Source organism: Pseudomonas syringae, assembly GCF_021605415.1.
Taxonomy (GTDB): domain Bacteria; phylum Pseudomonadota; class Gammaproteobacteria; order Pseudomonadales; family Pseudomonadaceae; genus Aquipseudomonas; species Aquipseudomonas syringae_S.
Map to the genome: position 1 here is coordinate 1 of NZ_WKEQ01000030.1, position 57671 is coordinate 57671.

At 58.3% G+C, this 57671-nt stretch carries 55 protein-coding genes (1 of these 55 running past the window's edge); 13 read left to right on the forward strand and 42 right to left on the reverse strand.

The annotated features are described in order from the left end of the window. Positions 1–13 precede the first annotated feature (13 nt). A complete protein-coding gene (tsaA, locus tag GIW69_RS19515; RefSeq protein ID WP_236484476.1) occupies positions 14–649 on the forward strand; it encodes a tRNA (N6-threonylcarbamoyladenosine(37)-N6)-methyltransferase TrmO in 636 nt (211 codons plus the stop codon). 168 nt (positions 650–817) lie between these two features. Here tsaA and fpr read toward each other — a convergent pair whose 3' ends face one another. Beyond that, a complete protein-coding gene (gene fpr / locus GIW69_RS19520; protein WP_236484417.1) occupies positions 818–1597 on the reverse strand; it encodes a ferredoxin-NADP reductase in 780 nt (259 codons plus the stop codon). Positions 1598–1733: 136 nt separating this feature from the next. Between fpr and GIW69_RS19525 the strand changes: the two genes are divergently transcribed. Beyond that, positions 1734–2660, forward strand: a complete 927-nt coding sequence (locus tag GIW69_RS19525) for a LysR family transcriptional regulator (protein ID WP_236484418.1) — start codon at positions 1734–1736, stop codon at positions 2658–2660. Here the strand turns inward: GIW69_RS19525 and GIW69_RS19530 are convergent. From GIW69_RS19530 to GIW69_RS19540, 3 genes are all read right to left on the reverse strand, one after another. Continuing rightward, the gene (locus GIW69_RS19530; protein WP_236484419.1) at positions 2657–3019 is read right to left on the reverse strand and encodes a diacylglycerol kinase; all 363 of its coding nucleotides are present in this window, start codon (positions 3017–3019) and stop codon (positions 2657–2659) included. The two genes, GIW69_RS19525 and GIW69_RS19530, sit on opposite strands and share 4 nt — an antisense overlap. Before the next feature lie 76 nt (positions 3020–3095). Beyond that, a complete protein-coding gene (gene erdR / locus GIW69_RS19535; protein WP_236484420.1) occupies positions 3096–3746 on the reverse strand; it encodes a response regulator transcription factor ErdR in 651 nt (216 codons plus the stop codon). A gap of 234 nt (positions 3747–3980) precedes the next feature. Further along, the gene (locus GIW69_RS19540) at positions 3981–4727 is read right to left on the reverse strand and encodes a tRNA-uridine aminocarboxypropyltransferase (RefSeq protein WP_236484421.1); all 747 of its coding nucleotides are present in this window, start codon (positions 4725–4727) and stop codon (positions 3981–3983) included. A 189-nt stretch (positions 4728–4916) separates the two neighbouring features. Here GIW69_RS19540 and GIW69_RS19545 point away from each other — a divergent pair, with 189 nt between their 5' ends. Next, complete coding sequence (locus tag GIW69_RS19545) at positions 4917–5342, forward strand: PA3611 family quorum-sensing-regulated virulence factor (RefSeq protein WP_236484422.1); 426 nt, start codon at positions 4917–4919, stop codon at positions 5340–5342. Here the strand turns inward: GIW69_RS19545 and GIW69_RS19550 are convergent, their stop codons facing one another. After that, positions 5343–5537 (reverse strand): hypothetical protein, encoded by a 195-nt coding sequence (locus tag GIW69_RS19550; protein WP_236484423.1) that lies wholly within the window; start codon positions 5535–5537, stop codon positions 5343–5345. It abuts the gene before it with no gap. 289 nt (positions 5538–5826) lie between these two features. Between GIW69_RS19550 and GIW69_RS19555 the strand changes: the two genes are divergently transcribed. Then, the gene (locus GIW69_RS19555) at positions 5827–6945 is read left to right on the forward strand and encodes an LOG family protein (protein WP_236484424.1); all 1119 of its coding nucleotides are present in this window, start codon (positions 5827–5829) and stop codon (positions 6943–6945) included. Positions 6946–6988: 43 nt separating this feature from the next. On the opposite strand, the gene recX is transcribed toward GIW69_RS19555, so the two are convergent. The 5 genes from recX to GIW69_RS19580 all read right to left on the reverse strand — a co-directional run bounded on the left by recX (position 6989) and on the right by GIW69_RS19580 (position 10868). Further along, positions 6989–7459, reverse strand: coding sequence for a recombination regulator RecX (gene recX, locus GIW69_RS19560; protein WP_236484425.1), 471 nt, complete (start codon positions 7457–7459; stop codon positions 6989–6991). An 8-nt stretch (positions 7460–7467) separates the two neighbouring features. After that, positions 7468–8526 carry a recombinase RecA gene (gene recA, locus GIW69_RS19565; protein WP_236484426.1) on the reverse strand — a complete coding sequence of 353 codons (1059 nt, stop codon included), beginning with the start codon at positions 8524–8526 and terminating at the stop codon, positions 7468–7470. An 83-nt stretch (positions 8527–8609) separates the two neighbouring features. Beyond that, entirely contained in the window at positions 8610–9110 is a 501-nt protein-coding gene (locus GIW69_RS19570; protein WP_236484427.1) for a CinA family protein, read from the reverse strand. A 153-nt stretch (positions 9111–9263) separates the two neighbouring features. Further along, complete coding sequence (locus GIW69_RS19575) at positions 9264–9602, reverse strand: phage holin family protein (RefSeq protein WP_236484428.1); 339 nt, start codon at positions 9600–9602, stop codon at positions 9264–9266. 531 nt (positions 9603–10133) lie between these two features. Beyond that, a complete protein-coding gene (locus tag GIW69_RS19580; RefSeq protein WP_236484429.1) occupies positions 10134–10868 on the reverse strand; it encodes an XRE family transcriptional regulator in 735 nt (244 codons plus the stop codon). A gap of 210 nt (positions 10869–11078) precedes the next feature. On the opposite strand from GIW69_RS19580, the gene mutS reads away from it, so the two are divergent. After that, positions 11079–13658, forward strand: a complete 2580-nt coding sequence (gene mutS, locus GIW69_RS19585; protein ID WP_236484430.1) for a DNA mismatch repair protein MutS — start codon at positions 11079–11081, stop codon at positions 13656–13658. A gap of 163 nt (positions 13659–13821) precedes the next feature. Further along, positions 13822–14145 carry a ferredoxin FdxA gene (fdxA, locus tag GIW69_RS19590; RefSeq protein ID WP_236484431.1) on the forward strand — a complete coding sequence of 108 codons (324 nt, stop codon included), beginning with the start codon at positions 13822–13824 and terminating at the stop codon, positions 14143–14145. Between the two features lie 503 nt (positions 14146–14648). Here fdxA and rpoS read toward each other — a convergent pair. The 8 genes from rpoS to GIW69_RS19630 all read right to left on the reverse strand — a co-directional run bounded on the left by rpoS (position 14649) and on the right by GIW69_RS19630 (position 21893). Next, a complete protein-coding gene (gene rpoS, locus GIW69_RS19595; protein ID WP_093214972.1) occupies positions 14649–15656 on the reverse strand; it encodes an RNA polymerase sigma factor RpoS in 1008 nt (335 codons plus the stop codon). A gap of 106 nt (positions 15657–15762) precedes the next feature. Continuing rightward, positions 15763–16644 carry a peptidoglycan DD-metalloendopeptidase family protein gene (locus tag GIW69_RS19600; RefSeq protein ID WP_236484432.1) on the reverse strand — a complete coding sequence of 294 codons (882 nt, stop codon included), beginning with the start codon at positions 16642–16644 and terminating at the stop codon, positions 15763–15765. Between the two features lie 211 nt (positions 16645–16855). Continuing rightward, positions 16856–17491, reverse strand: a complete 636-nt coding sequence (locus GIW69_RS19605) for a protein-L-isoaspartate(D-aspartate) O-methyltransferase (RefSeq protein ID WP_236484477.1) — start codon at positions 17489–17491, stop codon at positions 16856–16858. Between the two features lie 41 nt (positions 17492–17532). Then, positions 17533–18282, reverse strand: coding sequence for a 5'/3'-nucleotidase SurE (gene surE, locus GIW69_RS19610; protein ID WP_236484433.1), 750 nt, complete (start codon positions 18280–18282; stop codon positions 17533–17535). Further along, positions 18270–19328, reverse strand: coding sequence for a tRNA pseudouridine(13) synthase TruD (gene truD / locus GIW69_RS19615; protein ID WP_236484434.1), 1059 nt, complete (start codon positions 19326–19328; stop codon positions 18270–18272). The genes surE and truD overlap by 13 nt, the downstream gene beginning before the upstream one ends. Beyond that, positions 19325–19798: a 2-C-methyl-D-erythritol 2,4-cyclodiphosphate synthase gene (gene ispF / locus GIW69_RS19620; RefSeq protein WP_236484435.1), complete on the reverse strand. Its 474-nt coding sequence runs from the start codon at positions 19796–19798 to the stop codon at positions 19325–19327. The genes truD and ispF overlap by 4 nt, the downstream gene beginning before the upstream one ends. A gap of 43 nt (positions 19799–19841) precedes the next feature. Beyond that, entirely contained in the window at positions 19842–20687 is an 846-nt protein-coding gene (fghA, locus tag GIW69_RS19625) for an S-formylglutathione hydrolase (protein WP_236484436.1), read from the reverse strand. A gap of 93 nt (positions 20688–20780) precedes the next feature. Then, positions 20781–21893 carry an S-(hydroxymethyl)glutathione dehydrogenase/class III alcohol dehydrogenase gene (locus GIW69_RS19630; RefSeq protein WP_008081726.1) on the reverse strand — a complete coding sequence of 371 codons (1113 nt, stop codon included), beginning with the start codon at positions 21891–21893 and terminating at the stop codon, positions 20781–20783. 107 nt (positions 21894–22000) lie between these two features. On the opposite strand from GIW69_RS19630, the gene GIW69_RS19635 reads away from it, so the two are divergent. Further along, the gene (locus GIW69_RS19635; RefSeq protein WP_236484437.1) at positions 22001–22897 is read left to right on the forward strand and encodes a LysR family transcriptional regulator; all 897 of its coding nucleotides are present in this window, start codon (positions 22001–22003) and stop codon (positions 22895–22897) included. Positions 22898–22947: 50 nt separating this feature from the next. Here GIW69_RS19635 and ispD read toward each other — a convergent pair whose 3' ends face one another. The 23 genes from ispD to rpsB all read right to left on the reverse strand — a co-directional run bounded on the left by ispD (position 22948) and on the right by rpsB (position 49078). Then, a complete protein-coding gene (gene ispD / locus GIW69_RS19640; RefSeq protein ID WP_236484438.1) occupies positions 22948–23655 on the reverse strand; it encodes a 2-C-methyl-D-erythritol 4-phosphate cytidylyltransferase in 708 nt (235 codons plus the stop codon). Further along, entirely contained in the window at positions 23652–23930 is a 279-nt protein-coding gene (ftsB, locus tag GIW69_RS19645; RefSeq protein WP_236484439.1) for a cell division protein FtsB, read from the reverse strand. The genes ispD and ftsB overlap by 4 nt, the downstream gene beginning before the upstream one ends. Positions 23931–24099: 169 nt before the next feature. Further along, positions 24100–25389 carry a phosphopyruvate hydratase gene (gene eno, locus GIW69_RS19650; protein ID WP_236484440.1) on the reverse strand — a complete coding sequence of 430 codons (1290 nt, stop codon included), beginning with the start codon at positions 25387–25389 and terminating at the stop codon, positions 24100–24102. 156 nt (positions 25390–25545) lie between these two features. Then, positions 25546–26391 carry a 3-deoxy-8-phosphooctulonate synthase gene (kdsA, locus tag GIW69_RS19655; RefSeq protein ID WP_236484441.1) on the reverse strand — a complete coding sequence of 282 codons (846 nt, stop codon included), beginning with the start codon at positions 26389–26391 and terminating at the stop codon, positions 25546–25548. A gap of 5 nt (positions 26392–26396) precedes the next feature. Then, positions 26397–28028, reverse strand: coding sequence for a CTP synthase (gene pyrG, locus GIW69_RS19660; protein ID WP_236484442.1), 1632 nt, complete (start codon positions 28026–28028; stop codon positions 26397–26399). A gap of 274 nt (positions 28029–28302) precedes the next feature. Beyond that, complete coding sequence (tilS, locus tag GIW69_RS19665) at positions 28303–29619, reverse strand: tRNA lysidine(34) synthetase TilS (RefSeq protein ID WP_236484443.1); 1317 nt, start codon at positions 29617–29619, stop codon at positions 28303–28305. A gap of 144 nt (positions 29620–29763) precedes the next feature. Then, positions 29764–30711, reverse strand: coding sequence for an acetyl-CoA carboxylase carboxyltransferase subunit alpha (locus GIW69_RS19670; protein WP_236484444.1), 948 nt, complete (start codon positions 30709–30711; stop codon positions 29764–29766). A gap of 139 nt (positions 30712–30850) precedes the next feature. Then, positions 30851–34372: a DNA polymerase III subunit alpha gene (dnaE, locus tag GIW69_RS19675; protein ID WP_236484445.1), complete on the reverse strand. Its 3522-nt coding sequence runs from the start codon at positions 34370–34372 to the stop codon at positions 30851–30853. Positions 34373–34448: 76 nt separating this feature from the next. Beyond that, positions 34449–35099 carry a ribonuclease HII gene (rnhB, locus tag GIW69_RS19680; RefSeq protein WP_236484446.1) on the reverse strand — a complete coding sequence of 217 codons (651 nt, stop codon included), beginning with the start codon at positions 35097–35099 and terminating at the stop codon, positions 34449–34451. Further along, positions 35096–36226, reverse strand: a complete 1131-nt coding sequence (gene lpxB / locus GIW69_RS19685) for a lipid-A-disaccharide synthase (protein WP_268945634.1) — start codon at positions 36224–36226, stop codon at positions 35096–35098. Before lpxB ends, rnhB begins: the two co-directional genes overlap by 4 nt. 2 nt (positions 36227–36228) lie before the next feature. Next, a complete protein-coding gene (gene lpxA / locus GIW69_RS19690; protein ID WP_236484447.1) occupies positions 36229–37005 on the reverse strand; it encodes an acyl-ACP--UDP-N-acetylglucosamine O-acyltransferase in 777 nt (258 codons plus the stop codon). Then, a complete protein-coding gene (gene fabZ / locus GIW69_RS19695; protein WP_236484448.1) occupies positions 37002–37442 on the reverse strand; it encodes a 3-hydroxyacyl-ACP dehydratase FabZ in 441 nt (146 codons plus the stop codon). The genes lpxA and fabZ overlap by 4 nt, the downstream gene beginning before the upstream one ends. A gap of 106 nt (positions 37443–37548) precedes the next feature. Continuing rightward, entirely contained in the window at positions 37549–38604 is a 1056-nt protein-coding gene (lpxD, locus tag GIW69_RS19700) for a UDP-3-O-(3-hydroxymyristoyl)glucosamine N-acyltransferase (RefSeq protein WP_236484449.1), read from the reverse strand. Between the two features lie 3 nt (positions 38605–38607). Then, complete coding sequence (locus GIW69_RS19705) at positions 38608–39111, reverse strand: OmpH/Skp family outer membrane protein (protein WP_236484450.1); 504 nt, start codon at positions 39109–39111, stop codon at positions 38608–38610. A 45-nt stretch (positions 39112–39156) separates the two neighbouring features. Continuing rightward, positions 39157–41532 carry an outer membrane protein assembly factor BamA gene (bamA, locus tag GIW69_RS19710; RefSeq protein ID WP_236484451.1) on the reverse strand — a complete coding sequence of 792 codons (2376 nt, stop codon included), beginning with the start codon at positions 41530–41532 and terminating at the stop codon, positions 39157–39159. A gap of 74 nt (positions 41533–41606) precedes the next feature. Next, entirely contained in the window at positions 41607–42959 is a 1353-nt protein-coding gene (rseP, locus tag GIW69_RS19715) for a sigma E protease regulator RseP (RefSeq protein ID WP_236484452.1), read from the reverse strand. Positions 42960–43013: 54 nt separating this feature from the next. Then, complete coding sequence (gene ispC, locus GIW69_RS19720; RefSeq protein WP_236484453.1) at positions 43014–44204, reverse strand: 1-deoxy-D-xylulose-5-phosphate reductoisomerase; 1191 nt, start codon at positions 44202–44204, stop codon at positions 43014–43016. Next, complete coding sequence (locus GIW69_RS19725; RefSeq protein WP_236484454.1) at positions 44201–45007, reverse strand: phosphatidate cytidylyltransferase; 807 nt, start codon at positions 45005–45007, stop codon at positions 44201–44203. The genes ispC and GIW69_RS19725 overlap by 4 nt, the downstream gene beginning before the upstream one ends. Next, positions 45007–45762, reverse strand: coding sequence for a polyprenyl diphosphate synthase (uppS, locus tag GIW69_RS19730; protein WP_236484455.1), 756 nt, complete (start codon positions 45760–45762; stop codon positions 45007–45009). Before uppS ends, GIW69_RS19725 begins: the two co-directional genes overlap by 1 nt. 13 nt (positions 45763–45775) lie before the next feature. Beyond that, positions 45776–46333 (reverse strand): ribosome recycling factor, encoded by a 558-nt coding sequence (frr, locus tag GIW69_RS19735; RefSeq protein WP_187679155.1) that lies wholly within the window; start codon positions 46331–46333, stop codon positions 45776–45778. Further along, positions 46330–47073, reverse strand: coding sequence for a UMP kinase (gene pyrH / locus GIW69_RS19740; protein ID WP_003222124.1), 744 nt, complete (start codon positions 47071–47073; stop codon positions 46330–46332). The genes frr and pyrH overlap by 4 nt, the downstream gene beginning before the upstream one ends. A 213-nt stretch (positions 47074–47286) precedes the next feature. After that, positions 47287–48150, reverse strand: a complete 864-nt coding sequence (tsf, locus tag GIW69_RS19745; RefSeq protein WP_236484456.1) for a translation elongation factor Ts — start codon at positions 48148–48150, stop codon at positions 47287–47289. A 190-nt stretch (positions 48151–48340) separates the two neighbouring features. Beyond that, the gene (gene rpsB, locus GIW69_RS19750; protein WP_064393191.1) at positions 48341–49078 is read right to left on the reverse strand and encodes a 30S ribosomal protein S2; all 738 of its coding nucleotides are present in this window, start codon (positions 49076–49078) and stop codon (positions 48341–48343) included. A gap of 373 nt (positions 49079–49451) precedes the next feature. Here rpsB and map point away from each other — a divergent pair, with 373 nt between their 5' ends. The 6 genes from map (at position 49452) to GIW69_RS19780 (ending at position 56982) form a co-directional block, all read left to right on the forward strand. Beyond that, positions 49452–50234 carry a type I methionyl aminopeptidase gene (gene map, locus GIW69_RS19755; RefSeq protein ID WP_236484457.1) on the forward strand — a complete coding sequence of 261 codons (783 nt, stop codon included), beginning with the start codon at positions 49452–49454 and terminating at the stop codon, positions 50232–50234. Positions 50235–50275: 41 nt separating this feature from the next. Then, a complete protein-coding gene (locus GIW69_RS19760) occupies positions 50276–52978 on the forward strand; it encodes a [protein-PII] uridylyltransferase (RefSeq protein WP_236484458.1) in 2703 nt (900 codons plus the stop codon). A 153-nt stretch (positions 52979–53131) separates the two neighbouring features. Then, complete coding sequence (gene dapC / locus GIW69_RS19765; protein WP_236484459.1) at positions 53132–54331, forward strand: succinyldiaminopimelate transaminase; 1200 nt, start codon at positions 53132–53134, stop codon at positions 54329–54331. 168 nt (positions 54332–54499) lie between these two features. Continuing rightward, the gene (locus GIW69_RS19770; RefSeq protein WP_236484460.1) at positions 54500–55228 is read left to right on the forward strand and encodes a M12 family metallopeptidase; all 729 of its coding nucleotides are present in this window, start codon (positions 54500–54502) and stop codon (positions 55226–55228) included. Between the two features lie 160 nt (positions 55229–55388). After that, positions 55389–56159 (forward strand): zinc metalloprotease, encoded by a 771-nt coding sequence (locus tag GIW69_RS19775; protein ID WP_496570938.1) that lies wholly within the window; start codon positions 55389–55391, stop codon positions 56157–56159. 52 nt (positions 56160–56211) lie between these two features. Next, positions 56212–56982: a M12 family metallopeptidase gene (locus GIW69_RS19780; RefSeq protein ID WP_236484461.1), complete on the forward strand. Its 771-nt coding sequence runs from the start codon at positions 56212–56214 to the stop codon at positions 56980–56982. Here the strand turns inward: GIW69_RS19780 and GIW69_RS19785 are convergent. Beyond that, on the reverse strand, positions 56975–57671 hold the 3' portion of the coding sequence (locus GIW69_RS19785; RefSeq protein WP_236484462.1) for a Na+/H+ antiporter. 935 nt of this gene lie beyond the right edge of the window; the window shows 697 of its 1632 coding nt (coding positions 936–1632); its start codon lies beyond the right edge, outside the window; its stop codon occupies positions 56975–56977. The genes GIW69_RS19780 and GIW69_RS19785 overlap by 8 nt on opposite strands.

Below are 57671 nucleotides of genomic sequence, written 5' to 3' on the forward strand. Positions count from 1 at the left end.
AACACAACTAACAATGTCAGATTTATATTTTGAAGCATCACGCGGACCCAGATACTCTAACCTACTAGTCAATCGGCGCCAGCGTCAGATGTTTATAAGAGACGGGGAACAGGTCAGCCATGTCTGGCTGCTTTTCCTGTTCCATCAGGCGCTGGAAGAAAAGCCCCGGCTCAAGGTTCGCCCGCCTCGCCTGGGCGGCAATAAATCCATGGGGGTTTTCGCCACCCGCGCCACGCATCGCCCCAATGGCATCGGCCAATCAGTGGTGAAACTGGATAAGGTCGAGGCCAATCGCCTGTTTATCTCCGGCATTGATCTGCTGGATGGCACGCCGATTCTGGACATCAAACCCTACGTGCCTTACGCAGACATCATCAACGATGCCGCCAATAGCATCGCCAGCGGGGCGCCGCAATTGATTGACGTGCAGTGGACAGACTCGGCGCTGCAACAGGCGCACAGCCACGCTCAGCGCCTTGCCGAGCCGCTGGTCGAACTGATTGAGCAATGCCTGGCGCAGGATCCGCGCCCGGCGTATCAAACTCCGGCAGCTGAACGAGAATATGGCGCCCAATTCTGGGATCTGGATGTGCGCTGGCATTATCCGACTCCCGAGCAGATCCGCGTCTTAGAAGTTATCCCTGTTTAGGAGCTGCCGAAGGCTCGGGCCGCGATCGGACGATCTTTTGATCTGTTGAAGGAACGCGGAGCATCCCGGGCTGCATTCCCACGCGGAGCGTGGGAATGATCAAACACCTGGCATGAAAAAGCCCCATTGCCTTCGCAGGCAATGGGGCTTTCCGGTGATGCGGTTCGCTTACTTCTCGACGAAGGCACGCTCAATCAGATAATCACCCGGCTCGCGCATACGCGGCGAGACTTTCAGGCCGAAGCTGTTGAGGACTTCGCTGGTCTCGTCGAGCATGCTCGGGCTGCCGCACAGCATGGCGCGGTCGTCTTCAGGATTGATCGGCGGCAGACCGATATCGCTGAACAGCTTGCCGCTGCGCATCAGGTCGGTCAGACGGCCCATGTTCTCAAACGGTTCACGGGTCACGGTCGGGTAGTAGATCAGTTTGTCGGCCAGCGCCTCGCCGAAGAATTCATTCTGCGGCAAGTGCTCGGTGATGAATTCGCGGTAAGCGACTTCATTGACGTAACGCACACCGTGGCACAGGATCACTTTTTCGAAACGCTCGTAGGTTTCCGGATCCTGGATGACGCTCATGAACGGCGCCAGACCGGTGCCGGTGCTGAGCAGGTAAAGGTGTTTGCCCGGCTTCAAGTCGTCCAGCACCAGCGTGCCCGTAGGCTTTTTGCTGATGATGATCTCGTCGCCTTCCTTCAGGTGCTGCAACTGAGAGGTCAGCGGGCCGTCAGGCACCTTGATGCTGAAGAATTCCAGATGCTCTTCCCAGTTAGGGCTGGCAATCGAGTAAGCGCGCATAAGCGGGCGGCCGTTGGGCTGTTGCAGGCCGATCATCACGAACTGACCGTTCTCGAAGCGCAGGCCCGGGTCGCGGGTGCACTTGAAGCTGAACAGAGTGTCGTTCCAGTGGTGAACACTGAGGACACGCTCGTGGTTCATGTTGCTCATGTACGGGTAACTCCTGGAGATGAGGTCTGCGCCTGCTCAGCGCGGAGCGGCCGGTGCGCAATTGCATCGCATTCTAATAGCGACGACAATATCTGTTAACTGGATTATTAAGATAAGGGTTATCGGTTATATCGATATGCGATTTACTCTCCGTCAACTGCAAGTTTTCGTCGCCGTCGCCCAGCAGGAAAGCGTGTCCCGTGCTGCGGGCCTGCTCAACTTGTCGCAATCGGCCGCGAGCACCTCAATCACCGAACTGGAGCGCCAGTCCAGCTGCCAGTTGTTCGACCGCGCCGGTAAACGGCTGAGCCTCAATGCCCTCGGTAAACAGCTGCTGCCGCAAGCCGTGGCGTTGCTCGATCAGGCCAAGGAAATCGAAGACCTGCTCAATGGCAAATCCGGTTTCGGCTCGCTGTCGGTGGGCGCAACCCTGACCATCGGCAACTACCTGGCGACCCTGCTGATCGGCGGTTTCATGCAGCGTCATCCCGAAAGCCAGGTAAAACTGCACGTACAGAACACTGCCAATATCGTGCACCAGGTCGCCCATTACGAAATTGATCTGGGTCTAATTGAAGGCGACTGCAACCACCCGGACATCGAAGTGCAGAGTTGGGTCGAAGATGAGCTCGTGGTGTTCTGCGCGCCGCAACATCCGTTGGCCAAACGTGGCAGCGCGACCATGGAAGAGTTGACCCATGAAGCGTGGATTCTGCGCGAACAAGGCTCTGGCACACGGCTGACCTTCGATCAGGCCATGCGTCATCATCGCAGCGCGCTGAATATCCGTCTTGAGCTGGAACACACCGAAGCGATCAAACGCGCAGTGGAGTCGGGACTGGGGATTGGCTGCATCTCGCGCCTGGCGCTACGCGATGCTTTCCGGCGCGGCAGCCTGGTGCCGGTGGAGACGCCGGATCTGGATCTGGCGCGGCAGTTCTATTTCATCTGGCACAAACAGAAATACCAGACCTCGGCGATGCGCGAGTTCCTCGAATTGTGCCGCGCCTTCACCGCAGGGGTTCAGCGCAGCGACGAGATCGTTTTGCCGACGATTGCTTAAAGCAGAATCACGGCCCATACCAGCGCAATCATGGTCAGTGCGACGAATTGCGCGGCGCTGCCCATGTCCTTGGCATTCTTGGACAACGGATGCAACTCCAGCGAGATGCGGTCGATGGCGGCTTCCACGGCGGAGTTGAGCAACTCGACGATCAGCGCCAACAGGCACACGGCGATCAACAAGGCCTGCTCGACGCGACTGACATTCAGGAAGAACGACAGCGGAATCAGCACCACATTCAGCAGAACCAGCTGGCGGAACGCCGCTTCGCCAGTGAATGCCGCGCGCAGACCATCCAGCGAATAGCCCGAAGCATTTAGGATGCGTTTGAGACCGGTGTGGCCCTTGAAAGGTGACATACGTTAAGTAACCGCTTGAAAAAGACGTGGGAAAGCTAGATCAACGAAAGTCAAAAAAGCGTGAACGCGCCAACCTTTATTGGCTCGGAATTGACTCAAGTTGTTGCAGCAGTAAAGCCGCTTGCGTTCGAGTGCGCACGTTCAACTTGCGAAAGATCGCCGTGACGTGGGCTTTGATGGTCGCTTCAGACACGCTCAACTCATAAGCAATCTGCTTGTTCAGCAGACCTTCGCAGACCATGGTCAACACACGGAACTGCTGCGGCGTCAGGCTGGCAAGGCCTTCGCTGGCGGCCTTGGCTTCGTCGGACACACTCACTGCTTCGAATGCCTGAGGTGGCCAGAACACATCGCCGTCCAGCACCGCGCGCACTGCTTTCTGAATGACGCTCAGGTCGCTGGACTTGGGAATGAAGCCACTGGCGCCAAATTCGCGGGACTTGACCATGATCGCCGCTTCTTCCTGAGCGGACACCATCACCACCGGAATCTGCGGATACTGACCGCGCAACAGCACCAGCCCGGAGAAACCGTAAGCGCCCGGCATGTTCAAATCCAGCAGCACCAGATCCCAATCAGCCTTTTCGGTCAGGCGCGCTTCCAGTTCGGCGATGCTTGCCACTTCCACCAGTCGCACATCAGGGCCAAGGCCCAGCGTCACCGCTTGATGCAGCGCGCTACGAAACAGGGGGTGATCATCGGCAATCAGGATGTCGTATGTGGCCATTTTTCAAATGATCCTGTTTTTAATGGCAGACCCGATGCATTCAGGACTCGCCAAGGCAACTCAACGAACCGCCAGGCAGCGGTTCAATAGGGGCACGTTCAACGCCAATCAAGTGCTCTCGCACTTCAAAGCAACGGCGTTTCAAACCTTGGCCGTACCCAATCGGCGCCAAGCATGCCCAGCGAAGCCGGGGTGGTCAAGCCGCGCGGCCGGCGCTTTGCACAGTATGGGCCACTATTGGGCCAACACCGCTTGCGGCTTTCGTATAAAGGGTCGCAGTTCAGCGTGCGCCGGGGTCGACTCGTTCATGTCCAGCTGTTGTTTCGCGCCCAGATAGTGCTGACTGAATACATCGAAATAAGCGTCCAGCGCCGACGCGGCTTCACTGTCGCCCGCCAGCTCCAGGCACAGCGCTGCCACTTCGGCGGTGCACAGGTGTTCGCTGCGGGTCGAGCGGCGCAGGCGATAGCGCGAGAGTTTGTCGGGCAACAGGCTGAGTATTGGCAAACGGTCGAAATACGGACTCTTGCGAAATATCTTGCGTGCTTCGGTCCAGGTCGCATCGAGCAGAATGAACAGTGGACGCTTGCTGCTATCAATATCGACGCTGTTGGTCACCCGTGACGGCTCGACGTATTCACCGGGAAACACCAGATAAGGCTGCCATTGCGGGTCATTGAGCAGCGCGAGCATTTGCTCGTCAGGCTCTGTGCGCGACCAGATGAACGCGTGGTTGTCACGCACCACGTCGGCAATCAGCCAACCGGTGTTGCTCGGTTTGAAGACTTCCTTGCCAGTCATGATCAGGCACACGCCGGAACGGGTCTCGACAGTCGGACGCCAGGCGCAAAGGCAATGGCTGACAATAACCCGGCAATCACGGCAACGCTCCGAGCGAAAGCCTCGGGCCTGGATCGGCTTGATGCCTTCATCTTCACGCTGATCGCGCAGGCGGGCGACGGCATTGGGGGCATGGTTCATCGCAGGCAGCGCCGGCAAACAGGGAAACTCGACACGAATGACACTCGGCAAGGCAATAAAGGCCGGCAGTTTACCAGAGCGACCGGCGCAAGCCTGTACCGTCCCGACCGGCTCCCCTATAATTCGCCGCCACTGAACGCACAGTCACGTGACGGGTCGAACCACCAGTCACTGAACCAGGAGAGTTTCATGCTGCGCCTTACCGTTCCCGTCGCCGCCATCGCGCTGGCGTCGACCTTCACCGCTCAAGCGGCATCCTTGAGTGAGCAGAACCTGAACAGAGAGCTGCGCAACGTCGCCGCACAAAGCAGTGCTGGCACTCCTCGGGCGATCAACGAAGACATTCTTGATCAGGGCTACACCGTCGAAGGCACCACGCTGGTCAACCACTTGAGCGTGCAAAGCAGCCATGCCGACAAGATGCGAGCCGACCCGAAAGCCGTGTATTTCCAGCTGGGCGCCTCGGTGTGCAATAACCCGTCGTTCCGCAAGCTGATGGCCAAAGGCGCGGTAATGCGTTATGACTTCACCGAAGTGAAAACCAACCGTGCAGTCGGCTCCGCCAGCTACCAGGAATCGGATTGCCCGAAAGCCGGCCCGGCGAAGAAGAAGTAATCATCGGGAATTGGCGCGCCGCTGCTCATCTTCGGCGCGCAGTTCGGCCACCAAGGCCTGCAAATAGCGCGAGCGGCGCTCTCCCCCCGCCAGCCGTCGGCAACACTCCTCTTCGAGACTCATCTGGTTGGCCTCGGCCGATGCTTTCAGCAATCGATACAACTGCGTATCGATTTCCAGAATGATTCTGGCCATCTCTCCTGCCTCCTTGCCACCCGCAAATCCTTGAAGTACCTGCGCGTCGCTGACGTATCTCTGTCGTAGAGCGCCTATATGTCAGTTAATCAGAGCATACGACAGTCGACGCAGGTTCGGACGAGCGGTGAATTCACCTTGCAATCTTGCAATAAGCGGTTGCCAGTCAAGGCATCGCGGCGCAATGTCATGATCATCGACCATGAGTTATCGTTAGTTTTTCACGGCAGAAAAGGAGCTGGCGGCCGTGTGCTTTGCTAGTGCGAGATTTCCAGAAGGAGAACGTTGAATGCCTTACCAACCGAATGACCTCTTGAGCCGTCATTTTCAGGAAAGCGGCCACGACCTGGTCAACAAGGTCGAAGAACAACTCAACCTGGTTTCACCCAACAGCCCCAACATTCCTATCTACCGCGACATGATCTTGACCGTGCTGCGCATGGCTCAGGAAGATCACAATCGCTGGAACGCCAAAATCACCCTGCAAGCATTGCGCGAACTGGAGCAGTCGTTTCGGGTGCTGGAACAATTCAAGGGACGACGCAAAGTCACCGTGTTCGGCTCGGCACGCACGCCCGTCGAGCATCCCCTCTACGCCATGGCCCGCGAGCTTGGCGCCGCGCTGACCCGCTCGGACATGATGGTCATTACCGGCGCCGGCGGTGGCATCATGGCCGCAGCACATGAAGGCGCGGGCCGTGATCACGCCTTGGGGTTCAATATCACCCTGCCCTTCGAACAGCACGCCAATCCGACCGTGGACGGCACGGGCAACTTGCTGCCATTCCACTTCTTCTTCACCCGCAAACTGTTTTTCGTCAAAGAAGCCGACGCACTGGTGCTGTGTCCGGGCGGTTTCGGCACGCTGGACGAAGCGCTTGAAGTGCTAACCTTGATCCAGACCGGCAAAAGCCCGCTGGTGCCGGTGGTGCTGCTGGATGCGCCAGGCGGCACGTTCTGGGAGGGCGCGTTGAATTTCATTCGCCAGCAACTGGCGGACAACCACTACATCCTGTCGAACGACTTGAAGCTTGTGCGTCTGGTCTACAGCGCCGATGAAGCAGTGGAGCAGATCAACCAGTTCTACAGTAACTTCCATTCAACCCGCTGGCTCAAGCGCCAATTCGTGATTCGCATGCACCACAAGCTCAGCGACCAAGCCCTGGATCACATGCAGGAGGCCTTCGCGGATCTTTGCTTGAGCGATCAATTTCATCAGCACGCCTACAGCGGCGAGGAGCATGACGACGCCCAGTTCAGCCACCTCGCTCGACTGGCGTTCACCTTCAATGCCCGCGACCATGGTCGCCTGCGCGAACTGGTGGACTACATCAATCTGCCGGAAAACTGGGCCCATTCCAAACCACAAACGGCACACCCTTCCCGAGAACCTTCGAAGATTATCTGAAGACAAAAAAAGGCCCGTTATCGAAATAGCGGGCCGTTTTCATTCAATCGTCCATTGCCCTGCCGCTTAGCAGCCTACTGATCATTTCCATCGAAAAGCCGCGATACGCCAGAAACCGGCTTTGTTTAGCACGTTCCCGCAGATCAATGGGCAACTGTCCGGAGAATTTGCGCCGCCAAGTGTCCTCAAGCTGCTCCTGCCAGTTGATACCGCTCTCACGCAGGGCGAGTTCGATATCAGCACGTTGCAAGCCGCGCTGACCCAGCTCTTCGCGAATTCGCGAAGGGCCATAGCCGGAACGGGCGCGGTAGGAAACAAAGCTTTCGAGGTAGCGGGCTTCGGAGAGCAGCCCATCTTCCGTCAGACGGTCGAGGGCTGTTTCGATCAGTTCGGGAAGCGCGCCGCGCTGACGCAATTTACGCGTCAGTTCGACTCGACCGTGCTCACGACGTGCGAGCAGATCCATGGCGGTTCGCCGCACCGCGACGAGTGTATCGAGTACGGCGGTCGTCATCGGAGCGATCAGATATCAGCGTCAGCCAGATCGGCTTCGGTCTCTTTGGCCGCAGAAGCCTTGGCGTCCGCTACCACTGCCGGGGACAGCAGCTTGTCGCGCAGCTGCTTCTCCAGCTTCGCCGCGATTTCCGGGTTGTCCGCCAGGAACTTCGCCGAGTTGGCCTTGCCCTGACCGATCTTGGTGCCTTCATAGGCATACCAGGCGCCGGACTTCTCGACGAAACCGTGCAGCACGCCCAGGTCGATCATCTCGCCGTTGAGGTAGATGCCCTTGCCGTAAAGAATCTGGAACTCGGCCTGACGGAACGGCGAAGCGACCTTGTTCTTCACAACCTTGACGCGGGTTTCGCTGCCGACCACTTCGTCGCCTTCCTTCACCGCACCGGTACGGCGGATGTCGAGACGAACAGAGGCGTAGAATTTCAGCGCGTTACCGCCGGTGGTGGTTTCCGGGCTACCGAACATCACGCCGATCTTCATACGGATCTGGTTGATGAAGATCACCAGGCAGTTGGCATTCTTGATGTTACCGGTGATTTTACGCAGCGCCTGGGACATCAGACGGGCTTGCAGGCCCACGTGCATGTCACCCATTTCGCCTTCGATTTCAGCTTTCGGTACCAGGGCAGCCACGGAGTCGACGATGATCACGTCAACCGCGTTGGAACGCACCAGCATGTCGGTGATTTCGAGTGCCTGTTCGCCGGTGTCCGGCTGGGACACCAGCAGGTCGTCGACGTTGACGCCCAGCTTGCCGGCGTATTCAGGATCGAGGGCGTGTTCGGCGTCGACGAATGCACAGGTCGCGCCGGCTTTTTGTGCCTGGGCGATCACGGACAAGGTCAGCGTGGTTTTACCGGAAGATTCAGGACCGTAGATTTCAACAATACGGCCTTTTGGCAGACCGCCGATGCCGAGCGCGATGTCCAGACCCAGAGAGCCAGTGGAGATGGCCGGGATCGCCTGACGATCCTGATCGCCCATACGCATTACGGCACCCTTGCCGAATTGACGTTCGATCTGACCCAGGGCCGCAGCCAAGGCTTTCTTCTTGTTGTCGTCCATTAAAGTCCTCACGTAATCAATAAGGCCTGACGGCCAACACCTGTATAAGTAGCCAGTATTATTCCACAGCGTTTGCGGATCGCCTACCCCTGATTTTCGATTTCTCGTGCCGCATGTCGCAACAGCCCCTCTAGCGCGGCCTTCACCGTTTGTCGGCGGACTTCATCGCGATTGCCGGGAAAATGCTGTACCTCGCTGAAAACCGACTCGCCCACGCCCCAGGCCAGCCACACCGTACCTACCGGTTTGTTCGGCGAGCCGCCGTCGGGACCTGCCACGCCGCTCACCGCCACTGCAAAATGCGCCTGACTTTTTTCCTGCGCGCCGAGCACCATGGCCTCGACCACCTCGCGACTGACCGCCCCCACCGACTCGAACAACGGCGCCGGCACATTCAATTGCTGGGTCTTCTGCCGGTTGGAGTAGGTCACATAACCCGCCTCGAACCATGCCGAACTCCCTGGAATCCGCGTGATCGCCTCGGCAATACCGCCACCGGTGCAAGACTCGGCGGTGGTGACGTGGGCATTGAGCAACTGCAAGCGTCGGCCAAGTTCCGCGGCCAGTTGGGTGATCTCTTTCACGGCGCTCTCCAGATCGTTCGCAATGGCACCACCGTACACGAGCCCATCGCGCTTGCAAGGCGCAGGCTCATTCAAAATGTGAAGACGCGAGCGCTCTGATATAGGCCTGGCAGGCCTGCGCAGGAGCATGCGGCGCAATGCACAAGTGAAGGGTTATTGCGGATCACGCGGCGGCACGTCGCCAACGCCAATACGCTTGGCCGCCCAACGTTCGTACAGACCGATGGCCACATCCGCGCCGGCCATTGCCGTCAGGCAACCGAAGGCGCAGGCGGCCCAGATCGACATGCCGACGGCATACAGCAGCATGATTGCCGACACGCCGCAGACCATGCAGGCGCCGGAGCGCAGGGCCAGGCGCCGCACCAGTGACCAGCCGTGTGCGCCTTCTTTGTCGGCGCGCCACATTTCGCCAGACACCCCGCCCACCACGGCGAGGAGGATGACCAGCCAGGTCGGCATGTCCGCCAATACTTGTTGCTCGTTTGTCATGTCAAACCTCCTTGGGGGTGATGGATGAGTGATGTGTGTTGGATTCAATCGTTGTCTCTTGAGGCAGGCATTCCAAAAAGCCCGGCTTCAAGCCGTCGGGCTTTTCAGTAATGCGCTCCTTCGCCTTCCCTTTCAGTCCTGGGTTCGAAAGGAAGCTGACTTTTCGGCGCGACTGGCGCGGTACGAGTCCATTCAAATTGTTTTTCCGACCGCGGTCCCTGCCCGCCGGATAACTGCTTCTGGTGCTTTACGCTGCACACCCGGGTCAGTTGCCAACCCTCTGAACCGTTGAGGCCGGTTCATCGCTGCCTGTTCTTGTGGAGCTGAAGAGCTTGTCTTGCCAGCCGCCTTGTCGAGCGGCTTGGCGGAAAGAATATGCATGGATGCATATACAGTCAATGCGAAAATGCATTTACCCACCTAGAAAAAATGCACTGACGCATGGAAAACCAAGTAATCCGGGCTTGTCGAAGGTTTTTGAAGGCGAAAAAAAACCCGCCGGAGGGCGGGTTTCAGTGGAACGTATAAAGGTTATCGGGCGTACATGCCCCACCAGAAGACGTGGCCGAGGATGACGATCTGCTCGTCCTGCATTTCCTGGAAGGTGTAGTCCTCGTCCGGATGTTCATCGCGATTGAAGCTGCGCAGGCGAATACCAGTAGGCAGACGATAAAGCTGTTTTACGCGCAACTGGCCGTTGTGATTGATCGCATAGAGGTCGCCATCAATGATGTCGCCGATTCCGGACTTGCCGGCGTTGACGCCAACGGTCGCGCCATCACGCAGCACCGGCATCATGCTGTTACCCCGCACCGTCACACACTTGGCCTGATCGAACTGCACGCCGTTATGCCGCAGGCTGCGCTTGCCGAAGCGCAGGCTAGAGCGCTCGCTCTCTTCGATGACGAATCGTCCGGATCCAGCCGCCAATTCAACCTCGCGAAGAAACGGCACCGACACCTCGTCGTCGTCGACAGGGGTGTCGTCATCCCACAGGCTTATGTCCTTGAGTTCAGAATGCACATCACCGCGCACCGCACTGGTCGTTGGTGCGACCTCTGCGCGCCCGCGCAACTGATCCGTGCTGACGCCAAAATACTTGGCGATCTTCGAAATGTGCTTATCCGAGGGATCGACAATTTTCCCGCCGAGAATCCGCGAGAGCGTGGATTGAGGCACGCCGGTGCGCCGGTGAAGCTCCGTGGGGGAGATCCCGTGCTGGTCGAGCAGCGCTCTTAAGACTGTTGATACGTTGCGTTTTTGCATAACGCGCATAGTGCTTGAAGTTTTTTGCGAAGACAAATGCTGATGCGCATAAGTAATGCATAAATTTAAAAAACGGCCGTATCAACGTCACCCGACCGCCATGCCTGCGCCGTGCCAACCACCCATGGTAACCTTGCGCCCATCGCGGAAAAGCCCGGCCGATGCCACTGCTTTTGCCCTACATTTTTCAACGAGTTTGCTGACAATCCGATGAATAAAGCCGTCTCCGACCTGTCCTCCCACACCCCGATGATGCAGCAATACTGGCGGCTGAAAAATCAGCACCCGGATCAGCTGATGTTCTATCGGATGGGGGATTTCTACGAGATCTTCTATGAAGATGCGAAGAAAGCCGCGAAGTTGCTGGACATCACCCTGACTGCTCGCGGGCAATCGGCGGGACAGGCGATTCCGATGTGCGGGATTCCTTACCATGCAGCGGAAGGTTACCTGGCAAAACTGGTCAAGCTTGGCGAGTCGGTGGTGATTTGCGAGCAGGTCGGTGACCCGGCAACGAGTAAAGGTCCGGTGGATCGTCAGGTGGTGCGGATCATTACGCCGGGCACAGTGAGTGACGAAGCGCTGCTGGACGAGCGCCGCGACAACCTGATCGCTGCGGTGCTGGGTGACGAGCGCCTGTTCGGTCTGGCGGTGCTGGACATCACCAGCGGCAACTTCACTGTGCTGGAGATCAAGGGCTGGGAGAACCTGCTGGCGGAACTGGAGCGGGTCAACCCGGTTGAACTGTTGATCCCGGACGATTGGCCGAAAGACTTGCCGGCGGAAAAACGCCGTGGCGTCCGTCGTCGTGCGCCGTGGGATTTTGAGCGCGACACGGCGCTGAAAAGTCTTTGCCAGCAGTTTTCCACTCAGGATCTGAAAGGCTTCGGTTGTGAAAGCCTGACTTTGGCCATCGGCGCCGCCGGTTGTCTGTTGGCCTACGCCAAAGAAACTCAGCGCACCGCCCTGCCCCATTTGCGCAGCCTGCGTCATGAACGTCTGGACGACACCGTCGTGCTGGACGGCGCCAGCCGCCGCAATCTGGAATTGGACACTAACCTGTCCGGCGGTCGCGATAACACGTTGCAATCGGTAGTCGATCGTTGCCAGACCGCGATGGGCAGCCGCCTGCTGACCCGCTGGTTGAACCGCCCACTGCGCGACCTGACCGTGTTGCTGGCGCGTCAGACGTCGATCACTTGCCTGCTCGACCGTTATCGTTTCGAGAGCCTGCAGCCGCAACTCAAAGAAATCGGCGACATCGAGCGGATCCTCGCGCGAATCGGACTGCGTAACGCACGACCTCGCGACCTTGCCCGTCTGCGTGACGCACTCGGCGCGCTGCCTGAGTTGCAAGTGGCGATGGCCGATCTGGAAGCACCGCACCTCAATCAATTGGCAACCACCACCAGCACCTACCCGGAACTGGCGGCCCTGCTAGCGAAAGCGATTATCGATAACCCGCCGGCGGTGATCCGTGACGGTGGCGTGCTGAAAACCGGTTACGACAGTGAACTCGACGAACTGCAATCCCTGAGCGAAAACGCCGGGCAGTTCCTCATCGATCTGGAAGCCCGGGAAAAGGCTCGCACCGGCCTGTCTCACCTGAAAGTCGGCTATAACCGCATTCATGGTTACTTCATCGAGTTACCGAGCAAGCAAGCCGAGTCGGCGCCGGCGGATTACATCCGTCGCCAGACCCTCAAGGGCGCCGAGCGCTTTATCACGCCGGAACTCAAAGCGTTTGAAGACAAAGCACTGTCGGCCAAGAGCCGCGCTCTGGCCCGCGAGAAGATGCTTTACGAAGCCTTGCTCGAAGATTTGATCAGCCAGTTACCGCCGTTGCAGGACACTGCCAGCGCACTGGCCGAACTGGACGTGCTGAGCAACCTCGCCGAACGCGCACTGAATCTTGATCTGAACTGCCCGCGCTTCGTCAGCGAACCGTGCATGCGTATCACCCAGGGTCGTCATCCAGTGGTCGAGCAGGTGCTGAGCACGCCGTTCGTGGCCAACGACCTGAGCCTGGATGACAACACGCGCATGCTGGTGATCACCGGCCCAAACATGGGCGGTAAATCCACCTACATGCGCCAGACCGCATTGATCGTACTGCTCGCGCACATCGGCAGTTTTGTGCCCGCCGCCAGTTGCGAGCTGTCACTGGTCGATCGGATCTTTACCCGGATCGGCTCCAGCGATGACCTGGCCGGCGGCCGTTCGACCTTCATGGTGGAAATGAGCGAAACCGCCAACATTCTGCACAACGCCACGGATCGCAGCCTCGTGCTGATGGACGAAGTCGGTCGCGGCACCAGCACCTTCGATGGTCTGTCGCTGGCGTGGGCAGCGGCCGAACGACTGGCGCATCTGCGCGCTTACACGCTGTTCGCAACGCACTATTTTGAATTGACGGTGTTGCCGGAAGCTCAACCGCTAGTGGCCAACGTGCACCTCAATGCCACCGAACACAACGAGCGCATTGTGTTCCTGCACCACGTACTGCCGGGGCCTGCCAGCCAGAGTTACGGTCTCGCCGTTGCACAACTGGCGGGCGTACCAAGCGAAGTGATTGTGCGTGCCCGCGAGCATTTGAGCCGCCTGGAAGACACCGCCCTGCCCCATGAGGTACCGGTGGCGATCAAAGGCAAACCGGCGGCGCCGATGCAGAGCGACATGTTTGCCAGTCTGCCGCATCCGGTACTGGATGAGCTGGCTAAACTGGATATCGACGACATGACGCCGCGCCGTGCGCTTGAAATGCTCTATGCACTTAAAAACCGGATATAAGCACTGAAGAAGCGGATATAACGCAAACGGCTTCAAGCTGTTAGAATCTCGCGCGGTTTGGGATGCTGCTGGCTAATAGCCTGGCTGGCAGACATCGCTCCCGAACCTGGCGACCCCAACCGTGAAGGGGCAACGCTGCCGCCGCCTGAGGAGAAAATTAGAAATGACCTTCGTCGTCACCGACAACTGCATCAAGTGCAAGTACACCGACTGCGTAGAAGTCTGTCCGGTGGACTGCTTTTACGAAGGCCCGAACTTCCTGGTGATTCACCCGGATGAGTGCATCGATTGCGCCCTGTGCGAACCTGAGTGCCCAGCCGTGGCCATCTTCTCTGAAGATGAAGTGCCGACAGGCATGGAAAACTTTATCGAGTTGAACGCCGAGCTGGCCGACATTTGGCCGAATATCACCGAGAAGAAAGATTCGATGCCAGGCGCTGAAGAGTGGGATGGCAAGCCGGGCAAGATCGCTGATCTCGAACGCTGATCTGTTCGCGTTCATGAAAAGGCCCCTTGCGGGCCTTTTTGCTTTTCTACGGGCGAAAAAAGGGGCGGTTTGACCCGCCCACATTTTTTCCCTATTCCATATATTCCTTTTCATCGTCCTGATGAATCGCGTCCTGCGATGTCCATTCCCCTCGTCCTTGAAGGGCGTGTCTGTCCGTCGACACAACCCGGATACTAGAGAATTTCCCGGCGAGGGCAATCGGCCCAATCGCGCGAAACCCCTTGTCATGCGGCGTTAATATTTATTAATAAGTATAAAAATCAGCAGGTTATGAGAGCTGGTGTAAACAAAGCGACGCCCAAGCACGTGTAAAAATAGCGAACACCTACGAAAGAGTAAGCTACGGCTTACACCGCAACACTACAAACGACACGAGCCCATCAAATCAAAGTCAAAAGATCGCAGCCTTCGGCAGCTCTTACAGGGGCAACAAAAAGCCCCGAACCAGTCGGGGCGTTTTGCGGGCGGTCAGGCGAAAACGCTTATTGAAACAGCGACTCGCTCGACAGGCCGTTTTTCTCCAGAATTTCGCGAAGACGCTTCAGGCCTTCCACCTGGATCTGCCTCACCCGTTCCCGGGTCAGTCCGATCTCCAGGCCTACATCTTCCAGCGTACTGCTTTCATGGCCGCGCAGACCGAAGCGGCGAATAACCACTTCGCGTTGCTTGTCCGTCAATTCAGAGAGCCATTGATCGATGCTTTGCGACAGGTCGTCATCCTGCAGCAGTTCGCATGGGTCGGTCGGACGGTCGTCCGTGAGGGTGTCCAGCAGGGTTTTATCCGAATCCGGACCCAGCGAGACATCGACCGAAGAAACCCGCTCGTTCAAGCCCAGCATGCGCTTGACCTCGCCCACCGGTTTTTCCAGCAGGTTGGCGATTTCTTCGGGTGAAGGTTCGTGATCGAGCTTTTGTGTCAGCTCGCGTGCGGCCCGCAGGTACACGTTGAGTTCCTTGACCACATGAATCGGCAACCGAATGGTTCGAGTCTGATTCATGATTGCGCGTTCGATGGTTTGACGAATCCACCACGTTGCATAGGTCGAGAAGCGGAAGCCACGCTCGGGATCGAACTTTTCCACCGCGCGGATCAGCCCGAGGTTGCCCTCTTCGATCAGATCCAGCAGCGACAGCCCTCGATTGACGTAACGCCGGGCGATTTTCACCACCAGCCGCAGGTTACTTTCAATCATGCGCTTGCGCCCGGCGGGGTCGCCACTTTGCGACAAGCGCGCAAAATGAACTTCTTCTTCCGGGGAGAGGAGAGGGGAAAAGCCGATTTCGTTGAGATACAACTGCGTGGCATCAAGTGCCCGCGTGTAGTCGATGTACTTGTGTTGCTTTAGCGAAGCGGAGTGTTTGGATTTGGCACGAACGGAAGGTGGAGCTGCCCCTTCATCATTCGACATCGAATCCGAATCGATGCCGGTCTCCATCAGGAGAACCTCATCGTCGATGTCAAACTCCGGCACTTCTTTACTGAGAGCCATTGTTATAGTCCTTTGGTGAGTTCGACCCCAAGCTCAAGCGACGCCTTTATCCTTGGCAGCGCTGGAGCCTGTCCCCTCTACGTGACGGAACAGGCTGGTTAACAAATCAACGACGTGGCAGGAACTGCAGTGGATCTACAGGTTTACCTTGTCGGCGAATCTCAAAATGCAGTTTCACCCGGTCTGTACCCGTTGATCCCATTTCGGCAATTGTCTGTCCGACCTTGACCTGCTGCCCCTCCCGAACCAACAGCCTACGGTTGTGACCGTACGCACTGACGTAGGTTTCGCTGTGCTTGATGATGACTAATTCGCCGTAGCCCCTTAAGCCACTCCCGGCGTATACCACCGTCCCATCAGACGCAGCTAAAACAGGCTGTCCCAAATCCCCGGCGATATCAATTCCTTTATTCAAACTGCCGTTTGAAGAGAATTTTCCAATCAGAATGCCATTGGATGGCCATCCCCAGCCGGTCGGGCCTGGGCCTGCCGGAGGCAACGGAGCGGGTGTCGACTTACTGGCGACGGACGGTACAACCGCAGTAGAACCGGCGCCGGAACCGGTTGTGGTGGTGGTCGTCGTGCCATTCGCCTGGCGCCGGATTACCGTGGTTTTACTCGATGAAGAAGGCGAAGAACTGGTGTTACGCACGACAGCCGTTGGCGTCGAACCGGTGCGGCCGTCGAAGCGAATCGTCTGACCCGGATGGATCGTGTAAGGCGTAGGAATATTGTTTCTGGCGGCGAGGGCTTTGTAGTCCCAGCCGTAGCGAAACGCGATCGAAAACAGGGTGTCGCCTTTTCGGACTACGTACTGCCCGGTCGTTACCGCAGGTCGCTGAGCCACCGCATTGTTGCGATCGACCACACGGACGTTGTTCGATTTGGTGCTGGAGCAACCGACCAGCACGGTGCTCAAGACGAGGCCAGTCACCAGGCGCTGAAAGCTTGTGTTACCCATACGCTGCGCAATGACTGTGAGACTCACCCGCCGCTCCCTTTGTGGTGGCTGAAAAATGTGCAAATGCCTGATCAGGCATAAAGTGTCGCAAGTATAACGGGCCGAACCGGCTTTACCTTTAATGAAGTGATCTTGTCCTGCGCACACGTTTGCTGACAGACAGTGTGTAGCGTTTAATCAGCCAACGCTGCTGTAGGACAAGGACGTTGAAGAGGAATTCAGCGCCTTTAAACAAATGTCAGGCCAGCGGTCCGTTGAGCAAAGGCACGAAGCGCACCGCTCCGAGAATGTGCCGAGAAAAACCATTCTCTTCGCGCACAATCAGCATCAATTGCTGCACCTCGCCGGAGCCGACCGGAATCACCATTCGCCCACCCGGGGCCAGTTGATCGAGCAAGGCCTGAGGCACATCGGTGGCCACCGCCGTGACAATGATGCCGTTATAGGGCGCCAGTGCCGGCCAGCCCTCCCAACCATCGCCCCAACGAAATACCACGTTGCGCAGATTCAGTTCGACCAGACGCTCTTTGGCCCGGTCCTGCAGCACCTTGATGCGCTCGACCGAAAACACCCTCTCCACCAGCTGCGACAACACGGCAGTCTGATAGCCGGAACCGGTGCCGATCTCCAGCACCTTGTCCAAGGGACCCGCTTCCAGCAGCAGCTCGCTCATGCGCGCCACCATATAAGGCTGAGAGATGGTCTGGTTGTGGCCGATCGGCAGTGCCGTGTCTTCATAGGCACGGTGCGCCAGGGCCTCATCGACAAACAGATGTCGCGGCGTGCGGCGAATCACTTCCAACACCTTGGCGTTGGACAGACCTTCTTCGTACAGGCGCTGGATCAAACGTTCGCGGGTGCGCTGAGAGGTCATGCCGATGCCGCGACGCAGCATATCGTCTTGTTCGCGAGCCATCAGCGCAGTCCCTCCAGCCAGCCATCCAGACTTCTGAAAGCGTCATTGAAAGTGCGATCAAGCTGCAACGGCGTGATGGAGACATACCCCTGCATCACTGCGTGGAAGTCCGTGCCCGGCCCGCCATCTTCGGCATCGCCGGCAGCCGCGATCCAGTACCCGGCGCGGCCGCGCGGATCAACCACTTTCATTGGCGCCGCTGCCCGGGCGCGGTGGCCGAGGCGGGTCAACTGAATGCCGCGAATGTGATCGAGCGGCAGGTTGGGAATATTTACGTTCAACACCGTGCGCGGCGGCAGATCGAGCGCGGCATGGGCCTCGACCAGTTTGCGTGCGAAGTGCGCTGCCGTGGCCAGGTTGTCCGGTTGACGCGACACCAGTGAAAACGCAAACGATGGACGCTCGAGAAAGCGCCCCTCCAGAGCCGCCGCCACCGTGCCGGAATACAACACGTCATCGCCAAGATTGGCGCCGAGATTGATGCCCGACACCACCATGTCCGGTTGCTGCTCCAACAGGCCATTAAGGCCCAGGTGCACACAGTCGGTGGGCGTGCCGTTGAGGCTGATATAACCATTGGTCAGGTATTGCGGGTGCAGCGGACGATCCAGCGTCAGCGAACTGCTGGCACCGCTCTTGTCCTGCTCCGGGGCAATCACGACGCATTCGGTGTAATCCGCCAGCGCAGCATGAAGCGCGGCGAGACCGGGCGCGGTGACCCCATCATCATTAGAAATCAGAATACGCATGGGCTGTCCGTCTGCCCCACCGGCACCAGATCAACGAGCTCGCGCACCAGTACGGTGGCAAAGCATCCGGCCGGGAGGACGAATTCCAGTTGCAGAATGTCAGGCTCGGGATAATGCCACGACAACCCGCCAATGGGCAGTCGCAGGATGCGACGTTCGTGGCTCATACCGGCATTAATCAACCAATCGCGCAGATCCGCTTCGTGTGCAGCGATGCCCTGCTCCAGTTCATGGACAACGCCGGTGGCCGGCGAGTCACCTTCGCCCCATTGAGGGCCGGTCGGGTGCAGGTCGAGAATCGCCAGACGCGGGTCGCTGCACTCCGCTTCGCCCGCCGGGAAAAAGCTGCGGCTGTCGGTGAACGCCAGCAGATCGCCGACTTGCGCCTGCTGCCAGGTGCCATCGGCCACACGCGCCGCCAGCACCTGATTGAACAGAAAACTGCGCGCCGTGGAGAGCAGGCGCGAACGTACATTGCGCTGTTCCGGCAAAGCCTTGCGCGCAGCCCATGAACGGGCGTCGACCACGTTGCCGCCGTCGAATCCAAAGCGCTGGGCGCCGAAGTAATTGGGAATGCCTTGCCTGGATATCTGTTGCAGACGCGCTTCGAGTGCTTCTTTGTCGCCAGCAAACTGAGTCAGACGCAACGTGAACCCATTGGCCGAATGCGCCCCGCGTTGCAGCTTGCGCTTATGGCGGGTGGTTTTGAGGATCCTCAGCGTGTCGTTTTCCGCCGCCGACAGATCTGGATCAGCCTTGCCCGGCAACTGCACGCTGAACCACTGACGGGTCAGGGCCTGACGATCCTTGAGACCGGCGTAGCTCACCGTGCGCAACGGTACGCCCGCAGCCTTGGCAATTTGCCGCGCCGCCTCTTCGGTGTTGAGGCCGCGTTTTTCCACCCAGATCCACAAGTGTTCGCCATCGCCGCTGAACGGAATATCGAGGACTTCATCCACCTGGAAATCTTCAGCGATGGCTTTCAATACCGCCGTGCCGAGGGCATCACCGTAGGCTCGCGGGCCGAGCAGTTGCAGTTCGTTCATGCGCGCAGCAACAACGCAACGCAATGCACGGCGATGCCTTCTTCTCGACCGACAAAGCCAAGCTTTTCGGTGGTAGTAGCTTTCACGTTCACTTGATCCAACTCAACTTGAAGATCCGCCGCGATCAGCGCACGCATCGATTCGATATGCGGGGCCATTTTCGGCGCCTGGGCGACGATGGTGTTGTCGACGTTGCCGACTTTCCAGCCTTTGGCGTGGATCAGCGCAACCACATGCCGCAACAGTGCGCGACTGTCGGCGCCCTTGAATTGCGGGTCGGTGTCGGGAAAATGTTTGCCGATATCACCCAGCGCCGCAGCGCCGAGCAAGGCATCGCTCAAGGCGTGCAGCAGGACGTCACCGTCGGAATGAGCGAGCAGCCCGAAGCCGTGTGCAATGCGCACCCCGCCCAGAGTAATGAAATCGCCTTCAGCGAAACGGTGCACATCATAGCCGTGGCCAATACGCATAAAAAAACGCCCCGATTTTTGTCAGGGCGTGATTCTACCTGCATTAGCCGACCAGAGTGCGCGCGTGATGCTGCAAGTGGTCGTCAATAAAGCTTGAGATGAAGAAATAGCTGTGGTCGTAGCCCGGTTGCAGGCGCAACGTCAGCGGATGACCCGCTTGTTTTGCCGCTTGTTGCAGTGCTTCGGGTTTGAGTTGGGTGGCGAGGAAATCATCACGATCACCTTGATCGACCAGCAGCGGCAACTTCTCATCAGCTTCGGCGATCAATGCGCAGGCATCCCATTCGCGCCACTTCGAACGGTCTTCGCCCAAATAACGGGAGAACGCCTTCTGACCCCACGGGCAATCCATCGGATTGTTGATCGGCGAAAACGCCGACACCGACAGGTAACGCCCCGGGTTGCGCAACGCGCAGACCAACGCACCGTGACCACCCATGGAGTGGCCGCTGATCCCGCGTTTGTCCGAAGCCGGGAAATGCCCTTCAACCAATGCCGGCAATTCCTGCACGACATAGTCATGCATCCGATAATGCCGCGACCAGGGTTCCTGCGTGGCATTCAGATAAAACCCCGCCCCCAGGCCGAAATCCCACGCGCCGTCCGGGTCGCCCGGCACATCAGAGCCGCGAGGACTGGTGTCCGGCGCCACGATGATCAAGCCTAACTCGGCAGCCATGCGCAAAGCACCGGCCTTGTGCATGAAGTTCTCGTCGGTGCAGGTCAGCCCCGACAGCCAATACAACACCGGCAACTTACCGCCCTGCTCCGCCTGCGGCGGCAGATACACGGCAAACACCATGTCACAGCCAAGCACATCAGAACGATGGCGATAACGCTTGTGCCAGCCACCAAAACTTTTCTGACACGAAATGTTTTCCAGAGTCATGGGATCTCCCAGTTGCGAGCCGCAAGCTTCAAGCCGCAAGAAAAGGCGCAGTGCCCTCTCTTGAAGCTTCAAGCTCAGAGCGCCCAGCTGCTCTTAAAAATGAATGACAGTGCGAATGCTTTTGCCTTCGTGCATCAGGTCAAACGCCTTGTTGATATCTTCCAGGCCCATGGTGTGGGTGATGAAGGTGTCCAGCGGGATCTCGCCGCTCTGGGCCATGTCGACGTAGCTTGGCAACTCGGTGCGACCACGCACGCCGCCAAAAGCCGAACCACGCCAGACGCGACCGGTCACCAACTGGAACGGACGGGTGGAGATTTCCTGACCGGCACCGGCCACGCCGATGATCACCGACTCACCCCAGCCCTTGTGGCAGCATTCCAGTGCGGCGCGCATAAGTTGAACATTACCGATGCACTCGAAGGAAAAGTCGACGCCTCCATCGGTCATGTCGACGATGACTTCCTGGATCGGACGATCAAAGTCTTTCGGGTTGACGCAATCGGTTGCACCCAGCTGCTTGGCAATTTCGAACTTGGCCGGGTTGATGTCGATGGCAATGATGCGTGCAGCCTTGGCTTTCACTGCACCGATCACCGCCGACAGACCGATACCGCCCAGGCCGAAAATGGCTACGGTATCACCGGGTTTCACCTTGGCAGTGTTAAGCACCGCACCGATACCGGTGGTGACACCGCAGCCCAGCAGGCAGACTTTTTCCAGCGGCGCATCCTTGGAGATTTTGGCCACGGAGATTTCCGGCAACACGGTGTACTCGGAGAACGTCGAAGTACCCATGTAGTGAAAAATCGTTTCACCCTTGTAGGAAAAACGCGAAGTGCCGTCCGGCATAAGGCCTTTGCCCTGGGTGGCGCGAATCGCCTGACACAGGTTGGTTTTGCCCGACTTGCAGAATTTGCACTGACCACATTCCGGCGTGTACAGCGGGATTACATGGTCACCGACGGCTACGGAAGTCACGCCCTCGCCGATCGCTTCAACAATTGCGCCACCTTCGTGACCGAGAATCGACGGAAAGATGCCTTCCGGGTCAGCGCCGGACAGGGTGTAAGCGTCGGTGTGGCAAACACCGGAGGCCACCACACGAAGCAAGACTTCGCCAGCCTTGGGCATGGCGACATCGACTTCTACGATTTCCAGCGGCTTCTTGGCTTCGAAGGCAACGGCGGCGCGCGACTTGATCATGCTGACTCTCCAGTGAATAAAAACAAGACAGTGAGTGTAATCCATGGCCGATCGATGAATAATCTAGCCAAAAGCAAAACATTATTGCCACACAGGGATAATCTTTGATGTCGGACAACCGCTGGGAAGGCATCGATGAGTTCGTCGCCGTCGCCGAATGTAGCCAATTCACCGCCGCCGCCGAGCGCCTGGGGGTTTCTTCCTCGCATATCAGTCGACAAATCGTACGACTGGAGGAGCGTTTACAGACACGTCTGCTCTATCGCAGCACCCGACGCGTGACACTGACCGAAGCCGGCCAAACCTTCTTGCAACATTGCCAACGATTACAGGACGGTCGCGAGGAAGCATTGAGGGCGGTCGGTGATCTGGGCAGTGAACCCAAAGGCATGTTGCGCATGACGTGTGCCGTGGCTTACGGCGAGCGATTCATCGTGCCGCTGGTGACACGGTTCATGGGACTGTATCCGCAACTGCGCATCGACATCGAACTGAGCAATCGCCAGCTCGACCTGGTGCATGAAGGGCTGGATCTCGCAATTCGTTTAGGTCGGTTGCAGGACTCGCGGTTGGTCGCCACGCGCCTGGCACCGCGGCGCATGTACCTCTGCGCGTCGCCCTCCTACGTCGAACGGTACGGTCGGCCACACAGCTTGTCAGAACTGAGCCGCCACAATTGCCTGATTGGCAGCACCGATATCTGGCAACTGGAACAGAACGGGCGGGAATTTTCCCAACGGGTACAGGGAAACTGGCGCTGCAACAGTGGGCAAGCGGTGCTGGATGCAGCGTTACAAGGGGTCGGGTTGTGTCAGCTGCCGGACTATTACGTGCTGGAGCATCTGAAAAATGGTGCGTTAATTTCGCTGCTGGAAAGCCATCAACCACCCAATACCGCCGTTTGGGCGTTGTACCCGCAGCAGCGGCATCTGTCGCCGAAGGTGCGTAAGTTGGTGGATTTTTTGAAGGAAGGGTTGGCTGAACGGCCGGAATATCGGGTCTGAATGGTGCGTTGTGTTTGCTCGCCAAGACAATCTGCCAGGCACCACAGCAATCAGCGTCGGTTAGCCCAACGCTGACGCAACCATTCCAGATCTTCCGGCCGCGTTACTTTCAGATTATCCGATCGACCTTCGATCAAACGCGGCGCCAACCCCGCCCATTCCATCGCCGACGCCTCATCAGTAATCACCGCATCCGCCACCAGACTGTCCGCCAACGCCCGATGCAATGCCCCGAGGCGAAACATCTGCGGCGTATAAGCCTGCCAGATCACGCTGCGGTCAACGGTTTCGACCACGCGCCCATGCTTGTCGGCACGCTTGAGGGTGTCCTTCGCCGGTACTGCGAGCAGGCCACCGACCGGGTCATCGGCCAACTCACCGAGCAATTTATCGAGATCGTCACGGCTCAGATTGGGCCGTGCCGCGTCGTGCACCAACACCCAGTCTTCATCGCCGGCACCTTGCGCGTGCAGATGCAGCAAAGCATTGAGCACCGATGCAGAACGCTCGGCACCACCCTCGACGCGCTGAATGCGCCAATCGTTGGCGCTCGGCAAGTTCGGCCAGTAAGGGTCATCAACGGCAAGGCTGACCACCAGCCCTCTAAGGCTTGGGTGATCGAGGAAACAGCCGAGGCTGTGTTCGAGAATTGTGCGTCCGCCCAGTTGCAGGTATTGCTTGGGACGGTCCGCGGCCATTCGGGCACCGACGCCCGCGGCAGGAATCACGGCCCAGAAGGCCGGCAGGGAATCGATCATTGGGCTAACTGATAGAGAGTTTCGCCGTCCTTGACCATGCCCAACTCATGGCGAGCCCGCTCTTCGACGGTCTCCATGCCTTTTTTCAGCTCACTGACTTCGGCGTCCATCACTCGGTTGCGTTCCAGCAGCCCTTCGTTTTCGGCGTGCTGCTCGGCAATCTGCTGATTCAGCTCGGCCACCTGCGCCAGACTGCCGTTACCTAGCCACAGGCGGTACTGCAAGCCAGCCAGCAACAAGAGCAGAACGAGAAACAACCAATTGGGACTGCGCATCGAATATCGGGTATCCAGTGGAAAAAGACAGCCATGCCAAACTTTGAAGCGTCTGATAGCACGAAGCCTGGAAAACCCAGGCTTGTGCTGTTAAGGCATCAGATTAGTGGCAAATCCATCGCTGTCACGACTTTTTCGACACAATCCGGTGTCTTTTATCAGATACGACTCAGCCGCGGAACTCGCTGCGACCGTTGTACTTGGCTTTGCCATTCAACTGCTCTTCGATACGCAGCAGTTGGTTGTACTTGGAAACGCGGTCGGAACGGCACAGGGAGCCGGTCTTGATCTGACCGGCCGCAGTACCCACGGCCAGGTCGGCAATGGTCGAATCTTCAGTTTCGCCCGAACGGTGCGAGATCACCGCGGTGTAACCGGCAGCCTTGGCCATCTGGATGGCTTCCAGGGTTTCAGTCAGGGTGCCGATCTGGTTGAACTTGATCAGGATCGAGTTGGCGATCTTTTTATCGATGCCTTCTTTCAGGATCTTGGTGTTGGTCACGAACAGGTCGTCGCCGACCAGTTGGGTCTTCTGGCCGATCTTGTCGGTGAGGATCTTCCAGCCAGCCCAGTCGGACTCGTCCAGACCGTCTTCGATGGAGATGATCGGATAACGCTCGGTCAGACCTTTCAGGTAGTCGGCAAAACCTTCAGCGGTGAACACCTGGCCTTCGCCGGACAGGTTGTACTTGCCGTCTTCGTAGAATTCGCTGGCCGCGCAGTCCAGCGCCAGGGTCACGTCGGTGCCCAGTTTGTAACCGGCGTTGGCCACAGCTTCCGAGATCACTTTCAAAGCGTCTTCGTTGGAAGCCAGGTTCGGCGCGAAACCACCTTCGTCACCGACGGCAGTGCTCAGGCCACGAGCCTTCAGCACAGCTTTGAGGTGATGGAAAATCTCGGTGCCCATGCGCAGACCTTCCGAGAAAGACTTGGCGCCAACCGGCTGAACCATGAATTCCTGGATGTCGACGTTGTTATCGGCGTGCTCGCCACCGTTGATGATGTTCATCATCGGCACCGGCATCGAGTAAACACCCGGAGTACCGTTCAGGTTGGCGATGTGCGCGTACAGCGGCAGATCCTGATCCTGAGCAGCGGCCTTGGCCGCAGCCAGGGAAACGGCGAGGATGGCGTTGGCGCCCAGGGTCGCTTTGTTTTCGGTGCCGTCGAGCTTGATCATCGCGTGATCGAGGGCTTTCTGGTCGCTTGGGTCTTTACCCAACAGCAGGTCGCGGATCGGGCCGTTGATGTTGCCCACGGCTTTGAGCACGCCCTTGCCCAGGTAACGGCTCTTGTCGCCATCACGCAGCTCGAGCGCTTCACGCGAGCCAGTGGATGCACCGGACGGCGCGCAAGCGCTGCCGATGATGCCGTTGTCGAGAAGCACGTCCGCTTCCACGGTGGGATTGCCACGGGAGTCGAGAACTTCACGACCTTTGATGTCGACGATTTTTGCCATTGTTGTAAACACTCCAAAGTTGACGAAAACGACGCAGCTAGAGGAAATCTTCAATCGTCGGCAAGCGAAGTACAGCGGGCAGACTTGCGGACGACAAGGCTCAGGCCCGAAGGCCTGAGCCTCAAATCGTGCGGTACTTTACCGGAGAATTGAGGTTTACGCGGTTTCTACCGTCGGAAAACTCTTAACCAGTTCGTCCAACGCTTTGAGCTGGGCCAGGAATGGCTCCAGTTTGTCCAGACGCAAGGCGCAAGGGCCGTCGCATTTGGCATTGTCCGGATCCGGATGTGCTTCGAGGAACAGACCGGCCAGACCTTGGCTCATGCCTGCCTTGGCCAGATCGAGCACCTGTGCCCGGCGACCGCCGGCGGAGTCGGAACGACCGCCAGGCATTTGCAGCGCGTGGGTCACGTCGAAGAACACCGGGTATTCGAACTGCTTCATGATGCCGAAGCCGAGCATGTCGACCACGAGGTTGTTGTAACCGAAGCTCGAACCACGCTCGCAAAGGATCAATTGATCGTTACCCGCTTCGACGCACTTGTTCAGGATGTGTTTCATTTCCTGAGGCGCGAGGAACTGGGCTTTCTTTATGTTGATCACGGCACCGGTCTTGGCCATCGCGACGACCAGGTCGGTCTGACGCGACAGGAAGGCCGGCAACTGGATGATGTCGCAGACTTCAGCAACGACGGCGGCCTGTTCAGGCTCATGGACGTCGGTGATGATCGGCACGCCGAAAGCTTGCTTGATGTCCTGGAAGATGCGCATGCCTTCTTCCAGGCCAGGGCCGCGATACGAAGTCACAGAAGACCGGTTGGCCTTGTCGAAACTGGCCTTGAACACGTAAGGGATACCGAGCTTTTCGGTGACCCTCACGTACTCTTCGCAAACCTGCATGGCCATGTCACGGCTTTCCAGCACGTTCATGCCGCCGAACAGCACCATGGGTTTGTCGTTGGCGATCTCGATGTCGCCGACGCGGATGATCTTCTGTGCCATCGGGATTACGCCTTCTTCTGGTGTTGAGCCAAAGCCGCTTTGACGAAGCCGCTGAACAGTGGGTGACCATCGCGAGGAGTCGAGGTGAACTCCGGGTGGAACTGGCAAGCCACGAACCACGGATGATCCGCCGCTTCGACCACTTCAACCAGCGCAGCATCCGCCGAGCGACCGGAGATTTTCAGGCCGGCTTCGATCAGTTGTGGCAGCAGGTTGTTGTTCACTTCGTAACGGTGACGGTGACGCTCGACAATCACATCCTTGGCGTAGCAGTCGTGCACCTTGGAGCCGGCTTCGAGCAGGCATTCCTGAGCGCCGAGGCGCATGGTGCCGCCCAGGTCGGACGCTTCGGTACGGATTTCGACTGCACCGGTGGCGTCTTCCCACTCGGTGATCAGACCGACAACCGGGTGACCGCTGGCGCGATCGAACTCGGTGGAGTTGGCGTCTTTCCAGCCCATCACGTTACGTGCGAACTCGATCACGGCGACTTGCATGCCCAGGCAGATGCCCAGGTACGGAACCTTGTTTTCGCGAGCGTATTGAACGGCGGTGATCTTGCCTTCCACGCCGCGCAGCCCGAAGCCGCCCGGTACGAGGATCGCGTCAACGCCTTCCAGCAGCGCGGTGCCCTGGTTTTCGATGTCTTCGGAATCGATATAACGCAGGTTGACCTTGGTGCGGTTGCTGATGCCGGCGTGACTCATCGCTTCGATCAGCGACTTGTAGGCGTCGAGCAGTTCCATGTACTTGCCGACCATCGCGATGGTGACTTCATGTTCCGGGTTCAGCTTGGCGTCGACCACAGCGTCCCACTCGGACAGATCCGCACCGCCACATTGCAGGCCGAAACGCTCTACGACGAAATCGTCCAGACCCTGCGAGTGCAGGATGCCCGGGATCTTGTAGATGGTGTCGGCGTCTTCCAGCGCAATCACCGCACGTTCTTCAACGTTGGTGAACTGGGCGATTTTGCGACGCGAAGAGATATCGATCGGGTGATCGGAGCGGCACACCAGCACGTCAGGTTGCAGGCCGATGGAACGCAGTTCCTTGACCGAGTGCTGGGTTGGCTTGGTTTTGGTTTCGCCGGCAGTGGCGATGTACGGCACGAGGGTCAGGTGCATCAGCATCGCGCGCTTGGCACCGACTTCGAAACGCAGCTGGCGGATGGCTTCGAGGAAAGGTTGCGACTCGATGTCACCCACGGTGCCACCGATTTCGACCATCGCCACGTCGGCATCGCCTGCACCCTTGATGATTCGGCGCTTGATTTCGTCGGTGATGTGCGGGATCACCTGGATGGTTGCACCCAGGTAGTCACCACGGCGCTCTTTGCGCAGGACGTGCTCGTAGACACGACCGGTGGTGAAGTTGTTGTTCTGGGTCATTGTCGTGCGGATGAACCGCTCGTAGTGGCCCAGGTCCAGGTCGGTCTCGGCGCCGTCGTGGGTGACGAACACTTCACCGTGCTGGAACGGGCTCATGGTGCCCGGGTCGACGTTGATGTACGGATCCAGCTTGAGCATGGTGACCTTAAGTCCCCGCGCCTCCAGGATGGCCGCCAATGATGCCGATGCAATGCCTTTCCCCAATGAAGAAACAACACCGCCCGTGACGAATATGTAGCGCGTCATGAAAAACCCTAGAAGTCTGCGTTAAAGCGGTCAGTGCCGCCGGGGAAAGCGAAGGAAGGCCGAAGCCCCCGATCACCTGCATTAATCACAGTGCACCTTTCAAAAAAACCGCCGCGTGGTGACAGACCGGCAGATGAAACACCGGTAGGTTGTTCGCTACACATTTTTTGGAATCGCCCAGCAAAGACTGCTTGGTAATCGGCAACTCCTGCAATTCAGGCGAATCCACAGAAGTTGTATCAAGAAGGGAGCGTAGTCTACCGGAATGCCCCTTTCATCTCAAACCTTGATCTTCGCTCTGAAGCCCCCAATGCAAACGCCAGCCGTCCAGCACATTGCCATCAAGGCCCGGCAGGTTCGCCACCGCGAGCAATTCGTCACCGCGATAGAGCAGCGGCAATCTGCCACGGATGAAGGCCGGCACCGCACGCTCGTTGAGCAGACGCTTGAGATCGCGGTGTCCCCGCCCCTCCAGTTGCATCACTTCGCCGCCCTGTCGGTAGGCGATGCGCAACGGCCCATGGGGCGCTTGACCGCTCAAGGTGACCTGACCGTTATCGGGCAAGCGTAGCGCTGAAGATGGGTCGTGCCACTCGCCGCTGACCACTGGCTTACTCAGCCAGTGACCACTGAGCCACCAGATGCGACCGGCACTGCGATGCAGTTCGCCGTCGGCCAGCTGCCAGACTGGAGACGCATCGCCCACAGCCTCAGCCAGATCCGTCCAGCCTGACCAATGGTCGGCATCCGGCAACCGGGTCAACGGTTCGAGCCAATGGCTGAGGACGTTGCGCTGGCGGGCGGCAGAAAGTTTTGTGATCGGCGCCATCGCCAGCGAAGGCACTGCGAGCCAATCGAACTCGCTCGCAGTGGCAGCTTGAGTAAGATCGATCTGCGCCAACTCATTCAGCAAACCCTCGGCCTCGCGAAGATGACCTGCGCTGCGCGCCATGCTCGCCTGTGCCTGTGGCCAGCGAGCAGTCAGCAGCGGCACCACCTGATGGCGCAAATAGTTTCGCGAAAACCGGTGATCCTGATTGGACGGGTCTTCGGTCCAGCGCAACCCGTGTTGCCGGGCATAAGCCTCCAGTTCAGCCCGCGAAATGTCGAGCAACGGGCGAACCAGACTGCCCTGCCCCAACGACCGCAGAACCGGCATGGCCGACAAACCTCTCACCCCCGCCCCACGCATTAAGCGAAACAACAGCGTTTCAGCCTGATCGTCACGGTGTTGACCTGTCAGCAGTACCTCATCGGCCAACGTCATGGAAGCAAACGCGGCGTATCGAGCCTCACGCGCCGCGCGCTCAAGACTCGCACCGGGGTGCACCGTGACTCGCACCACCTGCAACGGCACGCTCAGCGCATCACAAACAGACTGACAGTGTTCCGGCCACGCATCCGCCGCCGCCTGAAGACCATGGTGTACATGGATGGCGCTGAGCGCCGGCAGGGATACGGTTTTTGCAAGTTGGGCAAGCAGGTGCAGGAGGACGGTGGAATCGAGACCACCGGAGAAAGCGATACGCCAGGCCTTGGCATTGTGCCAGGTCGTCAGATTCGGCAAAACCCGGGAAGGCAAATCAATCATGGACTGACCCTATCTAATTCTTTGCCCCAAACAAATGTAGGAGTGAGCCTGCTCGCGATAGCGGTGTAACAGCCAACACATTTGTTGAATGTTACGCCCTCATCGCGAGCAGGCTCACTCCTACAGGGGGTATTGCGTGTTTCGTTACAGGCCGTAGCTCATCAGACGCTCGTAACGACGGGCCAGCAGCGCGTCATTGTCGAACTTCTTCAGCATCGCCAGTTGCGAGCTCAGCTCGGCGCGGATCGATGCCGCAGCCGCGACCGGATCGCGGTGGGCGCCGCCCAATGGCTCGCCGATGACTTTATCGACAATGCCCAGGCCTTTCAGGCGCTCAGCGGTGATGCCCATCGCTTCAGCGGCATCCGGCGCTTTTTCGGCGGTTTTCCACAGGATCGATGCACAACCTTCCGGCGAGATCACGGCGTAGGTCGAATATTGCAGCATGTTCAACTGGTCGCAGACACCAATGGCCAATGCACCACCGGAACCACCTTCACCAATAACGGTGGCGATGATCGGGGTTTTCAGGCGAGCCATGACGCGCAGGTTCCAGGCAATTGCCTCGCTCTGGTTGCGCTCTTCGGCGTCGATGCCAGGATAAGCGCCCGGGGTGTCGATGAAGGTCAGGATCGGCATTTTGAAACGCTCGGCCATTTCCATCAGGCGGCAAGCCTTGCGGTAGCCTTCCGGACGCGGCATGCCGAAGTTGCGACGCACCTTCTCGCGTACTTCACGGCCCTTCTGGTGACCAATGATCATCACCGGCTGGTCATCCAGGCGCGCAACGCCGCCGACAATGGCCGCGTCGTCGGAGAAGTGACGGTCGCCATGCAGTTCGTCGAACTCGGTGAAGATGTGCTGGATGTAGTCCAGGGTGTACGGGCGTTTAGGGTGACGCGCCAAGCGTGCGATCTGCCAGCTGGTCAGCTTGCCGAAGATGTCTTCGGTCAGCGTCTTGCTCTTGTCCTGCAGGCGCGAGATCTCATCGCCGATATTCAGCGAATTGTCATTACCGACCAAGCGCAACTCTTCGATCTTGGCTTGCAGGTCGGCGATCGGCTGTTCGAAATCTAGAAAATTCGGGTTCATAGGCGTCCGTCTTGGGTCGTGTCCCAAATGAGCTTGGGCCGGCCGTTTGTCTATTCGCGCCTACCTTAAGGGAGAGGCGCGCTGAGGTCGAGATTAAAAATTCAGGTCGCGGGCAAGGGGATTGATAGCACCTTGCCGGTCAACGGTATTGGAGGAAGACGTTGTCTCGCCCGAACTGGTCACGCAGGGCTTGAATCAACGCATCCGCCGGATCGATCCGCCAGGTCTCGCCGAACTGCAGCAAGGTCTTCGCATCGGGGCTCGTGTACTCCATGGTGATCGGGCATGCGCCGCGATGGCGCTTGAGCAGATCACCCAGCCAGCGTAGCTGATCGCCCTTCAAGTCCTGGGTTTGCAGCTTCAGGCGCAGGCTTTCGGCGAGATTGGTGCGCGCATCCTCCATGCTCATCACGCGCTTGACCCGCAGGCGCAGGCCACCAGAGAAATCATCGTTACTGACCTCCCCTTCGACCACCACCATCGCGTCGGTCTGCAACAGCGATTGCGCAGAATGGAACGCATCGGCAAACAGCGACGCCTCGATTCGCCCGGAGCGGTCATCAAGGGTGATGAAGCCCATCTTGTCGCCCTTTTTGTTTTTCATCACCCGCAAGGCGATGATCATCCCCGCGACGGTCTGGGTATCCCGCGCCGGTTTCAGGTCGATGATGCGCTGACGGGCGAAGCGGCGGATTTCGCCTTCGTATTCGTCAATCGGGTGACCGGTCAGGTACAGGCCCAAAGTGTCTTTTTCACCTTTGAGTCGCTCCTTGAGCGTCAGCTCCTTGGCCTTGCGATGGATCGCGTAGACGTCGGCATCCTCTTCGACAAACAAGCCGCCAAACAGGTCGGCGTGGCCGCTGTCGTGGGTACGCGCAGTCTGCTCGGCCGACTTGATCGCTTCTTCCATCGCCGCCAGCAGCACCGCGCGGTTGCGGTCGATGTTGGCTTGGTAGGCTTTTTGTTCATCGTGGAAGTACGGACCGAGACGATCCAGTGCGCCGCTGCGAATCAAGCCATCGAGGGTTCGTTTGTTGATGCGCTTGAGGTCGACACGAGCACAGAAGTCGAACAGATCCTTGAACGGGCCGGCCTGACGCGCCTCGGTGATCGCTTCCACCGGGCCTTCGCCGACGCCTTTGATCGCGCCGAGACCGTACACGATGCGGCCATCGTCGTTCACCGTGAACTTGAATTCCGAGGTATTCACGTCCGGCGCGTCGAGGCGCAACTTCATCGTGCGCACTTCTTCGATCAAGGTCACGACCTTGTCGGTGTTGTGCATGTCCGCCGACAGCACCGCCGCCATGAACGGCGCCGGGTAGTGAGCCTTCAGCCACGCTGTCTGGTACGACACCAGGCCATAGGCGGCGGAGTGGGATTTGTTGAAACCGTAACCGGCGAATTTTTCCACCAGATCGAAAATGTTACCGGCCAGATCGGCGTCGATATTGTTGGTCGCGCAACCTTCAATGAAACCGCCGCGCTGTTTGGCCATTTCCTCGGGTTTCTTCTTACCCATGGCGCGACGCAACATGTCCGCACCGCCGAGGGTGTAACCGGCCATGACCTGAGCAATCTGCATCACCTGTTCCTGATACAGGATGATGCCGTAAGTCGGTGCCAATACAGGCTTGAGGCCTTCGTATTGATAATCCGAGTGCGGGTACGCCAGTTCGGCGCGACCGTGCTTACGGTTGATGAAGTCGTCCACCATGCCCGATTGCAGCGGGCCCGGACGGAACAACGCCACCAGTGCGATCAAGTCTTCCAGGCAGTCGGGCTTGAGCTTTTTGATCAGCTCTTTCATACCCCGGGATTCAAGCTGGAACACCGCCGTGGTTTCGGCTTTTTGCAGCAGTTGATACGTCGGTTTGTCATCCAGCGGGATGAACGCGATGTCCAGCGGCGGCTCGTCAACCTTGGCGCGCTCGCGGTTGATGGTTTTCAGCGCCCAGTCGATGATCGTCAGGGTTCGCAGACCGAGGAAGTCGAACTTCACCAGACCGGCCGCCTCGACGTCATCTTTGTCGAATTGCGTCACCAGACCGTCACCGGCCTCATCGCAATAGATCGGCGAGAAGTCAGTCAGCTTGGTCGGAGCGATGACCACACCACCGGCGTGTTTACCGACGTTACGCACGACGCCTTCGAGCTTGCGCGCCATCTCCCAGATTTCCGCAGCCTCTTCATCAACCTTGATGAAGTCGCGCAGGATTTCTTCCTGCTCGTAGGCTTTTTCCAAAGTCATCCCGACTTCAAACGGAATCATCTTCGACAGACGATCCGCCAGGCCGTAGGACTTGCCCTGCACCCGTGCCACGTCGCGAACCACAGCCTTGGCGGCCATCGAGCCGAAGGTGATGATCTGGCTTACCGCGTTACGGCCGTATTTCTCGGCTACGTAATCGATCACCCGGTCACGGCCGTCCATGCAGAAGTCGACGTCGAAGTCGGGCATGGAAACCCGTTCCGGGTTGAGGAAACGTTCGAACAGCAGGTCGTATTCCAAAGGGTCGAGGTCGGTGATCTTCTGCACATAGGCCACCAGCGAACCGGCACCCGATCCACGACCCGGGCCCACCGGTACGCCGTTGCTTTTGGCCCACTGGATAAAGTCCATTACGATCAGGAAGTAGCCGGGGAAGCCCATCTGGATAATGATATCCAGCTCGAAATTCAACCGGTCGACGTAAACCTGGCGTTTGGCTTCATAGTCTTCGGTGGTGTCCTTGGGCAGCAGGACGGACAGCCGCTCTTCCAGACCGTCGAACGACACTTTGCGGAAATATTCGTCGATGGTCATGCCATCGGGGATCGGGAAGTTGGGCAGGAAGTGCGTGCCCAGCTTCACGTCGATGTTGCAGCGCTTGGCAATCTCGACGGTGTTTTCCAGCGCATCGGGAATGTCGCTGAACAGCTCGGCCATTTCCTCGGCGCTTTTGAGGTATTGCTGATCGCTGTAGTTCTTCGAACGCCGTGGATCGTCGAGGGCACGGCCCTCACCGATGCAGACACGGGTTTCGTGAGCCGCGAAGTCTTCCTGTTTGATGAAGCGCACATCGTTGGTCGCGACCAGCGGTGCACCGAGCTTGTCCGCCAGCGCGACGGCGCCGTGCAGTTGCTCTTCGTCGTTGGGACGGCTGGTGCGCTGGATTTCCAGGTAAAACCGGTCGCCGAACACGTTCATCCATTCGCGGGCGAGGTTTTCCGCCTCTTGCGGGTTACCGCCGACGATCGCTTGGCCGATCTCGCCCTCTTTGGCCGCCGAGAGCATGATCAGGCCTTCATTGGCCTCGACCACCCATTCGCGCTCAATGATGATCGAGCCGTTGCGCTGACCGTCGATGAAGCCGCGCGAGATCAGTTCGGTGAGGTTGCGATAGCCCTTGGCATTCATGGCCAGCAGGCTGATCCGGCTTAATGGCGCGTCCGGATCCTTGTTCGACAGCCACAGGTCGGCGCCGCAGATCGGCTTGATCCCTGCGCCCATGGCATTTTTGTAGAACTTGACCAGCGAACACATGTTGTTCTGGTCAGTGACCGCAACGGCAGGCATACCCATGCCGCTCAGGGCTTTGACCAGCGGTTTGATCCGCACCAGACCGTCGACAAGGGAGTATTCAGTGTGCAGGCGTAGGTGAATAAATGAAGCCGGCATGGTGATCCTGCGTTAAGTCATGAAAACAACAAGGCCCGGATTGTACCGGGCCTTGCGTAAAACATCAGCCTCGCGACTAAACCGGCGCCAGGACTTGCAACGTTTCCAGCGCTTCATAAGCCAGGCGTACCGGGGCAAACGAGCGGCGGTGGATCAGGGTCGGCCCCAGACGTGCGAGGGCTTCCAGATGAACGGGGGTCGGATAGCCTTTATGGCCGCCGATGCCATATCCCGGGTAGATCAATTCGAACGCTGCCATTTCGCGGTCACGGCTGACTTTGGCCAAAATCGACGCCGCGGCAATGGCCGGTACCTTGCCGTCACCCTGAATGACCGCTTCAGCGCGCATCGGCAGATGCGGGCAGCGATTGCCGTCGATCATCGCCAGCTTCGGCTGGATGTGCAGCCCGGCCACCGCGCGCTGCATGGCGAGCATGGTTGCGTGAAGGATGTTCAGCTCGTCGATTTCTTCGACTTCAGCCCGGGCGATGCACCAGCTCAGGGCTTTCTCGCAGATTTCGTCGTAGAGCTTTTCGCGTTTGGCTTCGGTGAGCTTCTTCGAATCGTTGAGGCCAAGAATCGGCCGGTTCGGGTCGAGAATCACGGCGGCCGTCACCACCGCGCCGCATAGCGGGCCGCGTCCGACTTCATCGACGCCGGCGACCAGCTCTTCGACTTCGGCTACCAGAGTGAAATCCAGGCCCAGTTGCGGGGATACTTTGCTCATCGTGAGTGACCGATCAGGTTAAGGACGGCATCGGCCGCCTGATTGGAGGCGTCCAGCCGCAACGTGCGGTGAATCTCGTCGAATCCACGGGTCTGTTCTTCGCCGCCTTCGATCAACGGCGACAGGGTTTGCGCCAACGCTTCGACCGTGGCGTCGTCCTGCAAAAACTCAGGCACCAGCAAGCGCTGGGCCAACAGGTTGGGCAGCGACACGTACGGGCTCTTGACCATGCGTTTGAGAATCCAGAACGTCAACGGCGCAAGACGATAAGCCACCACCATCGGCCGCTTGTACAACAGCGCTTCGAGGGTCGCCGTGCCGGATGCGATCAACACTGCATTGCACGCAGCCAGTGCGAGATGGGATTTGCCGTCGAGCAGGGTTACCGGCAGATCACGGCCGGCGAGCAATTCTTCTAGCTGAACCCGACGTTCCGCGCTCGCGCACGGCATCACAAAACGCACGCCAGGACGCAGGGCGCGCAGACGTTGGGCCGTATCGAGAAACAACGCACCGAGACGGCCAACTTCACCGCCGCGACTGCCAGGCATCAGCGCGACCAGCGGCCCGTCGGGCAAGCCCAGCTCGGCCCGGGCTGCGGCGCGATCGGCCTCCAGCGGAATGACATCTGCCAGGGAGTGGCCGACAAACCGCACCGGCACGCCTTTCTCTTCATAGAATTTGGCTTCGAACGGAAACAGCGTGAGCATCAGGTCGCAGCCTTCACGAATCTTCAGCACGCGTTTCTGCCGCCACGCCCATACCGAAGGACTGACGTAATGCACGGTCTTGATTCCGGCCTGGCGCAGCTTGAGTTCGATGTTGAGGTTGAAATCCGGCGCATCGATACCGATGAACACATCCGGCTTTTGTGCGATCAAGGTGGCAATCAACTGTTTGCGCCGTTTGAGCAACTCACGCAAACGGCCAAGCACCTCCACCAGCCCCATGACGGACAGACGTTCCATCGGAAAAAAGGAGGTCAGGCCTTCAGCCTGCATCAAAGGCCCACCGACGCCGATGAATTCGACGTCAGGATGTTGTGCCTTGAGGGCACGCATGAGTCCGGAACCGAGAATGTCACCGGAAGCCTCTCCCGCCACCAGCGCAATACGCAGACTGGCCATGATTAGCGGGTAATGCCGCGGGTCGACGACTGGATAGAGTCGCGGAACACCGCCACTTCCGGAAACTGCGCGGATGGCTCGACCAGTTGGGCCAGCGCTTGCTCCACGGTCAGTCCCTGGCGATACACCGTTTTATAGGCACGGCGCAGCGCGTGAATGGCGTCTTCGCTGAATCCGCGACGGCGCATGCCTTCGAAATTCATGCTGCGGGCTTCGGCCGGGTTGCCGAACACGGTGACGTAAGCCGGTACGTCCTTGCCGATCGCCGTGCCCATGCCGGAAAAGCTGTGGGCGCCGATGTGGCAGTACTGATGCACAAGAGTGAAACCAGACAGAATCGCCCAGTCTTCAACGTGCACATGGCCAGCCAACGCAGTGTTGTTGACCAGAATGCAGTGGTTGCCGATGACGCTGTCGTGACCGATGTGTGCATAGGCCATGATCAGGTTGTGATCGCCCAGGGTGGTTTCCGAACGATCCTGAACGGTGCCACGGTGGATGGTCACGCCTTCACGAATGACATTGTGGTCACCGATGACCAGACGGGTTTCTTCGCCCTTGTATTTCAAATCGGGCGTATCTTCGCCTACCGAAGAAAACTGGTAGATGCGATTGTGCTTGCCGATGCGGGTCGGGCCCTTGAGGATCACATGCGGCCCAATCACCGTGCCTTCGCCGATTTCCACACCAGCGCCGACAATTGACCACGGGCCGACCTCGACACCGTCGGCCAGAACGGCCGACGGATCGATGATTGCGCGAGGGTCAATCAAACTCATAGCTTGCGTTCCGCACAGATGATTTCAGCGGAGCAGACTGGCTTGCCATCGACGGAGGCCTGGCATTCGAACTTCCAGATCTGACGCTTGCAGCTGAGGAACTTGGCTTCGAGGATCAACTGGTCGCCCGGCAATACCGGCTGGCGGAAACGCAGTTTGTCGGAGCCGACGAAGTAGTAGAGCGTGCCGTCGGCAGGCTTCACGTCGAGCATTTTGAACCCGAGGATCCCGGCAGCCTGAGCCATCGCTTCGATGATCAGCACGCCCGGCATGATCGGATGCGCCGGGAAGTGACCATTGAAGAACGGTTCGTTGATGCTGACATTCTTGTAGGCGCGAATGCGCTTGCCTTCCGTGTCCAGATCCACGACCCGATCCACCAGCAGGAACGGGTAACGGTGAGGCAGGTATTCGCGAATCTCGTTGATGTCCATCATTTCGGGGGGAAGCCTATGTAAAGATTGGGAGCGCGACTGACGCGCACTCCTCTAGCAAATCAAGGAGGCAGTCTAGAGGCTGTGCACACTTGATATGGAATGGGTTTCAGCCATCTGATGAAGCATTACCGTCAGGGGTCACTTCCCCTGTACGTTTTTCCAGCTGTCGCAGACGTCGCGCGATGTCATCGAGCTGACGGATACGTGCCGCGCTCTTGCGCCATTCGGCAGCCGGTTGCATGGCTGTGCCGGAAGAGTAGGCACCCGGCTCGGTAATCGAGTGAGTCACCATGGTCATCCCGGTCAGGAATACGTTGTCGCAAATGTCGATGTGCCCTACCAGGCCGACACCGCCGGCCAGCATGCAGTGCTTGCCGATTTTGGTGCTGCCTGAAATGCCCACGCACGCGGCCATGGCCGTGTGATCACCGACCTGCACGTTGTGGGCAATCTGAATCTGGTTATCCAGTTTCACGCCATTGCCGATGACCGTATCGGCCAGCGCACCACGGTCAATAGCCGTGTTCACGCCGATCTCAACATCGTCGCCGATGGTCACGCCGCCGATCTGGGCAATTTTCTGCCAGACGCCTTTTTCATTGGCGAAACCGAAGCCCTCGCCACCAAGCACAGCGCCGGACTGGATCACCACGCGTTTACCGATGCGCACGTCGTGATACAGGGTCACGCGTGGATTGAGCCAGCCGCCTTCACCGATTTCGCAGCGCGCACCGATGAAGCAATGAGGGCCGAGGGTCACTTGCGCGCCAATGCGCGCGCCAGCTTCGATCACCACGAAAGCGCCGACACTGGCGGTCGGATCGACCACCGCATCGTCGGCGATTATCGCCGTCGGATGAATCCCGGCAGCCGCTTTCGGTTTTGGGTCGAACAAGTGGGAAATACGGGCGTAGGCCAGATAAGGATCCGGCACCACCAGCGTGTCACCGGTGTAACCTTCGGCATCGGCGGCCTTCAGCAACAAGGCTGCGGCCTGACTGTCGGCCAGGTATTTACGGTATTGGGGATTTGCCAGAAAGCTCAACTGAGCTGGGCCAGCCTCCTGCAAGGTGGCTAGCCCAGTAATTTGCTTCTCGGGGTCGCCCCGCAGGGTGGCGCCGAGGAACTCGGCCAACTGGCCGAGCTTGATGGTCACGGTCATGGGTTACTTCGACTGATTCATGCGCTCGATAACCTGGCGCGTGATGTCGTACTGAGGCTTGACATCAATCACTGCACCACGCTCGAACACCAGGTCAAAACCACCTTTCTTGATGACTTCTTCCACTGCGCCATCCAGCTTTGGCTTCAGCTGCTTGAGCATTTCGCGGTCGGCAACGGCCTTGGCTTCGTTCAGCTCCTTGGACTGGAACTGGAAGTCGCGTGCCTTTTGCTTGAATTCCAGCTCCAGACGCTCGCGTTCACCTTGCTGCATCTTGTCGCCACCGGCCATCAGACGATCCTGAATGCCCTTGGCGCTGCTTTCCAAAGTCTTGAGCTTGGTCAGTTGCGGGCCGAATTTCTTCTCCGCGTCCACGGCGTACTTCTTCGCCGCGTCGGATTCCAGCAACGCCATCTGATAGTTCAGAACGGCGATTTTCATGTCGGCGAACGCCGGGCCTGCCACCAGTACGGAGGCCAGGAGAACCAATTGAGTCAACTTACGCACGATGCACTCCTACAAAATCCATTGTCGTTATCTTGGGTCAGGCGCTTAGAACGTCTGGCCGAGGGAGAATTGGAACACTTGAGTCTCAGCGTCATCCGGTTTCTTGATCGGCATCGCCAGGGCGAAGCTCAAAGGACCCAGCGCGGTGACCCAAGTCACGCCTACACCGACCGAACTGGCCATGCTGCTCAGGCTGATGTCGTTGCACTGCGTGTTGGACGACGAACCGTTTGCGTTCGTGCTGTCTTTGCATTGCGAGTCAAATACGTTACCCACATCCCAGAATACCGACGTACGCAGGGAACGTTGATCCTTGACGAACGGCAGAGGGAACAGCACCTCTACACCACCCTGGATCAAGACGTTACCACCGAACGGCAGTGGATCCTGGTCGGGATCCTCCAGCGTGCCAGGGTTGGTGCCACGGCTTGGTGTACTGCGCGGTCCCAGAGTGCTGTCTTTGAAGCCACGAACCGAGTTGAAACCACCAGCATAGTAGTTTTCATAGAACGGCAAGCCATCGGTCGAACCGTAACCATCGCCGTAACCCAATTCGGTGTGCAGGCGCATGGTGTAGTTTTCGGTGATCGGCTGGAACAGCTGACCACGGTAGTCGAGCTTGAAGAACGACAGGTCGCTGCCCGGGATCGTACTTTCGAGCGTCAGGCTCTGGGAACGGCCACGGGTCGGTAATACACCTTTGTTCAGGGTCGATTCGGACCAGCCGGCGGACGCCTTGAAGTTCAGGTAGCTGTCGCCTTCCTTGTTAACGAAGTCGAAGATCTCGTCGACGGTGTACTGACCGGTATTGATCTTGTCCTGCTGCACCGACGCGCCGAAGGTCAGACGAGAAGTCTCACTGATCGGGTAGCCCACGTTGACGCCGGCGCCCAGGCTGTCGACCGCATAGCTGGAAATATCGGCGTCGAGCTCATCGTAATCGGTGGTGCGGTAAAACGCGTTGTAACCCAGGCTCACGCCATCGGCGGTCCAGTAGGGGTCAACATAGCCGAAGTTGTAGCGGCTCTGGTATTCACTGCGGGTCAGGCCGACGCTGACGCGATTACCGGTACCAAGGAAGTTGTTCTGGGTGATCGAACCGCCAAGGATCAGACCCGCGCTCTGGGCGAAACCGACGCTGGCAGTGATCGAGCCGGAAGCCTGCTCTTCAACGCTGTAGTTCACGTCAACCTGGTCGTCGACACCCGGCACGGCCGGCGTTTCAACGTTGACTTCTTTAAAGAAGCCCAAACGCTCAAGACGAGTCTTGGACTGGTCGATCAGGTAGGTCGAAGCCCAGCCACCTTCCATCTGACGCATCTCGCGACGCAGCACTTCGTCTTCCGACTTGGTGTTGCCACGGAAGTTGATGCGGTTGACGTAGGCGCGCTTGCCCGGATCGACGGCGAACAGGATATCGACGGTGTGATCTTCATCATGTGGCTGAGGTACGCCGTTGACGTTGGCGAAGGTGTAACCCTCGTTACCCAGGCGACGGGTGATCAGCTCGGACGTGGTGGTCATCAGCTTGCGCGAGAACACCTGGCCTTTCTGCACCAGCAACAGGGACTTGACCTGATCTTCAGGGACTTTCAAGTCGCCGCTGAGCTTGACGTCACGAACGGTGTATTTCTCGCCTTCGTTGATGTTGACCGTGATGTAGACGTGCTTCTTGTCCGGGGTGATGGACACCTGGGTCGAAGCGATATCCATATTGATATAGCCGCGATCCAGGTAGTAGGAGCGCAGACGCTCCAGGTCACCGGACAGTTTTTCGCGAGCGTACTTGTCATCGTTCTTGAAGAACGACAGCCAGTTAGTGGTTTTCAGTTCGAACAGATCGATGATGTCGTCATCAGGGAAAACAGTGTTGCCCACCACGTTAATGTGCTGGATAGCGGCAACGGTGCCTTCGTTGATCTTCACTTTCAGACCGACGCGGTTACGCGGCTGCGAAACGACTTCGGTATCGACGGTCGCCGAGTAACGGCCTTGGGCAACGTATTGACGTTGCAGCTCGTTACGCACGCCTTCAAGGGTGGCGCGCTGGAAGATTTCGCCTTCGGCCAGACCGGACTGCTTCAAGCCCTTCATCAGGTCTTCGGTGGATATCGCCTTGTTGCCTTCGATTTCGATGCTGGCAACCGACGGACGTTCGACGACCGTAATCACCAGAACGTTGCCTTCGCGGCCCAGCTGGATATCTTGAAAGAAACCGGTTTTGAACAACGCACGAGTGGATTCCACCAGGCGACGATCATCCGCCTGCTCGCCGACGTTCAGCGGCAAGGCACCAAAGACGCTACCCGCGGAGACCCGCTGGAGGCCGTTGACGCGAATATCAGAGATGGTGAAGGACTCGGCGTGAACTTCGGCGATCATCAATACGGTGAGAACCGCAGTTAGCAGCAGACGTTTCATGAAGTCCTTTCTTATTCCAACTGGCAATAAACAAACTGCCGCAAAATGCGGCAGATTCGCAATTCAGCGAAGCGTTACAGTCGACCCAGATCGTTGACCAGAGCAAGCAACATCACCCCGACCACCAAGCTGATACCGATCTGTATCCCCCAACCTTGCACCCGATCCGACAAGGGACGACCACGCGCCCACTCGATCAGATAAAACAACAGATGCCCCCCATCCAGTACAGGAATGGGCAGCAAGTTCAGAACCCCCAGGCTAATACTCAGATAAGCAAGGAAATTCAGGAAATCAGCGACGCCCGACTGGGCAGAAGCGCCCGCCACTTTAGCAATGGTTATCGGTCCACTCAAGTTTTTTACCGAGAGCTCGCCGAACAGCATTTTCTTCAGCGAATCCAGCGTCAGGATGCTCATGGTCCAAGTGCGACGGGCACCCTCGCCAATTGCAGCCACCGGCCCGAAACTGACCTCGCGGATCATCTCCGGCGGCCAGTCGATCGCCTTGACTCCAGCGCCGAGATAACCGCTCGGCGCTTTGCTTTCGCCGCGAGCCGCCAGCGTCACCGGGACATCGATTTGAGCACCATCACGCTCGACATGCAGCACGATTTTGGTATCAGGACGGGTACGCACGATGTCCACGACCTGCTGCCAGTCATTCAGGGCCAGGCCATCCAGTGCCAGCAGACGATCCCCGGTTTTCAGACCGGCGGCCTGCGCCGGGCCCTTTGGATCGAGCTCCGCCAGTACTGGCGGTAATGCCGGACGCCACGGGCGGATACCCAACGAACGGATTGGATCCGGCTCATCGGCACCTTTAAGCCAGTGATCCAGGGCCAGCTCACGTGGTGATTCAGCCGTCGCGCCCTGCTCACGCACCATCAACTGCAAAGAGCCGCTTTCACCCAGGCGACGCACCAATTGCAGATTCACCGCAGCCCAGCCCGATGTCGGCTCGCCATCGATGGCAACAATTTCCTGACCGGCGCTCAGTCCAGCCTTTGCCGCGATGCTGCCGGACTCGACAGCGCCGATGACCGGACGAACCTGCTCGCTGCCAAGCATGGCCAGCACCCAGAAAAACACCATCGCCAAGAGAAAGTTGGCGATGGGACCGGCTGCAACAATGGCGATACGCTGGCGTACGGATTTGCGGTTGAACGATTGATCGACCTGATCGGCAGGCACTTCGCCTTCGCGCTCATCGAGCATCTTGACGTAGCCGCCCAACGGGATGGCAGCAACTACGAACTCGGTGCCTTGCTTGTCGTGCCAGCGCAGCAGCGGCATGCCGAAGCCCACGGAAAAGCGCAGAACCTTGACGCCACAGCGACGCGCGACCCAAAAATGGCCGAATTCGTGAAAGGTAACCAGCACACCCAAGGCAATCAGGGTGCCGGCAATCATATAGAGCGCGCTCATCTACTTTCTCCGCAATCCTGTTCAGTGCCGCGTGTAACCAATGTGTTGCAGAATTTATCGGCCGTGACGACTCAACCATTGTTGAGCCAGATTTCTCGCTGCCGCATCAGCCGTGAATACCGCATCGAGATCATCCAGCGCGACCACAGGCTCGAGACTCAAGACCTCCTCGATGATACTCGCGATTTCCAGATAACGAACCCGCCCGTCGAGAAACGCCGCGACCGCCACTTCATTGGCCGCATTGAGCATGGCCGGCGCGCTGTTACCCGCTTCCGCTGCCTGACGCGCCAGGCGCAGGCATGGAAAACGCTGCTCATCCGGCGCTTCAAAGTCCAAGCGCGCAACCGCGAACAGATCCAGCGGCGCCACGCCCGAATCGATACGCTCCGGCCAGGCCAGGGCATTGGCGATCGGCGTGCGCATGTCAGGGTTGCCCAACTGCGCCAACACCGAACCATCCACATAATCGACGAGCGAGTGAATCACGCTTTGCGGATGGATGACCACCTCGACCTGAGACGGCCTGGCGTCAAACAGCCAGCAAGCCTCGATCAACTCGAGACCCTTGTTCATCATGCTGGCCGAATCCACGGAAATCTTGCGCCCCATCGACCAGTTCGGGTGCGCGCACGCCTGATCAGGGGAAACATCCACCAATTCAGCCATGGACGTCTGCCGGAACGGACCGCCAGAGGCTGTCAGTAAAATCCGACGGACACCGACTTCACCAAGCCCACGAGAAAAGTCCCGAGGCATGCACTGGAAAATCGCGTTGTGCTCACTGTCGATCGGCAGCAGTACAGAACCGCTTTTGCGCACGGCGTGCATGAACAAGGCGCCGGACATGACCAGCGCTTCTTTATTCGCCAACAGAATTTTCTTGCCAGCCTCGACCGCTGCAAGCGTCGGGCGCAACCCCGCCGCTCCGACAATCGCCGCCATCACCGCATCGACTTCAGGAGCGGCCGCGACCTGGCACAACCCCTCCTCACCCACCAGGACGCGAGTCGGCAGGCCGGCGGCACGCAGATCATCCTGCAAGCTGCGCGCTGCACTCGTTTGCGGCACGACGGCGAACTGCGGCACATGGCGCACGCACAGGGCGAACAGTTCGCTCAGGCGCGTGAAACCGCTCAGGGCGAAAGCCTGATAGCGATCCGGGTGGCGAGCGATGACATCAAGGGTGCTGAGACCAATCGAACCGGTCGCTCCCAGCACGGTAATCTGTTGCGGGCGGCTCACGGTGCGGCCATCCACAGCAACACCGCGAAGATCGGCACCGCGGCCGTCAGACTGTCGATGCGATCCAGCACGCCGCCATGACCCGGCAGCAGGTTGCTGCTGTCCTTGATCCCGGATTTACGCTTGAACATGCTTTCGGTGAGATCACCCACCACAGAGACAAATACGATCAACGCGGCGCCGATCAAGCCTTTGAACAGCTCGGCCACCGTCCAGTCGCGCACCAAAGCAACGATAGTGGTGATGACCAGACTCAGCGCGAGGCCGCCATATACGCCTTCCCAGCTTTTGCCAGGACTGACGTGCGGCGCGAGCTTGCGCTTGCCGAAGGCTCGGCCAGAGAAATAGGCACCGATATCGGCACCCCAGACCAGCACCATCACCGCCATGATCAGCCAGTTGCCCAGCGGGTATTGCTTGATTTGCACCAACCCCTGCCAGGCCGGCAACAGAATCAGCAGACCGATCAATAGTTTGCAGGCAGCACTGGCCCAATGTTCACTGGAGCGCGGATACGTCAGCACCAGATAGGTCGCCACGGCCCACCACAGCACCGACGCGCCCAACACCCACGGCGCGAGCCCCGGCACGAGGTACATGATGAGCAGCATGAAGGCGACCACGGCGGCAAAGCCTACGCGGAACGATTGCGCCTCGAACCCGGCCAGACGCGCCCATTCCCAGGCGCCAAGCGTCACGACCAGCCCGATGAACAACGCAAAACCGGCACCTTCAAGCAGGAAAAATCCGCACAAGGCAATCGGCAGCAAAATCAGCGCAGTGATGATTCTTTGTTTAAGCATTAAACCCGGGCTCCAGCCTCGACCTGCTCGCTCGTTTTACCGAAACGGCGCTGGCGCGAAGCGAAATCGGCCAGCGCATTGCGCATGGCATCGTGTTTGAAGTCCGGCCAGAAGAGGTCGGAGAAGTACAGCTCAGCGTAGGCGAGTTGCCACAACAGGAAGTTACTGATGCGATGCTCGCCACCGGTGCGGATGCATAAGTCCGGCAACGGCAGATCGCCAGTGGCCAGACAGGTCTGCAGCAGATCCGGGGTGATGTCCTCCGGACGCAAATGCCCGGCCTGAACCTCACGTGCCAATCGCTGCGCAGCCTGCGCAATATCCCACTGACCACCGTAATTGGCAGCGATCTGCAAGACAAAGCGATTGGCGCCGACAGTCATGGCTTCCGCTTCGCGCATCGCGGCTTGCAAATCCGGATGGAAACGCGAGCGGTCGCCAATGATGCGCAAGCTGATGTTGTTGTCGTTGAGGCGCTTGGCCTCGCGACGCAAGGCCTTGAAGAACAGATCCATCAAGGCACTGACTTCATCGGCCGGGCGCTGCCAGTTTTCACTGGAGAAGGCGAACAGGGTCAAGACTTCCACCTTGGCCTCGGCGCACACCTCGATCACCGCCCGCACAGCATCCACGCCCGCCTTATGCCCGGCGACACCGGGCATGAAGCGTTTTTTCGCCCAGCGATTGTTACCATCCATGATGATCGCGACATGGCGCGGCACCGCGGACGGCGCAGTCTGCTTGGTCTTATCCATTGAAACGCGACCCTTATACGGCCATCAAGTCCGCTTCTTTTTGCTTGGTGGCTGCGTCGATATCAGCCTCTGCCTTGTCGGTCAGCTTTTGGATATCGGCAGCAGCGCGACGCTCTTCGTCTTCGCTGATTTCCTTGTCCTTGACCAGCTTTTTCAGCTCACCCAGGGCATCACGACGGATGTTGCGTACGGCAACGCGGGCATCTTCCGCTGCGCTACGCGCCTGCTTGGTGAAGCCCTTGCGGGTTTCCTCGGTCAGGGCAGGCATGGAGATCAACAGCAACTCGCCCAGGTTGGTCGGATTGAGGTTCAGACCAGCGCTCTGGATCGCTTTGTCGACAGCAGCGAGCATGTTGCGCTCGAAGGCCACGACTTGCAGGGTGCGCGAGTCTTTAACGGTGATGTTGGCCACTTGGGTGATAGAAGTGTCCGCGCCGTAGTAAGGCACCATCACGCTGCCCAGGATGCTCGGGTGTGCCTTGCCGGTACGAATCTGACCGAATGCATGGGACAGGGAGTCCAGGGATTTCTGCATGCGCTCTTGAGCGTCTTTCTTGATTTCGTTGATCATTGTTGGCCTTCCTCGATCAGGGTTCCTTCAGCGCCGCCGTGCACGATGTTCAGCAGGGCGCCGGGCTTGTTCATGTTAAATACGCGCAACGGCATCTTGTGGTCGCGGCACAGGCAAATAGCGGTCAGATCCATCACGCCCAGCTTGCGATCCAGTACTTCATCGTAAGTCAGATGATCGAACTTCTCGGCATGCGGGTCCTTGAACGGGTCGGCGGTGTAGACGCCATCGACCTTGGTCGCCTTGAGCACGACATCGGCGTCGATTTCGATGGCACGCAGGCAGGCTGCCGAATCCGTTGTAAAGAACGGATTGCCGGTACCGGCCGCGAAAATCACCACGTCCTTGGAGTTCAGGTGGCGCATGGCTTTGCGACGATCATAGTGATCGGTCACACCGACCATGGAAATGGCGGACATCACGATGGCCGAGATATTGGCACGTTCCAGCGCATCGCGCATGGCGAGGGCGTTCATCACAGTGGCCAGCATGCCCATGTGGTCACCCGTGACGCGATCCATGCCGGCCTTGCTCAGGGCTTCGCCGCGGAACAGGTTGCCGCCGCCGATCACCAGACCGACCTGTACGCCGATGCCGACCAGCTGGCCGACTTCCAGCGCCATGCGATCCAGCACTTTAGGGTCGATCCCGAACTCTTCCGAGCCCATCAAGGCCTCGCCGCTAAGCTTGAGTAGAATGCGTTTATAGCGAGCCTGATAACCACTGCCCTGCTGAGCCATTGCGAATCTCTCCTGCGGCGTATTTATAAAATTCTTTGCAAGCTGTTTTACAGCTGGCGTTCACTCTAGCTTGGCGCTGCTTCAGCGCCATCGGAACATGGCTTTGTAAGTCAGTTCCTGCCGGAAACCAAATAAAAATTGGCCACCGTATCTGAAAAGAGGCTGCGCGCGTAAGCGGGCAGCCTCTTTCGGGCGACAGTTGAAAAAACTGTCTTACTGCTTGGCGGCAGCCAGCTGTGCGGCAACTTCTTCAGCGAAGTTGTCGACTGGCTTCTCGATGCCTTCGCCTACTTTGAAGTAGGTGAAGGAAACGATTTCAGCGCCGGCTTTCTTGGCCAGTGCGCCAACAGTCAGTTCCGGGTTCATCACGAAAGCCTGCTCAACAAGGCTGGCTTCGGCCAGGAACTTGGTGATACGGCCAGCAATCATCTTCTCGACGATTTCGGCTGGCTTGCCTTTCATCTTGTCTTCGTTCAGCGACAGGAAGACCGCCTTCTCGCGCTCAATGGCTTCTGGCGAAACCTGCGTTGGCAGCAGGAACTCAGGGTTGCTTGCCGCCACGTGCATGGCGATCTCTTTGGCCAGCTGAACATCGCCACCCTTGAGAACAACAGCAACACCGATCTTGTTACCGTGCAGGTAGGTGCCGACAACGTCGCCCTCTACACGTACCAGACGACGGATGTTGACGTTTTCGCCAACCTTACCTACCAGGGCTTCACGAGCCGATTCCTGAGCGGCGATCAGCGGAGCTGCGTCGGTCAGTTTCTGGTCGAAAGCTTTTTGTACGCTGTCAGCAACGAAATTCTTGAAATCGTCCTGCAGAGCCAGGAAGTCAGTCTGCGAGTTGACTTCCAGCAGTACGGCAGACGTGGCGTCAGCCATGATAGCGATAGCGCCTTCAGCGGCAACGTTGCCTGCTTTCTTGGCAGCCTTGATGGCACCCGAAGCACGCATGTCATCGATGGCTTTTTCGATGTCGCCGTCAGCCTTTTCCAGGGCTTTCTTGCAATCCATCATGCCTTCGCCGGTACGCTCGCGCAGTTCTTTAACCAACGCTGCAGTAATTGCTGCCATTTTCAAATTCCTCTTGGATAGGTTTTCAACCATTCCACCCGATCGAACGGGCGTTCAATTCTTCCCGGATAACCTTGTAGCTGCTGCACGTTACAAAGGCTGTAACTGCGCCGCCGACAAATGGTTTTCGAGGTGGCAAAAAGGGGGCCAAGCCCCCTTTTTGCTTACTGAGTCAACGCCAGGGCGTCAATTACTCAGCTGCAGCCTGAGTTTCTTCAGCTGCGAACTCTACAGTGCCGCCGGAAACATTGTTGCGACCACGGATAACAGCGTCAGCCATCGAACCCATGTACAGCTGGATAGCGCGGATTGCGTCATCGTTGCCTGGGATGATGTAGTCAACGCCTTCCGGGCTGCTGTTGGTATCGACTACGCCGATAACCGGGATGCCCAGCTTGTTGGCTTCGGTGATCGCGATGCGCTCGTGATCAACGTCGATAACGAACAGAGCGTCTGGCAGACCGCCCATGTCCTTGATACCACCCAGGGAACGATCCAGCTTTTCCAGGTCACGGGAGCGCATCAGCGCTTCTTTCTTGGTCAGCTTGGCGAAAGTACCGTCTTCGGCTTGCACTTCAAGGTCACGCAGACGCTTGATGGAAGCACGGATGGTTTTGAAGTTGGTCAGCATGCCGCCCAACCAGCGGTGATCGACGTACGGCGAACCGCAACGTGCTGCTTCTTCAGCAACGATCTTGCCAGCGGAACGCTTGGTGCCGACGAACAGAATCTTGTTTTTGCCCTGGGCCAGACGCTCTACGAAAGTCAGAGCTTCGTTGAACATTGGCAGGGTTTTTTCAAGGTTGATGATGTGAATCTTGTTACGCGCGCCGAAAATGTACTTACCCATTTTCGGATTCCAGTAACGGGTTTGGTGACCGAAGTGCACACCGGCCTTCAGCATATCGCGCATATTGACTTGGGACATGATAGTTCCTTGATAAGTCGGGTTTGGCCTCCACGTATCCCAATGACCAACCAGTAGCATTCAGCTCCCGGCACCCAGGTCATCGTGTCGACACGTGTGTGGATTTAAGCTTTTCGGGGCATCCCCGGAAAGCGGCGCATTTTATACCACAGGGCGGACGCAAACGGAACCCGGAAAATGTATTCCCGCCCGCCGTGGCCATGCCGCCCCTTGGAATCGGCGCTGCGGGCACCATTGTATAGAGAGAAGCGATGGACGCAGGGGCGGATTTGCCCCTTTCGTCTGTTAGAATCGCGTTTTTCAGGGTCGCCACAGCAACAGCCGCGCCCCTACTCCGTATCAGCAAGCGCCGCCGAGCGCAGAGAGAGCCTGTATGACCGTCACCCTCAAAACCCCCGAGGACATCGCTGCCATGCGTGTCGCCGGCAAACTGGCCGCCGATGTGCTGGAAATGATTGCCGAACACGTTAAACCGGGCGTCACCACCGATCAGTTGAACCAGATCTGCCACGACTACATCGTCGATGTGCAAAAGGCTATCCCTGCCCCGCTCAACTACAAGGGTTACCCGAAGTCGATCTGCACCTCGATCAACCATGTCGTCTGCCACGGCATCCCGAACGAAAAGCCGTTGAAAGACGGCGACACACTTAATATCGACGTCACTGTCATCAAGGACGGCTATCACGGCGACACCAGCCGCATGTTCCACGTCGGCAAAGTACCGGTCTGGGCCGAGCGCCTGTCGCAAGTCACTCAGGAATGCATGTACAAGGCGATCGAGATCGTCAAACCCGGCTGCCGCCTCGGCGACATCGGCGAAGTTATTCAGAAGCACGCCGAAAAGAACGGCTTCTCGGTGGTTCGCGAGTTTTGCGGTCATGGCATCGGCAAGGTTTTCCACGAAGAACCGCAGATCCTGCACTACGGTCGCGCAGGCACCGGCATGGAACTGAAGGCCGGCATGACCTTCACCATCGAACCGATGATCAACCAGGGCAAGGCTGACACCAAGGTGCTGGGCGACGGCTGGACCGCGATCACCAAGGATCGCAAGTTGTCGGCGCAGTGGGAACACACCCTGGTGGTTACCGACACCGGCTACGAGATTTTCACCCTGCGCAGCGATGACACCATCCCGCGCGTATCGGCCTGATCCAGAAACAACTCCCAGCTTATAGAAAGGAAAGCCAATCGATGCCGCAGGTGGATCCCGAACTCTTCGACCGCGGCCAGTTTCAGGCTGAACTGGCCCTCAAAGCGAGCCCGATCGCGGCGTTCAAGAAGGCGATCCGCCAAGCCCGCGAAGTCCTCGATGCGCGTTTTCGCAGCGGCCGTGACATCCGCCGCCTGATCGAAGATCGCGCCTGGTTCGTCGACAACATCCTGCAAAAGGCCTGGCAGCAGTTTGACTGGAGCGAGGACGCCGACATCGCGCTGGTCGCGGTCGGCGGCTACGGCCGGGGTGAGTTGCACCCTTATTCCGATATCGACTTGCTGATCCTGCTGGACAGCGCCGACCACGAAGTCTTCCGCGACTCCATCGAGCGTTTTCTGACGTTGCTGTGGGACATCGGCCTTGAGGTCGGTCAGAGCGTTCGCTCAGTGGACGAATGCGCCGAAGAGGCTCGCGCCGACCTGACCGTGGTCACCAACCTCATGGAGAGCCGCACCATCAGCGGCCCCGAGCGTCTGCGCCAGCGCATGCTTGACGTCACCAGCACTGAACACATGTGGCCGAGCAAGGAGTTCTTCCTGGCCAAACGCGCCGAGCAGAAGGCGCGCCACCACAAGTACAACGACACCGAGTACAACCTGGAGCCCAACGTCAAAGGCTCGCCCGGTGGACTACGGGATATTCAGACCATTCTCTGGGTTGCACGTCGCCAGTACGGCACCCTGAATCTGCGCGCCCTGGCCGGTGAGGGTTTTCTGGTCGAGAGTGAAAACGCCCTGCTCGCCTCCTCCCAGGAATTCCTCTGGAAGGTGCGCTATGCGCTGCACATGCTCGCCGGTCGCTCCGAAGACCGCTTGCTGTTCGATCATCAGCGTTCGATTGCAACGCTGCTCGGCTTTGAAGGTGATGACGCCAAGCAAGCCATCGAAAACTTCATGCAGCAGTACTACCGCACGGTGATGAGCATTGCCCAGCTCAGCGACCTGATCATCCAGCACTTCGAAGAAGTTATCCTCGCGCCGGAAGACGAAGCGCCGCCGCAACCGATCAACTCGCGCTTCCAGTTGCACGATGGCTACATCGAGGCGCGCAACGACAATGTGTTCCGCCGCACGCCTTTCGCCATGCTGGAAATTTTCGTGTTGATGGCCCAGCAGCCGGAAATCAAAGGCGTACGCGCTGACACCATCCGCCTGCTGCGCGAGAACCGTCACCTGATTGATGACGATTTCCGCAACGATATTCGCAACACCAGCCTGTTCATCGAGCTGTTCAAGTGCAAGATCGGCATCCACCGCAATCTGCGGCGGATGAACCGCTACGGCATTCTCGGCCGTTATCTGCCGGAATTCGGCTTCATCGTCGGACAGATGCAACACGACCTCTTCCATATTTATACGGTCGATGCGCATACGCTGAACCTGATCAAGCACTTGCGTAAGTTGCAGTACACCCAGGTGTCAGAAAAATTCCCGCTGGCCAGCAAGCTCATGGCCAAGTTGCCGAAGCCCGAACTGATCTACCTCGCCGGTCTTTATCACGACATCGGCAAGGGCCGACACGGCGATCATTCGGAAATCGGCGCGGTAGATGCCGAAGCGTTCTGCCAGCGCCATCAGTTGCCGGTCTGGGACAGTCGCCTGATCGTCTGGCTGGTACAGAACCATCTGGTGATGTCGACCACCGCCCAGCGCAAGGATCTGTCCGACCCGCAGGTAATCCACGATTTCGCCCAGGCGGTCGGCGATGAAACCCGCCTCGACTATCTCTATGTGCTGACCGTCGCCGACATCAACGCCACCAACCCGACGCTGTGGAATTCCTGGCGCGCGAGCCTGTTGCGTCAGCTCTATACCGAGACCAAGCGCGCCTTGCGCCGCGGCCTGGAGAACCCAGTGGATCGCGAAGAGCAGATCCGCCAGACCCAAAGCGCGGCGCTGGACATTCTGGTGCGCGGCGGTACTGATCCCGATGACGTTGAGCAACTGTGGGCGCAACTCGGTGACGATTATTTCTTGCGTCACACCGCCGGCGACGTGGCGTGGCACAGTGACGCGATCCTCCAGCAGCCGGCCGATGGCGGGCCGCTGGTGCTGATCAAGGAAACCACCCAGCGCGAGTTTGAAGGCGGCACGCAGATATTCATCTACGCACCGGATCAGCACGACTTCTTCGCCGTGACCGTGGCAGCAATGGATCAGCTCAACCTGAACATTCACGACGCCCGGGTCATCACCTCCAGCAGCCAGTTCACCCTCGACACCTACATCGTGCTCGACACCGAAGGCGAATCCATCGGCGACAATCCGGCACGGGTCAAACAGATCCGCGAAGGCCTGACCGAAGCGCTGCGCAATCCTGATGACTACCCGACGATCATCCAGCGCCGCGTGCCGCGTCAGCTCAAGCATTTCGCGTTTGCGCCGCAGGTGACGATCCATAACGACGCCCAGCGCCCGGTGACGGTACTGGAACTGACCGCACCGGATCGTCCGGGCTTGCTCGCGCGGGTTGGCGGGATCTTCCTGGAGTTCGACCTTTCGCTGCAGAACGCCAAGATCGCCACGCTGGGCGAGCGGGTGGAAGACGTGTTCTTCATCACCGACGCCCACAACCAGCCGCTGTCCGACCCGTTACTGTGCAGCCGCTTGCAGGACGCCATCGTTGAACAACTGAGCGTCAATCAGGAACCGGACATCAATCTTTCGCGCATCAGTATCTGACACAAACCACTTTCCCCCTGTGGGAAGGCTCTTCTGCAGGCGCCGGGCTTGCCCGCGATAGAGGCACCCCGGTGTTTCAGGCACACCGCAGTGATGCATCGCGGGCTAGCCCGGCTCCCACGCAGAACAGCCCCCACATTGAACGAGGCCCGCATGAACAACGCTCTGAACCAGCTCCAGCCCTACCCGTTCGAAAAGCTCCGCGCCCTGCTCGGCAGCGTGACGCCGAACCCCGACAAGCGCCCGATTGCTTTGTCCATCGGCGAGCCGAAACACCGCTCGCCAAGCTTCGTCGCCGAGGCGCTGGCCAACAATCTGGATCAGATGGCGGTGTACCCGACGACCCTCGGCGTGCCAGCCCTGCGCGAAGCGATTGGCGCCTGGTGCGAGCGTCGCTTCAACGTACCGAGCGGCTGGCTCGACCCGGCGCGTCACGTGCTGCCGGTCAACGGCACCCGGGAAGCGCTGTTCGCGTTCACCCAGACCGTGGTCAATCGCGCGGACGATGCACTGGTCGTCAGCCCGAACCCGTTCTACCAAATCTACGAAGGCGCTGCGTTTCTCGCCGGGGCCAAGCCGCATTACCTGCCATGCCTGGACGAAAACGGCTTCAACCCGGATTTCGATGCCGTTTCTCCGGATATCTGGAAACGCTGCCAGATCCTGTTCCTCTGCTCGCCAGGCAATCCGACTGGCGCGCTGATTCCCGTCGACACCCTGAAAAAACTCATCGCGCTGGCCGACGAATACGATTTCGTCATTGCCGCTGACGAGTGCTACAGCGAATTGTACTTTGACGAACAAACCCCGCCGCCGGGCCTGCTCAGCGCTTGCGTGGAACTGGGCCGTCAGGACTTCAAGCGTTGCGTGGTGTTCCACAGCCTGTCCAAGCGCTCGAATTTGCCGGGACTGCGATCCGGATTCGTTGCCGGTGATGCCGACATCCTTAAAGGCTTTCTGCTCTACCGCACCTATCACGGCTGCGCGATGCCGGTGCAAACGCAACTGGCCAGCGTGGCCGCGTGGAACGATGAAGCCCACGTGCGCGCCAACCGCGATCTGTACCGGGAGAAGTACGATGCCGTCCTGGAAATTCTCGCCCCGGTCATGGACGTACAGCGGCCGGATGGCGGCTTCTACCTGTGGCCGAACGTGAATGGCGACGATGCCGCGTTCTGTCGCGATCTGTTTGTCGAGGAGCACGTGACGGTCGTGCCGGGCTCTTACCTGTCCCGCGACGTGGATGGCGTCAATCCGGGCGCCGGCCGCGTACGATTGGCACTGGTCGCACCTTTGGCTGAGTGCGTTGAAGCAGCAGAGCGGATTCGCGCGTTCATTACCCGCCGCAACTAAGCACGCTGTTAGAAACCGGTGCCAGGCAATCTGGCACCGGCAACGGCATCAGCCCACACGTCTATAACCCGATACCTCACATGCCCTCACGTCGTCGCGTAATCTTCAGCGGCGCCACTCGTTGCGCCTCGAATAAATGCACAGTCAACTTCAAGGAAGAAGCCAGACATGAACGAACTTACCCAATGCAGACTCATTCAGTGGCCAGATGAGCAGGCCGCTTATGAGGCCGCCATCAATGAAAACCCGGCCAATGCAACCGCGTCACGCAACGCTCGGCGTAAACGCTCGGTGATCAACTATTCCAAACTCTGGGCCTCCCGCCGCACCCTGAACATTGCGTTCATGGAAGTACTGGAAAGTGAACATAAACAAAGGATCATTGATGCAGCCAGTCGCTGGCTGCCGTATATCAATCTGAAGTTCAATTTTGTCGAGGGCAAAGCCGGACATATCCGGATCACCACTCAAAAAAACGATAACAGCTCAATGCTCGGCACCGACGCGTTGCTGGTACATCCCGATACGCCAACCATGAATCTGGGTGTCAGCCCTGCGCATGCGGATTTCGAGGTCATCGTGACCCATGAATTCGGACATGCATTGGGAGCCATGCACGAACACCAGCACCCGTTGGCTAATATCCCGTGGAACAAACCGAAAGTTTACGAGTTTTATCAAAACAGACAAATGAACCCACTGACCAAGGAAGAAGTGGAAAGAAATCTTTTTAAGCCTTTCAATACACTGGATGCGATATACACCGCTTATGACAGATATTCGATCATGCACCATCCGGTATCCAACGAATTGACCTTGGGCGACTGGCAAGTTCCAATCAACCGCAACATCAGTAAAAAAGATAAACGCCTGATGAAGCTACTTTACCCAAAATGACAGGCTGCTGATTAACTCCCGCGAAGCGCAATGCTTTTGCGGGACTCACATAGCAATATAAAGTCGCTTTACCCTCCAGACCAACAAACTTAATTTATCGAAACTCCATCGAAGTACTATTCGATGGAGGCAGCCATTTTCAATCAAACAAGGACGTCAGATGAATTCACACATGCAATGCGTCATCAAAGAGCCAGAAGATGACGATGCTTCCTGCAGAAACGCTATCAATGAAAATCCAGCCAATGACCTGACCCCATCATCAGCGCGCATGATGTGGGCAAAGAAGAGTCATACCAAGTTCTGGGCACCCGGCCGCACATTGCGTATCGCTTTTCTGGATGGCACCCGGGAATTCAAGGATGCGGTTATCGCCGCGGCAAATAACTGGCTTCCCCACGTTAACTTGAAGTTCGATTTCGTCGAAGGTGAAGTTGGCGATATTCGCATTCAGAGCGACATGAGTATGTATTGGTCCTATATCGGCACCGATGCATTGCTGTATCCCGAAGGCCCGACGATGAATTTGCCGCCGCAGCTGTTTCATGCGAAATATTTTGCCGCCAATGTAATGCACGAATTCGGTCATATGCTTGGCGCAGAGCATGAGCAGGTGCACCCGCTATCGAGCATTCCCTGGGATAAAAAGGCCTTCTATGAGTACCACGGCCTGTCGGAACACCCGAACGAAGAGGAAGACGGTTACGAAACCGTACAGAAACGTAAACGCCTTGATGCCTGGTATCTGGATCGTCTTGACGCTGGCGAGACAGTCCATTCGCCCTACGACCGCCGGTCGATCATGCACTACGAGATTCGCCAGCAATGGACCGAAGGGGATTTCCAGATTTTTCTGAATCTTGATCTCAGTGAACAAGACAAGGCCTTTATGGCCAAGGCCTACCCCAACGTCACAACGGAAAATAACTGATCACGTTTGCCACGAGGTGAACGATGACTGCTCATCATTAAAGGATATGAGAATGAGAAAATACCGACCCTGCGCAATGATGTTCATCGAGGATCAATCGGCTTCCTACGCAGCCGCACTCGCAGAGAACCCTTATAACGCCTCACCGGCCGCTGGTGGGTTGCTGAGCGTTGGCAATTACGAAAAACTTTGGCTACCCGGCCGCACAATAAAACTTCGCTTCATGGAGCCCGTATCGTCTGATTACTTGAGGGCATTTCTTCGCGCAGCCAGCAACTGGTTGCTCCATGCCAATCTCACATTTGAAGTCGTGACAAAAGGATATGCGGACATCCGCATTACAACCGACACCGACGATAACAAATCACTTATTGGCACAGACGCCCTGACGTTCGAGCAAAGCGAAGCCACTTTTTATCTCGCAACGCCAATGGACAGCGAATCCTTTAAATCAACTGTTATTCATGAAATGGGTCATGCACTCGGATTTATTCATGAGCATTTGCATCGAGATGCAAACATCCCCTGGAACCGGGAAAAAGTTTATGAATTTTATCGGGATGAATATGAATGGGACAAACAGCGAGTTGATGAGAATGTCTTGAATCCATTCGTCGGCGCGATAATCGACACGCAATACGATCCGAAATCCATCATGCATTACCCCGTCCCTAAAGAGCTCACCGACGGGGTTTGGGAAATCGGTCAGAATACAGAACTCAGTGAACAGGATAAAAAACTGGCCGCATTCGCTTACCCACAGGATCCGGATGACCGCGCCTGGAAAGATTTTCCAAACGTGGTCAACGCAGCCGCTATTTGATCTGGCCCAGATTGGCCTCGCTCAAATCCAGTTCACCCAATACTTCGCGCAGCACGTCATCACCAATCTGGTGCTGACGGCTGAGGCTATATAACTCAAGGCGTTGCGCCCGCAGCGCCTTGAGACGCAGGCGGCGCTCCAACAGATCCATCTGGAACGCCAACGCTTGAGCTTCGGCCGAATCGTTGAACACCTCCAACTGATGCCGGTACTCGGACATGATTCGTGCCTTGAGCTCCGCTGCCAGTGCGGCTTCAGCGGCATCCTGCGGTTTTGGCTCTTCGACTTCCAGCGCATGAATGGCCGCTTCGGCGGTCTTGCGCCAGGCCTCGCGTACCTCTTGTCGGCGCTTGTCGTCCGGGCTTTTTTCGATACCGCGCAGCAGCAGCGGCAGCGCGACGCAGGCTGAGACCAAAGACAGCAGGATCACCCCCGCCGCAATAAAGATCAGCAGGTCGCGCTCGGGAAACGCTTCAGCGCCCATCAACATCGGCACCGACATCACGCCCGCCAGCGTCACCGCCCCGCGCACGCCACCGACGGTCAGCAACCAGCACGAACGCGCGGTCGGCACCTGAGTCAGATCGCCCTTGCCGCGCAGACGGCGCAATAGCACCGACAGCCGCCAGATGCTCTGCACCCAGATGAATCTCAGCAGCACCAGCGCCACAAAGATCGCCAGCACGTCG

Excerpts from the sequence above, each read along its gene's own strand:
- GIW69_RS19545 (WP_236484422.1), top strand. The coding sequence starts at position 4,917 with ATGCTGCGCCTTACCGTTCCCGTCGCCGCCATCGCGCTGGCGTCGACC.
- GIW69_RS19670 (WP_236484444.1), bottom strand. The coding sequence starts at position 30,711 with ATGAACCCGAATTTTCTAGATTTCGAACAGCCGATCGCCGACCTGCAA.
- rpsB (WP_064393191.1), bottom strand. The coding sequence starts at position 49,078 with ATGTCCCAAGTCAATATGCGCGATATGCTGAAGGCCGGTGTGCACTTC.
- GIW69_RS19555 (WP_236484424.1), top strand. The coding sequence starts at position 5,827 with ATGCCTTACCAACCGAATGACCTCTTGAGCCGTCATTTTCAGGAAAGC.
- fpr (WP_236484417.1), bottom strand. The coding sequence starts at position 1,597 with ATGAGCAACATGAACCACGAGCGTGTCCTCAGTGTTCACCACTGGAAC.
- pyrH (WP_003222124.1), bottom strand. The coding sequence starts at position 47,073 with ATGGCTCAGCAGGGCAGTGGTTATCAGGCTCGCTATAAACGCATTCTA.
- fabZ (WP_236484448.1), bottom strand. The coding sequence starts at position 37,442 with ATGATGGACATCAACGAGATTCGCGAATACCTGCCTCACCGTTACCCG.
- pyrG (WP_236484442.1), bottom strand. The coding sequence starts at position 28,028 with ATGACGCGCTACATATTCGTCACGGGCGGTGTTGTTTCTTCATTGGGG.
- GIW69_RS19780 (WP_236484461.1), top strand. The coding sequence starts at position 56,212 with ATGAGAAAATACCGACCCTGCGCAATGATGTTCATCGAGGATCAATCG.
- ispD (WP_236484438.1), bottom strand. The coding sequence starts at position 23,655 with ATGATCGATTCCCTGCCGGCCTTCTGGGCCGTGATTCCTGCCGCGGGC.
- erdR (WP_236484420.1), bottom strand. The coding sequence starts at position 3,746 with ATGGCCACATACGACATCCTGATTGCCGATGATCACCCCCTGTTTCGT.
- lpxD (WP_236484449.1), bottom strand. The coding sequence starts at position 38,604 with ATGACCGTGACCATCAAGCTCGGCCAGTTGGCCGAGTTCCTCGGCGCC.
- kdsA (WP_236484441.1), bottom strand. The coding sequence starts at position 26,391 with ATGGCACAGAAGATCATCCGCGTCGGCGACATCGAGATCGCCAACGAC.
- GIW69_RS19725 (WP_236484454.1), bottom strand. The coding sequence starts at position 45,007 with ATGCTTAAACAAAGAATCATCACTGCGCTGATTTTGCTGCCGATTGCC.
- frr (WP_187679155.1), bottom strand. The coding sequence starts at position 46,333 with ATGATCAACGAAATCAAGAAAGACGCTCAAGAGCGCATGCAGAAATCC.
- surE (WP_236484433.1), bottom strand. The coding sequence starts at position 18,282 with ATGCGTATTCTGATTTCTAATGATGATGGGGTCACCGCGCCCGGTCTC.
- truD (WP_236484434.1), bottom strand. The coding sequence starts at position 19,328 with ATGAACGAACTGCAACTGCTCGGCCCGCGAGCCTACGGTGATGCCCTC.
- dnaE (WP_236484445.1), bottom strand. The coding sequence starts at position 34,372 with ATGCCGGCTTCATTTATTCACCTACGCCTGCACACTGAATACTCCCTT.
- GIW69_RS19550 (WP_236484423.1), bottom strand. The coding sequence starts at position 5,537 with ATGGCCAGAATCATTCTGGAAATCGATACGCAGTTGTATCGATTGCTG.
- recA (WP_236484426.1), bottom strand. The coding sequence starts at position 8,526 with ATGGACGACAACAAGAAGAAAGCCTTGGCTGCGGCCCTGGGTCAGATC.
- GIW69_RS19760 (WP_236484458.1), top strand. The coding sequence starts at position 50,276 with ATGCCGCAGGTGGATCCCGAACTCTTCGACCGCGGCCAGTTTCAGGCT.
- rnhB (WP_236484446.1), bottom strand. The coding sequence starts at position 35,099 with ATGAGCAAAGTATCCCCGCAACTGGGCCTGGATTTCACTCTGGTAGCC.
- mutS (WP_236484430.1), top strand. The coding sequence starts at position 11,079 with ATGAATAAAGCCGTCTCCGACCTGTCCTCCCACACCCCGATGATGCAG.
- lpxA (WP_236484447.1), bottom strand. The coding sequence starts at position 37,005 with ATGAGTTTGATTGACCCTCGCGCAATCATCGATCCGTCGGCCGTTCTG.
- GIW69_RS19605 (WP_236484477.1), bottom strand. The coding sequence starts at position 17,491 with ATGACCTCTCAGCGCACCCGCGAACGTTTGATCCAGCGCCTGTACGAA.
- dapC (WP_236484459.1), top strand. The coding sequence starts at position 53,132 with ATGAACAACGCTCTGAACCAGCTCCAGCCCTACCCGTTCGAAAAGCTC.
- rpoS (WP_093214972.1), bottom strand. The coding sequence starts at position 15,656 with ATGGCTCTCAGTAAAGAAGTGCCGGAGTTTGACATCGACGATGAGGTT.
- GIW69_RS19540 (WP_236484421.1), bottom strand. The coding sequence starts at position 4,727 with ATGAACCATGCCCCCAATGCCGTCGCCCGCCTGCGCGATCAGCGTGAA.
- GIW69_RS19630 (WP_008081726.1), bottom strand. The coding sequence starts at position 21,893 with ATGATCAAGTCGCGCGCCGCCGTTGCCTTCGAAGCCAAGAAGCCGCTG.
- GIW69_RS19580 (WP_236484429.1), bottom strand. The coding sequence starts at position 10,868 with ATGCAAAAACGCAACGTATCAACAGTCTTAAGAGCGCTGCTCGACCAG.
- GIW69_RS19525 (WP_236484418.1), top strand. The coding sequence starts at position 1,734 with ATGCGATTTACTCTCCGTCAACTGCAAGTTTTCGTCGCCGTCGCCCAG.
- ftsB (WP_236484439.1), bottom strand. The coding sequence starts at position 23,930 with ATGCGCAGTCCCAATTGGTTGTTTCTCGTTCTGCTCTTGTTGCTGGCT.
- GIW69_RS19575 (WP_236484428.1), bottom strand. The coding sequence starts at position 9,602 with ATGACAAACGAGCAACAAGTATTGGCGGACATGCCGACCTGGCTGGTC.
- eno (WP_236484440.1), bottom strand. The coding sequence starts at position 25,389 with ATGGCAAAAATCGTCGACATCAAAGGTCGTGAAGTTCTCGACTCCCGT.
- map (WP_236484457.1), top strand. The coding sequence starts at position 49,452 with ATGACCGTCACCCTCAAAACCCCCGAGGACATCGCTGCCATGCGTGTC.
- fdxA (WP_236484431.1), top strand. The coding sequence starts at position 13,822 with ATGACCTTCGTCGTCACCGACAACTGCATCAAGTGCAAGTACACCGAC.
- bamA (WP_236484451.1), bottom strand. The coding sequence starts at position 41,532 with ATGAAACGTCTGCTGCTAACTGCGGTTCTCACCGTATTGATGATCGCC.
- GIW69_RS19775 (WP_496570938.1), top strand. The coding sequence starts at position 55,389 with ATGAATTCACACATGCAATGCGTCATCAAAGAGCCAGAAGATGACGAT.
- GIW69_RS19635 (WP_236484437.1), top strand. The coding sequence starts at position 22,001 with ATGTCGGACAACCGCTGGGAAGGCATCGATGAGTTCGTCGCCGTCGCC.
- tsaA (WP_236484476.1), top strand. The coding sequence starts at position 14 with ATGTCAGATTTATATTTTGAAGCATCACGCGGACCCAGATACTCTAAC.
- GIW69_RS19530 (WP_236484419.1), bottom strand. The coding sequence starts at position 3,019 with ATGTCACCTTTCAAGGGCCACACCGGTCTCAAACGCATCCTAAATGCT.
- fghA (WP_236484436.1), bottom strand. The coding sequence starts at position 20,687 with ATGACTCTGGAAAACATTTCGTGTCAGAAAAGTTTTGGTGGCTGGCAC.
- ispF (WP_236484435.1), bottom strand. The coding sequence starts at position 19,798 with ATGCGTATTGGCCACGGCTATGATGTGCACCGTTTCGCTGAAGGCGAT.
- recX (WP_236484425.1), bottom strand. The coding sequence starts at position 7,459 with ATGACGACCGCCGTACTCGATACACTCGTCGCGGTGCGGCGAACCGCC.
- lpxB (WP_268945634.1), bottom strand. The coding sequence starts at position 36,226 with ATGGCCAGTCTGCGTATTGCGCTGGTGGCGGGAGAGGCTTCCGGTGAC.
- tilS (WP_236484443.1), bottom strand. The coding sequence starts at position 29,619 with ATGATTGATTTGCCTTCCCGGGTTTTGCCGAATCTGACGACCTGGCAC.
- uppS (WP_236484455.1), bottom strand. The coding sequence starts at position 45,762 with ATGGATAAGACCAAGCAGACTGCGCCGTCCGCGGTGCCGCGCCATGTC.
- tsf (WP_236484456.1), bottom strand. The coding sequence starts at position 48,150 with ATGGCAGCAATTACTGCAGCGTTGGTTAAAGAACTGCGCGAGCGTACC.
- GIW69_RS19770 (WP_236484460.1), top strand. The coding sequence starts at position 54,500 with ATGAACGAACTTACCCAATGCAGACTCATTCAGTGGCCAGATGAGCAG.
- rseP (WP_236484452.1), bottom strand. The coding sequence starts at position 42,959 with ATGAGCGCGCTCTATATGATTGCCGGCACCCTGATTGCCTTGGGTGTG.